We start from the raw sequence: 51,453 nt of genomic DNA, 5'->3' as shown, positions 1-51,453 counted from the left end.
GTGGGGCGGGGTGGAGGCATCCCACAACGGCGGGACTCGGTTCCGCGGGTGGCGGGATGCGATTCCACAGCGTGCGGCCGTCGGGAGCTGCCGCCGACATACAATCCGAGCCGAGGCGACGTCGCCCCGCGCAGTCCGCGCCCGGCGTCGCCGCGAGAACCGCAGAACCGCAGAACCGCAGAACCGCAGTGCGGAGAGGGAGGATCGGCGCACCATGGAGCGCGACATCTACGACGAGGACCACGAGGCGTTCCGCGACGTCGTCAAGGAGTTCATCAAGCGGTACGCGACGAACGAGAAGCGCGAGAAGTGGGATGCGGACGGCGAGATCGACCGCGCGACGCTCCTGGCCGCCGGTGAGTCCGGCATCATCGGCCTGTCCGTCCCCGAGGAGTTCGGCGGTGCCGGGATGCTGCAGGACTATCGGTTCCGCGCCGTCGTCAACGAAGAGGTCATCAAGGCGGGCCTGGGCTCGCTCGCCGGTGCCTTCGGCATCCAGGACGACCTGGCCGTTCCGTACCTCGCGCACTTCGGCACGCCGGAGCAGCAGCAGAAGTGGCTGCCCGGGATGGCGACCGGCGAGGTGCTCGGCGCGCTCGCGATGACCGAGCCCGGCGCCGGCAGCGATCTGCGCAGCATCGCCTCCGTCGCGAAGAAGGTCGACGGCGGGTGGATCCTCAACGGCGCGAAGACGTTCATCTCCTCGGGCAAGACCGCTGACATCGTCGTGACGTTCGTCAAGACCGGCGAGGGCAACCGACCCGACGCGTTCAGCCTCGTGCTGGTCGAGAACGGCATGGAGGGCTTCGACCATGGAAAGAAGCTGCACAAGATGGGCTTCGCCGGCCACGACACCGCCGAGCTGTCGTTCACGGACGTGTTCATCCCCGACGAGAACCTCATCGGTGGCGAGCCGGGCCACGGCTTCGTGCAGCTCATGCGCAACCTTCCGCTCGAGCGTCTGTCGATCGGCGTCGCCGCGGCCGCAGCATCCGAAGCGGCGCTGCACTGGACGCTCGACTACACGAAGAGCCGCGAGGCGTTCGGGCAGCCGGTCGCCGACTTCCAGAACTCACGGTTCGCGCTCGCCGACATCGCGACGACCGTCGACGTGCTCTGGGCCTATGTCGATCGCGCGATCGCCCTCTACGGCGAGCAGAGGCTCACGCCGGAGGAGGCCGCGAAGGTCAAGTTCTGGTCGACCGAGCGCGAATGGGAGGTCCTCGACAGCGCCGTGCAGCTGCACGGCGGCTACGGCTACATCATGGAGTACCCCGTCGCGCGCGCGTTCGTCGACGCCCGCGTGCACCGCATCTACGGCGGCACGAACGAGATCATGCGCGAGATCGTCGCCCGTCAGGTCACCGGACGCAGATAGCCCGACGCGGCGCTGCGCGTAGAGCGGATGCCGCATCCGCCCTACGCGTCGGCGGGTGCGGGCTTCGGGCGGCGCCGGGCGAGGCGGGCGACGCCGGCGCGGCCGAGACGGTCGGCGACCAGGATGCCGAGGGCGACGCCCGCGAGGCAGCTCGCGAGCGTGAGCGCGAAGAACCCCGCGATGAGCCCGGGGCCCATGCTCCACAGGTCGAACGTCTCGGCGGCGAGGACCGGATAGAGGACTCCCACGACCGCGGCGCCCGCGTAGTACTGCCACGTGCGCCACGACCGATAGAGCGCGAGCAGGAACGGCACCTCCGCGAAGAACGCCCACCAGACGGCGGCACCGAGGAACGGGAACACGACGAGGCCGGAGATGACGCCGACGAGGATGCCCGCGAGGGGCCGCTCGAGCAGCCGCAGCGCGACGGTCGCGGGCAGCAGCCAGAGTCCGGCGAGCGCCACCGACGCGAACGGGACCACGACGAACAGCGCCGACGACGCCCACCCGGCCGGCCACAGCAGCACCCCGCCGGCGACGCCGATCGCGGCGCAGGTCAGCAGGTAGACCGTCGAGACCCGGCTCATCGTGGGCTCTCGTCCGCCTTGGCGGAGTTCGGCGACGGCGACGCCGCGCCCACGCGCCAGTATCCGACGAAGCTGATGGCCTCCTTGTCGACGCCGCGTTCCACCAGGATGCGGCGGCCGCCGGTGGGCAGCGACTGCTCGCCGACGACGAAGGCGTGCACGCCGTCGGCGGGCAGGGCGACGTCGCGCAGGGTCTCGAGCGCGAGGGCGCCCGGTTTCGTCGCGGGGTCCCGAACGAGCCAGCGCACCTCGACGCCCGCGGGGCGGTCGAACTCCAGCGCATCGTCGTCGGCGGGAGTCTCGAGGATCGCGCTGCCGACCGCATCCGCCGGCAGCGTCGCGCAGATGTTGGCGACGGCGGGAAGGCCCGTCTCGTCCGCGACGAGCAACACGCTCTGCACACCTCGCTCGGGGTTGAACGACAGGCCCTCGTCGATGATGACGACGCTGTCGCCCGGCTGCGCGGTATGCGCCCAGCGCGAGGCGGGTCCGGCCTCGGGGCCCTCGCCGTGCAGCACGAAGTCGACGTCGAGCTCTGCCCCTGTGTCGCCGCTCGCGGGACGGAACGCCCGCACGGAGTAGTTGCGCATGACCGGCCGCATCCCGTCGGGGATGCGCAGGTACTTCAGGTATCCGAGCAGCTTGTTCGCCTTCGCGGGGATGCGCTCGAGACCCTCCTCGCCGCTGACCGGCAGGAAGATCCGGAACCACTGGTCGTACCCCATCGGCACGAAGCGGTCGATGTCGCCCTTCCCGAGCGTGATCCGCAGCCAGTGCGGCGAGAGACGTTCGGTGCGCAGCACCCGCAGGTGCAGCAGGTCCTGCGATGCGGGCTTGATGAGACGACTGGAACGGGCCATGGGAAACCTTCCGACGGATGAAGCGGGCGATGCGGATGACAGCGGATGCGGTGCCTCCGGCTGCCTCAGCCGGTGCCCCATGGGAACAGGAGTGCGAGCACGATGGCCGAGACCGCCCAGAACAGGAGCACGAACACCGTGTCGCGTGTGCGGAACGGCACGTCGTACCGCTCGGTGCGGTCGGGGTGGGCGCCGAACGCACGGGCGTCCATCGCGAGCGCGACGCGTTCGGCGTGCCGGATGGCGCCGGCCAGCAGCGGCACGATGTACCCGAGCCAGCGGGCCACCGCGGCGAAGGGGCCGCGGCCGCCGTGCGCTCCGCGCACCCGGTGCGCCTGACGGATCACGTCGAGCTCGTGCGCGAACCGCGGCACGAAGCGGAACGCCGCAAGCGCCGTGTACCCGATGCGGTACGGCACCCGCAGCTGCTGGACGAACGACCGCACCAGGTCGGGCCCGGTCGTCGTGAGTCCCGCGAGGAGCGCGAGCGCGATGATCGCGCCGAAGCGCAGCGCCGTCGCGAAGCCGATCGCGAGGGCGCCGGCGTACAGTCGCCAGCCGCCGATCTGCAGCATGACCGGGGTGGTGTCGATGAGCGAGGCGTCGGTCCACAGCGAGAAGCCGCATCCGATCAGCGCGATGACGGCCGGCACCGCGAGCAGGAGGATCGCGAGCATCCGCCCGCTGAGGCGGGCGCCGACCAGCAGCACGGCGTACGCGAGCACGAGGAACGCGAGCGGTGTCACGAGATCGCGCACGAACACGAGCACCACGGTCGCGGGGATCACCGCGGCGAGCTTCGCGAGCGGGTTCAGCCGGTGGAGGAACCGCACCGGGCTCGTCGGCAGCGCGCGGGCGAACGGGTCGGCCGCGGTGACGCTCATGAGAGGCTCCCCGGCAGATCCGTGAGCCGGGTGGCGCGGGCCAGCTCCGGATGCCGCGCCAGCCCCCGCAGGGCACGGCGCAGCGGCGGCACCCGGAGCCCCGCGCCCTCGACGAGCGAGACGTCGTCGAACACGTCGGCGGTGGGGCCCTGCGCTGCGATGCGGCCGTCGGCGACGACGATCATGCGGTCGGCGTACTCGGCCACCAGCTGCATGTCGTGGGTGACGACGATGATCGTCGTGCCGGCGGAGTTCAGCTCGGCGAGCAGGGCCAGCAGCTCGTCGGCACGCGCGCGATCCTGTCCGAACGTGGGCTCGTCGAGCGCGAGGACGGGCGCTCCGGCGACGAGCGCCGTGCCCACCGACAGCCGCCGCTTCTGGCCGCCGGAGAGCAGGAACGGGTGCGCGTCGGCCCGGTCGGCGAGCCCGAAGCGGGTCAGCAGCGCCGCCGTGCGGGCGCTCACCTCGGGGTCGGCGAGACGCTGCCGGCGCAGCCCGTGCGCGATCTCGTCGGTCACGGTGTGCGCGATGAACTGGTGCTCGGGGTTCTGGAACACGAACCCGATCCGGGACGGCAGGCTGCGGGCGTCGGCGCGGGCGACATCGACGTCGCCGACGTGCACGGTGCCGCGCGGGGCCGGAACGACCCCGGCGATCGCCTGGAGCAGGCTCGTCTTCCCCGCGCCGTTCGCCCCGACGATCGCGACGAACTCGCCGCGGCCGATGTCGAGCGACACGTCGTGCAGCACCTCGGCGCGGCCGCGCACCAGGGTGAGGTCGCGCACGCGCACCGCCGGTTCCGCATCCTTCGCCGGACGGATCTGCTCCCCCGGGCGAGCGAAGCGAGACGAAGGGACGGGCGGATGCTGCGCCAGGGCGGCGTGCAGCTCGTCGGGGGTGAGCGGCAGGGGATCGAGGACGAACCCGGCGGTGCGCAGGCGCAGACCCGCGAGAGCCGAGGTCGGCAGCCACACCCCGAGCCGGTGCAGCTCGGTCGCGCGGTGCCGCAACACCTCGTCGACCGGGCCGTCCGCGACGAGGTGCCCCTGCTGATCGAGCACGACGACGCGGTCGACGAACCCGACCGCCGCATCGAGGTTGTGCTCGACCAGCACGATCGACCGGTCGCCCGCGGCGACGACCTCGCCGAGCGTCGCGTAGACCTCCTCGATGCCCTGCGGGTCGAGGTTCGCCGTCGGCTCGTCGAGCACGAGGAGGGGCGACCCCATGGCCAGTGCCGCCGCCACCGCGAGGCGCTGCCGCCCCCCGCCCGAGAGCACGTCGGGGTTCTCGTGACGGCGGCGCCAGAGGCCCACTCGGCGCAGGGCGTCCTCGGCGCGGCGCAGCACCTCGTCGACCGGCAGGCGCAGGTTCTCGGGGCCGAAGGCGACCTCGTCGAGGAGCGTTCCGGTGACCAGCTGCGCGTCGGGGTCCTGAAACACCATCGCCACGTGCGTGCTCAGGGCGGCGACGCTGGTGTCGACGGTCGAGACGCCCTCGATCTCGACGGCGCCCTCGAGGGTCGCCGGCACCGCGTGCGGGATCAGCCCGTCGAGGGCGAGCGCGAGCGTGGACTTGCCCGATCCGCTCGGGCCCAGCAGCAGCACGACCTCGCCGCGGCCGATGTCGAACGACACGGACGCCGGAGAAGGGCGCGTCGCGCCGTCGTGCGTGATCGCGAGCTCCCGCACGCGCAGCAGGGGCGGCGCGACCGGGGCCGGGTCGGCGTTCGCGCGAGTCGGAGCAGGCGACGAAGGTGAATCGGGCACGGCACATCCAGGTCGGGTCGGCGGGTGGCCCTCTTAACTTAGCCGGCCCTAACCAGTGCGGGAAGGTGAACGGTCGGCGGCCATCCCCGTCAGCAGCTCCCGGATGCCGGTGCGATATGCCTCGGCCAGGTCCTCGGCGGGCAGGCCGCACAGCAGTGCGAACTGCAGCCCGCGCCAGTCCGCGACGATGCGGGTGGCCGCCCGTTCCGAGGCCGTGCCGGTGTACCCCTCCGCCTCGAGCACCTGCCGCACGAGCGTGACCCACCCGGTGCCGAGCTCGGCGAGATAGTCCGCCCACTCGTCCGGCGCGCTGATCGCGACGCCGAACTGATGGAAGAACATGACCAGGTACGGACGGTTCTCCGCGGCGCCGATGTCGCTCCAGGCGCGCAGCAGCCGGTCCTCGAGGGGCAGGTCGTCGGCCGCCAGCCGGTCGAACACGGCCGCGAGATGCGGGAACCGCTCGGTGGCGACATCCGCCGCGGCCTCCAGCAGCTTCGCCTTCGATCCGAAGTAGTAGAGCAGCATGCGGTTGTTGGAGCCGATCTGCCGGGCGATGCCGGACAGGCTGTGGTCGAGCAGGCCGTTCTCGAGCACGAGATCGGCGACGAGGCCGGCCAGGCGGCGACGCTCGGGGGAGTCGGTGACGGGCATGCCGGCCTCAGCGTCGGCCGGTGCGCACGACGCCCGCGCGGCGCAGGCCCGTGCCGACCCACAGCCCGATCGCGGTCCACACGACCGGCGCGAGCACGGACAGGACGAGGTAGGCGATCTGTGCCCACGGCTCGTACGTCGCGATGTGCGCGGCGAACGCCACCGCGACGGCGATGACGACGCCGATCACGACCGCGGAGACGAAGAACCGCCATGCCTGCCAGGCGCGGTAGCGGGTGAGGGCGGCGATGAGCTCTTGGATGCCGCCGAAGAGGATGGCGGTGCCGAGGTAGCGCAGCGTCCACTGGGGACTCGTGGCGCTGGCGACCAGGGCGGCCAGCACGTGGGTGAGCAGCGCCACCCACGGCAGCCGCAGCACCTCCTGCGCGACGATCCCGGGCAGCACGTGCACGCCCAGGACGAATCCGTAGGCGATGGGAGCGACGAGCAGGACACCGGGGGTGATCCATCCGGCGATGCCGCCGAGGAGCCCGGTCACCACGCCGATCGCCGCGCAGGTGAGGAGGACGCGCGTTGACATGACGGCGGAACGGGCCACGTCCCCAGCGTAGCCGCGACTCGGGCCGCTTCATCGCCCCATCGCCCCGATCCCGAGCCCCCGGTCCCACCTCCCTCCATCCGCGAGACTGCATGCTGGCGCCGAGACTGCGGGGCAACCCCACGGTCTCGGCGCTCACGTGCAGTCTCACGGCCCGGGGCGCGGGTCAGATGCCGCCCACCAGGCTCGAGACCAGGTTGATGGTGGCCGCGAGCACGACGACCCCGAGGAAGAACGACAGCAGCGCGTGGCGAAGCACCTCGCCGCGGAACCCGTCCGCCGTGAGGTCGGTGTCCGAGACCTGGTAGGTCATCCCCAGCGTGAAGGAGAGGTACGCGAAGTCGAGATAGCGGGGGCGCTCGCGCTGATTGAAGTCCACCCCGGCTTCTCCGGCGCGGTAGTAGAGGGCGGCGTAGCGCAGCGTGAACAGCACGTGCACGAGGAACCAGGATGCCGCGACGGTCACGAGCGCCACGCCCGCCAGCGCGAACCGGGCCGCGCCCCGCACCGACCCGGACTCGATCAGCACCAGCCCGATCGCGCCGAAGCTGGCCAGGCTCGCCAGGACGAGCAGCCCCTGTGCCACCGGCTGGGTCGGATCCTCCCGCGTCGCGTGGGCCGCCGTCTCGTCGGGGCCGAGACGGAGCACCGTCAGCCACACCCAGATCGTGTACGTCCCGGCGGCGGCGATCCAGCCGACCGCGGGCGCGTAGTCCCACGAGCCGACGAGACCCACGACGACCGACACCGCGACGAGCACGACGAACAGCCCCGCGACGCGCACCCCCGCCCTGTGCCGGAACGAGTGGAAGTCCCCGGACGGATGCGGCGCCTCGTCCCCGTCGGTCATCCCTCGTCCCCGGGGGCGCGGCCGGGCGGCAGGTCGATGTCGAGGCCCTCGACCTCGTGCTCGTGCAGGTACCTCGCGACGAAGGGGCACAGCGGAACGACCGTCTCGCCGCGGGAAGCGACATCCGCCATCGCCGCGCCCACCAGGGTGGACGCGAGCCCGCGGCCGGAGAAGGCCGGGTCGACCTGAGTGTGCGGAAAGACGAGGCGTCCCTGCGCGTCGACCTCGAACTCCGTGAAGCCGGCGAGCGCGACGCCGACTCGCACCTCGTATCGCCCCTCGGCGTCGTTGCGGTCGACGCGCACCGGGCCCTCGTCGGCGGTCATGGCGGTTCCTTCTCCTCGCTGGGTCCCACGCTAGGCCGCGCGGGTGCCGGGCGCTACGCCCGCCGCCCGTCCGCGCCCGCCCGTCAACCCCGTGGCGGCGGGGCCGGGCCTCTGCCTAGGGTGGGCGGCACGAGGGAGGAGCCCCCCATGACCGATCTGTTCCGCGCCGACGACCCGGCGACCGAGAAGCACCTCCGGATGCTGTCCGGCGACCTCATCGCGTGGTTCACGTCGATCGGCTCCGACGGCGCCCCGCGTGCCGTGCCGGTGTGGTTCTTCTGGCACGACGGCCGGATCTCCATCCTGAGCGAGCCCGACACGGTCAAGGTCGCCAACGTGAAACGCGACCCGCGCGTGCTGGTGCACCTGAACGCCGGCGGCCCGCACGGCGACGACGTGCTGGTGCTGCGCGGCACGGTCGAGGTCGTCGACGGTGGTGCGAGCGACTGGATCGCCCGCCACCACGAGCCGTACGAGGAGAAGTACCGCGAGGCGATCGCCGCCTACGGCACGCCGCTCGAGAGGTTCGCCGAGACGTTCTCCACCCTCATCGTGTTCACGCCCGAGCGCGTGCTCGGCTGGTAGCCCCGCCGCCTCGTACGCGTCGGCGCCCGGCCCGTCGTCAGCCTGCATCCGGCAGACTCGGGGGATGACCGCATCCCTCGTCGAGCTCCTGAGCACCGCCGGCGACGACGCGGATGCGGTGTACGACGCGTTCCTCGCCTGGACCATCGACCGGGGGCTCGAGCTGTACCCCGCGCAGGACGAGGCGGTGATCGAGCTCGTCTCCGGCGCGAACGTGGTGCTGTCGACCCCGACCGGGACGGGCAAGTCGCTCGTGGCCGTCGCCGCGCACGCGGGGTGCTTCGCCCGCGGCGGCCGCACCTACTACACCGCCCCCATCAAGGCCCTCGTCAGCGAGAAGTTCTTCGCGCTCGTCGAGATCTTCGGCGCCGCGAACGTCGGCATGGTGACCGGCGACTCCGCGGTGAACCCCGATGCGCCCATCGTCTGCTGCACGGCTGAGATCCTCGCCAACCTGGCGCTCCGCCACGGCGCCGACGCGGATGTCGACCAGGTCGTCATGGACGAGTTCCACTACTACGGCGACCCCGACCGCGGCTGGGCGTGGCAGGTCCCGCTGCTCTCGCTGCCGCGGGCGCAGTTCCTGCTCATGTCGGCGACGCTGGGAGACGTGACCCCGATCACGGCCGACCTGGCGCGGCGGACGGGGCGCGCGACGGTCGAGGTGACCGGCGCGGAGCGGCCGGTGCCGCTGCACTTCTCCTACGCCCGCACGCCCGCCCATGAACTGGTCCAGACGCTGCTCGACGAACGCGAGGCGCCGGTCTACATCGTGCACTTCTCGCAGGCCCAGGCCATGGAGCGCGCCCAGGCGCTCGCGAGCGTCAAGGTCGCCACCCGGGCCCAGCGCGACGAGATCGCCGAGGCGATCGGCGGGTTCCGGTTCACGACGGCGTTCGGCAAGACCCTGTCGCGGCTCGTGCGCGCCGGGATCGGCGTGCACCACGCCGGCATGCTGCCCCGCTACCGACGGCTCGTCGAGACGCTCGCGCAGCGGGGGCTGCTCCGGGTCATCTGCGGCACCGACACGCTCGGCGTCGGCATCAACGTGCCCATCCGCACGGTGCTGATCACGGCGCTGTCGAAGTTCGACGGCACGAGGATGCGACAGGTGAGCGCACGCGAGTTCCATCAGATCGCGGGCCGGGCGGGCCGCGCCGGTTTCGACACCTACGGCAACGTCGTCGTGATGGCCCCCGAGTGGGAGATCGAGAACGCCGAGGCGCTGCGCAAGGCCGGAGGCGACGCCGCGAAGCGCAAGAAGATCGTGCGCAAGAAGGCGCCCACCGGCGTCGTGAACTGGGGAGAGGGATCGTTCGAGCGCCTCGTCGAGGCGCCGCCCGAACCCCTCGTCCCCCAGATGCAGCTCACCGCGGCGATGCTGATCAATGTGATCGGCCGCGGCGGCGACGTGTTCGCGGCCGTCCGGGCGCTCGTGTTCGACAACCACGAGCCGCGGGCGCGCCGATACGCGCTCGCGCGTCGGGCGCTCGCGATCTTCCGGACCCTCCGCACCGCCGGCGTCGTCGAGACGGCGCCGGACGGCACCATCCGGCTGACCGTCGATCTGCAGCCGAACTTCGCGCTCAACCAGCCGCTGTCGCCGTTCGCGCTCGCCGCGATCGGCCTGCTCGACCCGTCGGACGCCGAGGGCTCGGTCGGCACAGCCCACTACGCGCTCGATGTGGTGAGCGTCATCGAGGCGACCCTCGACGATCCGCGACCGGTGCTCGCGCAGCAGCAGTTCAAGGCCCGCGGCGAGGCCGTCGCCGCCATGAAGCGCGACGGCCTCGACTACGACGAGCGGATGGCGGCGCTCGAGGAGGTCACCCACCCGAAGCCGCTCGCGGAGCTGCTCGCCCAGTCGTTCGAGGTGTTCGCCTCCGGCCAGCCGTGGGTGCGCGACTTCGAGCTGCGCCCGAAGTCGGTCGTCCGCGACATGTTCGAGCAGGCGTTCTCGTTCGCCGAGTTCGTCTCCTGGTACCAGCTCGGCCGCAGCGAGGGGCTCGTCCTGCGCTACCTGAGCGATGCCTACCGCGCGATCCGGCAGACGGTGCCCGCCGAGGCCCGCACCGATGAGCTGCTCGACATCGTCGAATGGCTCGGCGAGCTCGTCCGGCAGGTCGACTCGAGCCTCATGGACGAATGGGAGAGCCTCGTCGACCCGGATGCGGCGACCCCCGGCGAGGCGATCGTGCCGCCGGCCCCGCCCTCGGTGCTCGTGAACCGCCGCGCCTTCACCGTGCTGGTGCGCAACGAGCTGTTCCGCCGGGTGACCCTCGCCGCCCGTCAGCGCGACGACGAGCTCGTCGCGCTGGATCCTGAGGCGGGCTGGCCCGCGGCCCTCGACGCCTACTTCGACGAGCACGACGAGATCCTCACCGGGGGAGCCGCGCGGTCGCCCGCACTGTGCGTCATCGACGAGGCGGAGGCCGCGAACGGCAGCTGGCGCGTCGAGCAGATCCTCGACGACCCCGCTGGCGACCATGACTGGCGGATCCGCGCCGAGGTCGACCTCGGCGCATCCGCCGACGAGGGCACCGCCGTGGTGCGGGTGACCGGGGTGCTGCGGCTGTAGCCCGGCGGACGGCGTGAGGCGGCCCGTGTCGACCCCTCAGTCGTCGGACCGATGGGGCATCGCGCGCCTCACGCGCCCCGCAACATCGCTTCCGCCCCACCGATCCGACGACTGGCGACCTGTCCGGCGGTGGCCGTCGCGGTGGCGGGTCACCGGGTGGCCGGGGCGGGCCACGGCGGTCGGCGGGAGGGTACGGTGGGACGAGGTGCCGTAGCAGCGTCGCCGCATCCCTTCGCAGATTCGTCATGCCCCAGATCCCGACATCCCCTCCCGCGGGCGCCATCGCCGCGGACGCGGTGCTCGTCGTCGGCGCCGGACGGCTGGGCACCGCGCTGGTCGCGGCGCTGACGGATGCGGGCGTGGACGTCCGGGGCCCGGCGGGGCGCGGGGCGAGCGGGGAGGACGCCGCCGTCGTCCTGCTCGCGGTGCCCGACGCCGCGATCGCCGAGGCGGCCGCGCTCATCGCGCCCGGCCGCCTCGTCGGGCACCTCTCCGGCGCGACGACGCTCGCTCCGCTCTCGCCCCACGCGGCGTTCAGCATCCACCCGCTGATCACCGTGACCGCCCGGACGCGTTCGTTCACCGGCGTCCCCGCCGCCCTTGCCGGCTCGAGCGCCGCCGCGCTCCGCACCGCGCAGACGCTGGCCGCGGCGCTCGGCATGGCGCCCTTCGAGGTCGCCGACGCGGACCGCACGGCCTACCACGCCGCCGCATCCCTCGCCTCGAACCTCGTCGTCGCGCTCGAGAGCGTCGCAGAGGCGCTGGCGGGCACCGCCGGGGTGGACCGCGCCGCGCTCGTCCCGCTGGCACGGGCCGCGATCGACGACTGGGCCGTGCTCGGCGCCCGGGCCGCCCTGACCGGTCCCGTCGTCCGTGGCGACGAGCCCACCGTCCAGGCCCAGCGCGCCGCGGTGGCGGAGAGGCTGCCCGCACGGCTGGCGTTGTTCGACGAGCTCGTCTCGGCAGCGCGAGACCTCGCCGGCGCCGCGCCGCCCTCCGATGCGCGCTCGGGAGAGGAGCCAACATGACGATCATCCATACGGTCGCGGGACTGCGCGCGCATCTCGAGGACGTCCGTGGCCACAGCATCGGCTTCGTGCCGACGATGGGCGCCCTGCACGAGGGGCACCTCTCGCTGCTTCGCGCGGCGCGCGCCGAGAACGACGTCGTCGTGCTGTCGATCTTCGTCAACCCGGCCCAGTTCGACGACCCCTCGGATCTCGCCGCCTACCCGCGCACGATCGAGCACGACGTCGAGCTCGCGAGGTCGGTGGGCGTCGACGTCGTCTTCGCTCCCGACGTGGACGAGGTGTACCCGGACGGATTCGCCACGTCGGTGAGCGTGCGCGGTCTCGTGGCCGAGACGCTCGAGGGCGCTCGGCGCGGCGCCGGCCATTTCGACGGGGTCGCGACCGTCGTCACCAAGCTGCTGATGGCCGTGCTTCCCCGCGTCGCGTACTTCGGGGCCAAGGATGCGCAGCAGGTCGCAGTGGTGCGACGGCTGGTCGTCGACCTCGGCATCCCCGTGCGGATCGCGGTCTGCCCGACCTCGCGCGACGACGACGGGCTCGCCCGATCGAGTCGCAACACGCGTCTCTCGCCCGAGGAGCGCGACCGCGCCCTGAGCATCCCGCGGGCGCTCGCCGCCGTCGAGACCGCCGTCGCCGCCGGCGAGACCGACGCGGCGGCCCTGCGCTCCCGCGCGACGGATATCCTCGGCGAAGGGGGCACCGCGCCCGAGTACGTCGCCTTCGTGGATCCGCTCACGTTCGTGCCGGCGCCCGTGCTCGAACGCCCGGTGCTCATGGCGATCGCCGCGCGCGTGGGCGCCATCCGCCTGATCGACAACACCGTGCTCACACCCGGAGGCCGTTGATGCCATACATCCTGACCCTGCCGATCCGCGACGGGCGTGCCCCCGTCGTCGGAGCGCCGTCATGACCCGCTCGCAGACGACCCTCCGCCGCCTCCGCGAGATGAAGGCGGCGGGTGAGCAGATCGTCATGGTGACCGCCTACGACCACCCGACCGCGCGCGCCGCCGACGCGGCCGGTGTCGACATCGTCCTCGTCGGCGACTCGGCCGCACAGGTCGTGCTGGGCTACCCCTCGACCGTGTCGGTGAGCGTCGACGAGATGCTCGTGCTGACGGGCGCCGTGCGCCGTGGCGTCGAGGTGGCGCTCGTCGTCGCCGACGTGCCGTTCGGGTCGACCGAGGTGTCCGACGAGCAGGCGATCGCGACGGCCTTGCGCTTCGTGCGGGAGGCCGGCGCGGATGCGGTCAAGCTCGAGGGGGCGGGACCCGCCCGGCTCAGCCGCATCCGGGCGATCGTCGGGGCGGGCATCCCGGTGGTCGGCCACGTCGGGCTCACGCCGCAGACCGCGACGGCTCTCGGCGGCATGCGCGCTCAGGGCCGCACGGAGCAGACGGCCGCCCGCCTCGTCGATGACGCCTTCGCCGTGCAGGATGCGGGAGCGTTCGCGCTCGTCGTGGAAGCCGTGCCGGCCGAGGTGATGGCGGTGGTGCTGCCGGAGATCGACATCCCCGTCATCGGGATCGGCGCGGGCGCCGCAGACGGGCAGGTGCTCGTGCTGCACGATCTGCTCGGCATCACCCAGGGGCGGGTGGCGACCTTCGTCAAGCGGTTCGCCGCGGTCGGCGAGGACATCGACGCGGGGCTCACGGCGTACGCCGAGGAGGTGCGCAGCGGCGTCTTCCCCGGCCCGGAGCACGTGTACCCGGCGGGGCAGGAGGCGGTGGCCGCGGCTCGTGCGGCCGTAGCGCGGCGCGCGCGCCCCTGAGCCCCTGTCGTGCCGACGTCGCCCCGGGTCGTCGGATCCGTGGCACGGATGTGGCCGGACGAGGCGGGTGAGCGCCGTGCACGGCGTCGCGTCCGACGACTGAACGCGTATCGCACCGCAGTTCCTGGGCCCCTGCCGCAACCCCGGGGCGCATGTCGGGCATTCGGGGGAGGATGGGGGCATGGGCGCGAGCGGGAGAGGGATGCGGGCGGCCGCGGCCATCGTGCTGGTCGCGGCGGCGCTGCTCGCGGGCTGCGCGGCGGAGCGCCCCGCGCCGACCACGTCGCCGACCCCGATCCCGACCCGCACCGAGACCCCGACCCCGACCCCGGTCGATCCGGTCGAGCGGCTCAGCCTCGAGGAGCGGGTCGGACAGCTGTTCATGGTCGGCACCTCGGTCGACGGGGCCGACCCCACGACCCTCGCCGCCGTCGCCGACCGGCACGTCGGCGGGGTCTTCCTGCATGGGCGGTCGTCGGCCGGGGCCGCCGTGACGGCGCAGCTCGTGGCTCAGTTCACGTCCGCGCACGATCCGGCGTCCCCCCGTCTCTGGGTCGCGACCGATCAAGAGGGCGGCGACGTGCAGGTGCTGTCGGGCGAGGGGTTCGAGCCCATGCCGACGGCACTCACCTCGGCGCAGCGCGACGACGCGACTCTCCGCGCCGACGCCGCGCGGTGGGGCTCGCAGCTCGTCGCGGCGGGCGTCGACATGAACCTCGCCCCGGTCGCCGACATCGTGACGAGCCCCGAGACGGCGCGCGACAACAAGCCGATCGGCATCTACAACCGCGAGTACGGGTTCGACGAGGCGACGGTCGCCGCGAAGGCCGGCGCGTTCGCGCAGGGGATGCGGGACGCCGGCGTGCTGCCGACCCTCAAGCATTTCCCGGGCCTGGGGCGGGTGACCGGCAACACGGACTACGCGGCGGACGTCGTCGACACCGTCGTCGGAGCGGATTCTCCCGACGTGAGCGTCTACCGCACGCTTCTGCCCCAGGGGCCGGCGGTCGTCATGATGGCCACGGCGGTCTACCAGCGGATCGACCCGAGCGCCCCCGCCGCGTTCTCCGCGCCGGTCGTGACCGGCCTGCTGCGCGAGGCCCTGGGATTCGACGGCGTGGTGATGACCGACGATCTGTCGGCGACCGCACAGGTGGCCCGCTGGGCGCCCGCCGACCGCGCGATCCTCGCGATCGACGCGGGAGTCGATCTGCTGCTCGTGTCGGCCGATCCCTCCGTCCTCCCCGAGATGTACGACGCGGTGCTCGCCCGGGCGCACGCCGACCCGGGGTTCGCGGCCAAGGTGGATGCGGCGGCCGGCCGAATCCTCGATCTCAAGTCCACGTTCCCCTGACCTGCTTCGTCCCGGGGCGTCGGCGGAGCGTTGCTCGATCCGGGCCGCGCCGCTACGGCCGAGCGCCGGCGACGGCGGCGCTCAGCGCCGCGCGACAATGCTCGGCGAACACGGCGGCCTTGCGGTTGAGGGGTTCGCCCTCGCGGCTGGCGAGCACGATGTCGAGACCGGGAACGTCGTCGGTGAGCGGCACGGCCGTGATGCGACCGCCGTCGTAGGTGCGACCCACCGCCGGGCGTTGATGGAGCAGGGAGTATCCGTGTCCGCGCGCGACCATTGCCCGCACCGCCTCGAAGCTGGCGAAGCGGTAGCGGATGGTGGGTGTGAGGCCGCGACTCGTGAAGACGTCGGTGAAGTAGTCGCGGCTGATGGGCATGTCCAGCAGCACCATGGGCTCGGTCGCGAGCTCGGCGAGGGACAGACGCCCGCGGAGGGCGAGGGGGTCGTCTTCGGCGAGGGCCACGTAGAGGGGAGCCGTGGCCAGGCGCTCTTTGCGGATGCCGTCGCCAAGGCCCAGATCGTAGGTGAGGGCGATGTCTATCGCGCGGCTGCTCAGGGAGCGCACGATCTCGTCGGCCGCATAGTCGCGGATGTGCGGTTCGATACCGGGATGCTGCTGCGCCAGGTCGAGCATGATCTGCGGGAGGAAGAACGGCGCCAGGCTGGGGAAGCAGGCCGCATGCAGGGTTCCGTCGAGGGCATCGGGGCGGAACGCGTCGTAGGTGTCGTCGACCGCGCCGAGAATGGCGCGGGTCCGGGTGAGCAGCTCCGTCCCGGTGGCCGTCAGCTGGAGGCCCTTCGTACGGTGGCGGATGAAGAGCTGCGTGTCGAACGTCTTCTCGAGCTGGGTGATCGCATTCGACACGGCCGACTGCGCGATGAAGAGATCGACCGCGGCGTCGGTCATCGAGCCCAGTTCCGCGGCGCGCGCGAAGTAGCTCAGCTGCGTGAGCGTGAATTCTCGGGATGATCTCATGAGGCGGTGATGTCTCCTCCCCCATCATGCGGCGTCAGCGTTTCGCATGTGTTTCGCAGATGCCCCATGCGCGCGGGATCTGTTGGATCTATGGAGACGGCGCGGTTCGAAGGGGAGCCGGCGGCTCGAACGGAGGCGCTCGGTCACCCTCGCACCGCTCCGCCGAGGATTCCGCGGATGAAGAACCTCTGGAGGACGAGTGTCACGACCACCGGCACGATCATGGCGAGGATCGCTCCGGCCGTGACCATGCTGAGCCCGCCGCCCGTCGACTGGATCATCCCGGCGACCGTCACCGTCACGGGTGCGTCGGAGGCGCTGCCGAGGAACAGCAGGGGGATGAGCAGGTCGTTCCACGACCACATGAACTGCATGATCGCGAGCGCGGCGAGGGCCGGCACGGACGTCGGGACGACGATGCGGAAGAACGCTCGGACGGGGCCGGCCCCGTCCAGCGCGGCGGCTTCGAGGATCTCCCCGGGGAAGGCGCGGAAGAAGCCGTAGAGGAGGAAGACCCCGAACGGGATGACGAAGCCGACCTGGTAGAACCACACGCTGGGGATGGAGCCGACCAGGCCGAGCTCGCGGAAGAGCCGCAGCACCGGCACGAGGGTGAGCTGAGGAGGAACGACGAGCAGCGCGACGGCGCTGACGAGCACCACCACCCGGCCGCGGAACCTCATCCGCGCGAGGGCGTAGGCGGCGATCGCGCTCAGCAGCACGGTGAGGATCGTCGTCGGGACGGTGATCAGGAGACTGTTGATCAGCGCTCGGCCGATGCCACCGGTCGTGATCGCGTCGGCGAAGTTGCGCACGGTGAACAGCGGATCGGTGATGATCGTCCACCACCCGGAGGTCACCGCGTCGTTCGGCGTTCTGAACGCGTAGACGATGACGCCGACCAGCGGGACGACCCAGAGGGTGGTGACGAGGATGAGCGTGAGGTGCACGGGTGCGCGGCGCGCGGCGCGCGAGATGCGGACGGCGGTGGGGGACATGGCTTAGCGCTCCGCTCGGAATCGCCGGACGTTGGAGACGATGACGGGGATCGACGCGACCAGGAGGACCACGGCGATGGCGGCCGCGTGTCCGAACTCCTGGGCGCGGAACAGCTCGGAGTACATGCGGTTGGCGATGACGTCGGTGTTGAAGCCGCCGTTGGTCATTGCGTAGACGACGTCGAAGACCTTGAGGGCGTAGATCACCTCGGTCGTGTACACGACGGCGATGGTCGGCGCGATCTGGGGGACCGTGATGTGCCAGAACACGCGGAACGGTCCCGCTCCGTCGAGCTGAGCGGCCTCGGTAGTCTCCTGGTCGACATTCTTGAGGGCCGAGGAGAGCATGACCATCGCCAGTCCGACGTCCGTCCAGACGGCCACGCCGATGAGCGAGAACGTGGCGATGGCGGGATCCGACAGGAACGCGACGGTCTCCCCGCCGAGCACGTCGATGAGCGCGTTGATCGTGCCGAGCTGTTCCGATCCGGAGGGCTGATACGCGTACATGAGTCGCCAGATCACCCCCGCCGCCACCAGCGAGATGGCCGTCGGCAGGAGCATGACGGTGCGGATGACGGCGCCGTAGCGCACGCGGTCCGCCAGCACGGCCATCACGAGGCCGATGGCGAGCGCGGCGATCGGGAGCACGACGACCCAGAGGAGGTTGTTCCGCAGCACCGGCAGCACCTGGTCGCTGAACACCCAGGCGAAGTTGTCGAGCCCGACCCAGCCGGTGCCGTCCGACCCCTGGAAGGAGAGCACGACCGTCTGCACGAGCGGATAGAGCAGGATCGCTCCGCCCAGAAGCGCTGGCAGGAGCAGCCATGCCCATGCGCGGGCGCCCTCCCGCCGGCGGTACGGAAGAAGGTCGACGAGGCGCTCTCCGACGAAGAGCCAGGCGATGACCGCCAGGGGGATGACAAGGACGCCGAGGACGGCGGTCGAGAGGGCGCTGAAGTCCACCGCCCCTCCTTTCAAGGGAACTCGAGCTGGGTGCGGTGCGGGCGATGTGCCCGCACCGCACCCAGTGGCGATGTGTCAGCCGGCCGCGAGCGAGGCCATGGTGGCCAGGTTCGCGTCGAGCGTCGACGGGTCCTGCACGAACTCGGCCGCGGTCTTGTTGAACTGCGCGTACATCTGCGCGGAGACCGCGTCGAGCGGGAACAGGACCAGGGTGTCCGCGCCCAGGATCTCCTCGGAGATGTTCGCGAGGATCTCGTTCGGGTAGACCGAGGGGTCGACCCCCGTGTTGGCGGGAACCCAGTTGCCGGTGGCGGCGATCAGGTCCGCGTGCTCGGCCGACGCGAGGTAGGTCATGAGCGCGGCCACCTCGGGGCGGTCGGAGAACGCCGAGAGGATGGTGCCGCTGTAGCCGTCGACATCCGCGTACTCCGGGGTGACCGTGGGCAGCGGCAGGAAGTCGATGTCCGTGATCGGCTCGAGCGACGGGTCGGAGGACAGCACCATGGACGCGGTCCAGGTGCCCCAGTGCTCGATCTCGCAGTTCGCCGGATCGGTGTACATGCCGGCGTGCGCCGCGCCCGGGTCGGTGGAGAGGATGCCGCTGGGGCCGCCGTAGACGGTCTCGTCGTCGGCGACGACCTGCGAGAGCAGATCGAACGCCGCCCGTACCTCGGGCGAGTCCCAGGAGGCCTCGCCGGACGCCAGCGCGTTGACGAACTCGGGCCCGGCCTGCTTGATGAGCAGGTGCTGCGTGAAGTACGCGGCCGGCCAGCCGGTGGTCGCTCCGGAGCTCAGCCCCATGCACCAGGGTGTCGTGCCCGACGCCGCCGTGTCCGCGGCCCAGTCCGTGAGCTCGTCCCAGGTGACGTCAACGCCGGTCGGGCCGTCGTAGTTGTTCGGGTTGTACCAGAGCATGTAGTTGTCGACCATCGTCCAGAGCCCGTAGTTGGCGCCGTCGATCGTCGTCGCCGAGCGGAACCCGTCCGCGAAGCTCTCGGTGAGGAGGTCCTCGCCGACGAGCTCGTTGAGGTCGTGCAGGTCGCCGGTCTCGGCGTAGCGGGCGAGGGTGCCCGGTGTCAGCGAGGCGATGTCGATCGGCGTGCCGGCCTCGATGTTGGTCTGGATGATCGTGTCCTTGTCCTCCGTGCCGGTGAACTCGACCGTGACGCCGGTGGCCTCCTCGAACGGCTCGAGGGTGGCGAGGAACCGCTCACGCTCATCGCCGCCCCAGGAGGCGATGAGGCTCACGGTCGTGCCGTCGAGGTCCTGGCCGTCGGCGATCTCCGTCGCGCGGTCGGTCGCGGCGGTGATGAGCTCGGCGGAGAAGAGGCTCGATGAGCCGGAGGATGCGTCGTCGGTGCCGGCCACGTCGGCGCAGCCGGCGAGCAGGAGCGACGCGACGCCGAGAGTGGTGATCGCCGGCAGCACGGCCCGGCGGCGGGTGTGTTGGTGCATGGTGTCTCCCTAGTGATGTGGGGTTCGGGTGGTGCGCGGATCAGCGGAGAGGCGCGACGATCGGTGCGAGGTGGTCGATCGCGGCGCGGACGTCGGCGATCGGCCTCGGCGAGGCGTCGATCTCGATGAGTACGGGGTCGGTGAGACCGGCCTGCGCCATGACCGAGCTCCAGGCGGCCCAGTCGACGATGCCGGCGCCGGGGATGCGGCAGAGCTCGCGATGATGCTCGTAGACCGTCTCGTCGATGCGGAGGTCCCAGGAGATCGGACCGGTCGCGTCCTTCCAGTGGGCGGCGACGAGGCGCTGCCGGTGCCGGGACGCGACGGCGACGGGGTCGCCTCCGCCGAGCAGGATATGCCCGGCATCGGGGCACAGCCCGACGTAGAAGGGGTCGGTGGCGAGCATGTAGAGGTCGATGTCTCGTTCGAGCCACATTCCGGAGTGCGACTCGGTGTGCAGACCGAATCGGATGCCGCCGCGGTGTGCGATGAGTCCCACCTCGTGAAGCACCTCGGCCTGCCTCTCGACCTCGCCGATGCCGACGAAGCGAGTGCGTCCCTGGCCGCGGGTGGTCCGGGGCGGGACGCTGCCGATGAGCCAGGTGGCGCCGATCTCGGCGAGGAAGTCGACGTGCGTGCGGGTCTCCTCGAGCAGCGCGGTGGTGCCCCGGCCCGCGTAGCAGGCCGGATCCTCGAGCTCCGGAAGGTAGGCCCCGCTGAGGGAGAGGCCGCGTTCGGCCAGGACTTCCGAGAGGGCGTCGACGCTGCCGTAGGCGGCGACGGCGGTTCCCCGGTCGAAGGGAGCGCCCCCGACCTCGAACGCGGTGGCACCGCTCTCGTCGAGCAGGTCGAGCACGCGGTCCCAGAGGGCGCGCGGCGCATCGGCTCCTCGGCGCGCCAGCTCGTCTGCCCCCGACAGTCCCCAGAACGCGGGATCTGCGAACGTGTAGAGCTCCACGCCGAAGCGCGGGGGGCGGGGGTCGTTCACGGGGATGCCTTTCGGGGGCCGGTCGGGTTGCTGGGGAGCCTATGGAGCGCGGTGACGCAGGGCATAACAGCGAGAGCAGATGCAGTCCATCGAAATCGCCGAAGTCGCGGTGCGATCGCGGGACGGGAAACACCGGGGAAACATGGTGCGGCTGGAGGGACGCGCGGTCTGCCCCGCGTGAAGGAGCACCCTCGTCGGGAGCAGATTTCGAATGTGTTTCGCAGATGTATCCGCGTCGTTGCATCTGTGTATTCGATGCATGACTTGCGCGCAGCACATTTGCCGCGCTCGGGCGTCTCACCGAACACTGGGAGTCTCGCGGGTCGAATCCCGCTCGTCTGACGGCGTCAACGCCGCACCCCGTGGAGCACCGACATGCCAGAACCTGCAGAAGCCGCCCTGCACGATCGCTATGCCCGTGCGATGGACGGCGTCGCCACCTCGGTCGCCGTCGTCACGACCGACGGCCCTGCCGGCAGGTTCGGCCAGACCGTCCGCACCGTTGCCGGGGTGACCGACGAGCCGCCGACGCTCCTCGCCTGCCTCGACGGGCGCGGCCCGCTCGCCGAGGCGATCGCGGGTAACGGCGCCTTCCGGGTGAACCACCTGGCGGTCGGGCACGATCGCGTCTCCGATGCGTTCGCGGAGCAGCGGTCGGACGGCGCCCGGCACGACGGGTTCGCCTGCGGAGACTGGGCGGAGGATGCTCCCTCCGGTCCAGAGCTGCGCGACGCCCTGGCCTCGTTCGAGTGCCGCGTCGTCGGCACGCATGATGTCGGCACCCACGTGGTCGTCATCGGCGAGGTGCGCGACGTCTCTTCCACTCCGGGTGGCGAGCCGTTGCTCTCCCTCGAGCGCGTCTACCGGCGCGTCGAGGAGCTCCCGCTGTCGGTCTTCCCCGACTTCCCCCCGGCCCATCCCCCCTACGAGAGGACCAGGAACGCACGATGATCCGCATCGGAGACGAGGACCGGAGACCCATGACGGGCGACCGCGGCAGCTGCATCGACGGTGAGCGGTGAACGCCGCGCGTGACGGAGCGGAGGTCGCGATGGTGAGCGAGGAGATCGAGGTCCTCGTCGTGGGAGCGGGCCAGGCCGGCGTGGCGATGAGCGAGCACCTGATGGGCCACGGCGTGCCGCATCTCGTCGTGGAGCGCCACCGCGTCGCCGAGCGGTGGCGCTCGGAGCGGTGGGACTCCCTGGTCGCGAACGGGCCTGCGTGGCACGATCGCTTCCCGGGACTGGAGATCGCGGATCTGGACCCTGACTCCTTCGCGTCGAAGGATCAGGTCGCGGACTACCTTGTGGCCTACGCGGAGAAGTGCCGGGCGCCGATCCGGTGCGGCGTCGAGGTGACCGCGGTGCGCAAGAACGTCGGCCGGGCCGGCTTTCGCGTGGAGACGTCGGACGGGCCCATCGACGCACGTTACGTCGTGGCCGCGACGGGCGCGTTCCAGCGGCCGGTCATCCCGGCGCTCGTCCCCGACGACGCGGGACTCGTGCAGATCCACTCCAGCTCCTACCGCAACCCGCAGCAGCTGCCCGCCGGCGCCGTCCTCGTGGTCGGAGCCGGGTCGTCGGGCGTGCAGATCGCCGACGAGCTCCGGGCCTCGGGCCGCCAGGTGCACCTCTCCGTCGGACCGCACGACCGGCCCCCGCGGCGCTATCGCGGCCGCGACTTCGTCTGGTGGCTCGGGGTGCTCGGCAAGTGGGAGGCGGCCACACCGCCACGGGGCGCGGAGCACGTCACGATCGCGGTCAGCGGGGCGCACGGCGGCCACACCGTGGACTTCCGTGCCCTCGCCGCCGACGGCATCGAGCTCGTCGGCCGCGCCGTGTCGTTCGCCGACGGACGCATCCGCTTCGCGACGGACCTCGCCGCCAACGTCGCGAACGGCGATGCGAACTACCTGTCGCTGCTCGCCGAGGCCGACGCGTACGTCGAGCGCAACGGCCTCGACCTCCCCGAGGAGGCAGCCGCTCACGTCCTGGGACCCGATCCGGAGTGCGTGACCGACCCCGTCCTCGAGCTCGACCTCGCAGGCGCGGGCATCACGTCGATCGTCTGGGCGACCGGCTTCGCCGCCGACTACGGCTGGCTGCAGGTCGATGCGTTCGACGAGAACGGCAGGCCGGAGCACCGACGCGGGGTGTCGTCCGAGCCCGGCGTCTACTTCCTCGGGCTGCCATGGCAGTCGCGCCGCGGATCGAGCTTCATCTGGGGAGTGTGGCACGATGCGAAATACCTGGCCGACCAGATCGTGATCCAGCGCGGCTACGCCGCATACGCCGCCGACGCAGGGCCCGCAGCGACCGGGTACGTCGCGGTCGCGGGGATCGAGGATGCGGCGCGGCTGTCCGGCACCGTCGCCCTCGGAACGGAGAGCACCCGATGAGCACGCCAACGCACGCCCGCATCCGTCCCTTCAACACGAAGGAGACCTACCCGGAGCAGAGCCTCGACAACGATCTGTGCCAGGCCGTCGTCGCGAACGGCGTCGTCTACCTGCGCGGGCAGATCGGGCAGGATCTCGAGACCCGGGAGAGCGTCGGCGTCGGCGACGTCGCGGCGCAGGCGGAGAAGGCGATGGCGAACATCGACCTGCTGCTGCGGGAGGCGGGCAGCGGGCTGCGCGACATCGTGAAGGTGGTCGTCTATGTGACCGACATCCGCTACCGCGAGGCGGTGTACCGGGTGATGGGACGCTGGCTGAAGGGTGTGTACCCGGTGTCGACGGGGCTCGTAGTGGAGGCTCTCGCCCGGCCGGAGTGGCTGGTGGAGATCGACGCGACCGCCGTGATCAGCGGGGAGGCGTCATGACCTTCTCCCTCGCCGCGCGCGACCCGCGGACGGGCGCCTTCGGCATGGTGATCAGCTCGTCGAGCCCGGCGGTCGCCTCGCGCTGCCTGCACCTGCGTCCCGGCGTAGGTGCGGCCGCCTCGCAGAACGTGACCAACCCGGCGCTCGGCCCGGCGCTGCTCGACCTGCTCGAGCAGGGGGCGACGGCGACGGATGCGATCGCGCGGGTCGCCGCCTCCGAGCCGTATCCGCGGTTCCGGCAGCTCACCGTCGTCGACCGGGAGGGGCGCACCGCCGTGTTCTCGGGAGACCGCGCGCTGGGCACGTACGCCGACGCGGCAGGCGACCAGTGCGTCGCCGCCGGCAACATGCTCGCGGGCGCTCACGTGCCCCGCGCGATGCTCGAGTCCTACGAGGCGAGCGTCGCCGCCACCTTCGAGGAGCGCCTGCTCGCCGGCTTCCTCGGCGCGCTCGCGGCCGGAGGCGAGGAGGGCCCGGTGCGCTCGGCGGGACTCGCCGTCGTGGAGCGCGCCGCGTGGCGGGTGACCGACCTGCGCGTCGACGACGCCGACGACCCCGCCGCCGAGCTGACGAGGCTGCTGGCCCTCTGGCTGCCGCAGAAGCAGGACTACCTCACGCGTGCCGTCACCCCGGTGGAGGCGCCGTCGTACGGCGTGCCCGGAGACCTGTGATGGATGCGGGCGGGCTCGCGCAGCGGGCGGCCGAGAGCATCGACGCCGAGCTCGAGGCGCTCCTCGGTATCAGTCGCCGGCTGCACGCGAACCCCGAGACGGCCTGGCAGGAGCACGCCGCGGCGGCGCTGCTGGCCGACGAGCTGGAACATCGCGGGTTCGCCGTCCGGCGCGGTGCGGCGGGACTGCCCACCGCGTTCGTGGCCGAGTTCGGGGAGGGGCCGATCACGGTCGGTCTCGTCGCCGAGTACGACGCGCTGCCGGGACTCGGGCACGCCTGCGGCCACAACGTGATCGCCGCGGCCGCCCTCGGCGCCGCCGGCGCCCTCGCCGGGCTCGCCGACGAGCTCGGGATCCGCATCCGGGCGATCGGGAGCCCGGCCGAGGAGGGCGGGGGAGGAAAGATCCCGCTGCTGGAGGCCGGATGCTTCGACGACCTCGCGTTCGCGATGATGATCCACCCCGGACCCGCCGACGCCGTGTACGCCCGGCCCCGCGCCGTCGCGCACTTCGAGGTCGTCTACCGCGGCGTCGGCTCGCACGCCGGGGCCTACCCGCACCTCGGACGCAACGCCGCCGACGCCTTCACGATCGCCCAGGTCGCGATCGGCCTGCTGCGGCAGCAGCTGCCCGACTCCGCGCGCGTGCACGGGATTCTCACCGAGGCGGGCACGGCGCCGAACGCGATCCCCGACCTCGCCCGCGGCTCCTGGTACGTGCGCGCCGACACCCTCGCCGAGCTCGACGACGCCTTCGAGCGGGTGAGGGCCTGCTTCGCCGCGGGCGCGCAGGCCACCGGATGCACGTGGGAGCTGGTCGAGACGAGCCCCCGCTACGCGGAGTTCCGCAACGACGACGGGCTCGCCCGGCTGTTCGCCGCCCGCGCCGCAGCCCTCGGTCGCGACATGGACGTCGACGAGACGGGGCCGCGGGGGATGGCCACCGCCTCCACCGACATGGGCAACGTCTCGCAGCGGGTGCGCGCCCTCCATCCGTATCTGGGGATCGACTCGTTGCCCGCGGTCAACCACCAGCCCGCCTTCGCCACCGCCGCGGCCGCCCCCGCCGCCGACCGCGCGGTGCGCGACGGCGCCGTGCTGCTGGCCCAGACCGCCATCGATGCGGTGCTCGCCGATACGACATCCCAGGAGGACTGACATGCGCACCCGAGTCGAATGGGAGCAGCTCGCCCGCTCCGTCGAGCCACGACGCCGCGCCTTCATCGGCGGGGCGTTCGCCGACGCCGCCGACGGCGAGGAGTTCGCCACCGTGAATCCCGCCACGGGCCTCGTGCTCGCCACGGTCGCCCGCGGAAAGGCCGTGGACGTCGATCGCGCCGTGGCCGCAGCCCGCCGCGCGTTCGACGCCGGCGGATGGTCGCGCGCAGCGCCCGCCCATCGCAAGGCGGTGCTGCTGCGCCTCGCCGAGGCGATCCGCGCCCACGCCGACGAGCTCGCGCTGCTCGACACGCTCGACGGCGGCAAGCTCATCACCGACACCACGACCACCGACATCCCGGGCGCCGCGGCGATCCTGCAGTGGTACGCGGAGGCGATCGACAAGCAGTACGGCGAGGTGGCCCCCACCGCCCGGGCGGATCTCGCGATCGTCACCCGCGAGCCGCTGGGCGTGGTCGGCGCCGTGGTGCCGTGGAACTACCCGCTCGAGATGGCGATCTGGAAGCTCGCGCCCGCGCTCGCGGCGGGCAACAGCGTCGTGCTCAAGCCCGCCGAGGAGTCGCCGCTGTCAGCGCTGCGCCTGGCGGAGCTCGCCGTCGAGGCGGGGCTGCCCGACGGCGTGCTGAACGTCGTGCCCGGCTACGGCGAGGAGGCCGGCCAAGCGCTCGGCCGGCATCCCGATGTCGACGCCGTCGCGTTCACCGGCTCCACCACCGTCGGCAAGCTGTTCCTGCGCTACGCCGGCGAGTCCAACATGAAGCAGGTCTGGCTGGAGTGCGGCGGCAAGAGCGCTAACCTCGTCTTCGCCGACGCCGCCGACCTCGACCTGGTCGCCGACAGGGCCGTCTTCGGCATCTTCGGCTGCTCCGGCCAGGTGTGCTCGGCGAACTCCCGCCTCCTCGTGGAGGAATCGATCGCCGACGAGCTGCTGGAACGCATCCGGACGCGTGCGGCGGCACTGCGCGTGGGGAACCCCCTGGACCCCTCCTCGACGATGGGTCCGCTCATCAGCGAGCGGCAGCTGGAGCGGGTGCTCGGCTACGTCGCCGCCGGCCGTGTCGAGTCGGCGCTGGCCTTCGGCGGCAACCGGCTCCACGAGGCCGGCGGCGGCTACTACGTCGAGCCCACCGCATTCCGCGACGTGCCGGACGCGGCGGTGATCTCCCGGGAGGAGGTCTTCGGGCCGCTGCTGGCGGTGTCGACCTTCCGCGACGAGGCCGAGGCGGTCTCCCGCGCGAACGCGAGCGAGTTCGGCCTGGCGGCATCCGTGTTCACCGACAGCCTCGCCCGTGCCCGCCGCGTCGCGCGCGACCTGAACGCCGGCACCGTGTCGGTCAACACGGTCGACGCCCTCGACGTCACCGTCCCGTTCGGCGGCGTCAAGCAGTCGGGCTTCGGCCGCGACCTCTCGCTGCACGCCCTCGACAAGTTCACCTCGCTGAAGACCACCTGGTTCGCGGGGCCCCAGGAAGGATGAGCATGGCCTACGACACCCCCGACCTCGTCGACTACCTCGTGCTCGGCGGCGGCACCGCCGGCTCGATCGTCGCGGCGCGGCTGAGCGAGGACACCGCCATGAGCGTCGGCCTCGTCGAGGCCGGTCCCTCCGACGCCGACGAGCCGCGCGCGCACTCGATCCGCCGCTGGGCCGAGATGCTGGAGGGCGAGTACGACCTCGACTACCGGAGCGTCCCGAACGAGCGCGGCAACTCCTTCATCCGGCAGGCGCGGCTGCGGATCCTCGGCGGCTGCTCGACCGCGAACACCATGATCGCGTGGCGTCCCCTCCGCGGCGACCTCGACGAATGGGTCGACCTCGGCGCCGAGGGCTGGGACTACGAGACGGTGAACCCCTACTTCGACCGGCTGCTCGCGCACATCACGCCGATCCCCGCGCAGGACCGCAACCCCTATCTGCAGGACGTCATCGACGCCGCCGCGGCGGCACTCGACGTGCCGGTGCGCGAGAGCTGGAACGACACCGAGCTGCTCGGCGGGGCCGGCTACTTCGAGATCGGCTACGAGCCCGAGACCAACCACCGGTCCTCGGCGTCGTACGCGTACCTCCGCCGCGACGGCGCCGACCGGCGCGAGAACCTGCACATCACGCTGGACGGCCTCGTGGAGCGGCTCGTGATCGAGGACGGGCGTGCCGTCGGCGCGATCGTGCGCACGGCCGACGGGGCGGCGCGCGAGCTGCGCGCCCGCCGCGAGGTGATCGTCAGCTGCGGCGCGATCGACAGCCCCGCGCTGCTGATGCGCTCCGGCATCGGCCCGCGCGTGGTGCTGGATGCCGCGGGCGTCGACGTGCTGCTCGATCTGCCGGGCGTCGGCGAGAACCTGCAGGATCACGCCGAGGGCCTGATCGTGTGGGAGGCCCGCGGCGAGCGCACCGCCGTCAGCGCGACGGGATGGGACGCCGGCTACGTCGTCACGGTCGACGACGACAGCACGGTGCCGGACGTCTCCACCCACATCCCGCTCGAGACCTGGGGCGTGCACGCCGAGCGCTACGGCGCGGTGCTGCCCGCCAACAACCTCTCGCTCGCGCCGAACGTCGCCAAGCCGCGCAGCCGCGGGCGGGTGTGGATCACTTCGCCCTCGCCGGACGACGCGCCCTCGATCGACTACCGCTCCTTCACCGACCCCGAGGGCCGCGACGAGCGGATGCTGGTCGCCGGCGTCCGCAACGCCCGCCAGGTCGCCGCCACCGAGCCCTTCGCCTCCCACCTCGTGCGCGAGGTGTTCCCCGGGCCCGAGGTGCACAGCGACGAGGAGCTGTCGGCCGTGCTGCGCGAGACGCATCAGACCGTCTACCACGTCTCGTGCACCTGCCCGATGGGAGCCGACGGCGACCCGCTCGCCGTGCTCGACCCGCGGCTGCGGGTGCGCGGCATCGACGGGCTGCGGGTCGTGGACGCCTCGTCGTTCCCCACCCTCTCCGCCCTCAACCCGGTGGGCCTGATCATGACGGTCGCCGAGCGGGCGGCCGACCTCATCCGCGACGACGCCGGGGCCCGGGCATGACGCGCCCCGAGTTCGACCTGCTCATCGTCGGCGGCGGCCTGATGGGCGCGGGGCTCGCCCGCGCCGTGCGCGACGCCGACCCCGCGGCACGCATCGCGATCGTCGACACGGGGCCCACGATCGGCGGGACCCGCGGCCAGCACCTGCACGAGGTCGACGACGACGAGCTGTGGCGACGCTACAACCGCAGCCTCGAGGCCGGCACGCAGGCGCACTACGTCGGCGTCGTCGCCGCGCCCGACCCGGGCTCGACCGTCGTCGGCGCGGCGCCGGGCGTCTACCACCTCGGCTCCTTCGGCGAGGACGCCGCGCAGCTTCCGGGCGCCGCCGTCGCCTGGAACTCGGGAGGCATGGGCGCCCACTGGACCGCCGCGACTCCGACGCCCTACGGCGCGGAGGTCTTCGCCTTCGACGGCGCGGCGGAGTGGGATGCCGATCTCGCGCGTGCGCAGGAGCTGCTGCAGGTGCATCCCGATCCCTACGGTCAGGATCCGGCGGCGGCGCCGGTGATCGATCGTCTGCGCGAGATGTTCGCGCAGACCAGCGACCCCGGACGGGGTGTGCAGGCCATGCCGATGGCCGTGCAGCCGACCGGCGATGCCTGCCGCCGCGGGCCGCTGCGTCGCACGGGGCCCAACGTGATCTTCCCGCCGATCGCCGACGGAGCCGACCCGGCGTTCGCGCTGCTGGCGGACTCGCTGTGCCTCGGCCTCGTCATGGACGGCGCCATCGCGAGGGGCGCGCGCATTCGCCATCTGCCCACGGGCGGGGAGCGCGAGGTCACGGCGGCGCGGGTCGCGGTGTGCGCCGATGCGATGCGCACGCCGCAGCTGTTGTTCGCCTCGGGAATCCGTCCGTCGGCGCTCGGCAGCCACCTCAACGAGCACGTCTTCGTGTCGGGGCGCGTGCTCGTCGACCCCGAGAAGGTCCCGCTCGAGCTGGCCGCGCTGCGCCCTCCGCTCCGGGGCGAATGGCATGTCGCCTCGCACTGGCTGCCGCACAGCGATGCACGGCAGCCCTTCCAGGGACAGATCATGAGCGCTCTCGTATTGGACGAGGACCTGCGCACGCCGCTCGGCTACTTCGTGCAGCTCTCCTGGTACATTCCCACCGAGACGCGGGATGAGAACCGGGTGGAGTTCTCGGACACCGAGGCGGATGCGGCGGGGCTGCCGCGCATGCGCGTGCGCTTCTCGTACTCCGACACCGACCGACGGACGATCGCCGAGGGCCGGGAGGCCCAGCGCAGCGCGGGCGAGGCGTTGGGCGAGTTCGTGCCCGGCCGCGACTCCGAGGTGCTGGTGCCCGGCTCGTCGCTGCACTACACCGGAACGGTGCGGATGGGCGTCGACCCGGTTACGAGCGTGTGCGATCCGGACGGGCTCGTCCGGGGCACCCGGAACGTCTACGTCGCCGGCAACGGGGTCATCCCGACGCCCATGACGGCGAACACGACGCTCGCCGGCATGGTCACCGTCGTGCGTGCGGCGCGGGGCATCCTCCGCTCCGGAGCGGGTTCGTGAGCGCGCTGTCGGTCCCGGGCGCCCATGGCTGAGCGCCGTGCCGCCGCGCCCCGCGTCGGGATCCTCGGCGGCGGCTTCATGGGCACCGTCCACTCCCGTGCGGCGCGCGCCGCGGGGGCACGTCTGACGGGCGTCGTCGCCTCATCCCCCGAGCGCGGAGCGGCAGCCGCGACCGCGCTCGGCATCGAGCGCTCCTACGACTCGCTCGAGCAGATGCTCGGCGCCGGCGCCGTCGACATCGTCCACGTGGCGACCCCCAACGCACTGCACGCCGCGCAGGCGCTGGCCGCGCTCGCGGCCGGCGCGCACGTGGTGTGCGAGAAGCCCCTCGCGACGACCGTCGCCGATGCCGAACGGCTCGTCGCGGCTGCGGCCGGACGCGTCGCGGCGGTGCCGTTCGTGTATCGCTACCACCCGCTCGTGCGCGAGGCGAGGGCGCGCGTGCGGGCGGGCGAGACGGGGCGTCTGCTGACGGTCAAGGGCTCGTACCTGCAGGACTGGCTCGTGGCCTCGGACGACGACGACTGGCGGGTGGATGCGACGACCGGCGGGCGCTCGCGGGCCTTCGCCGACATCGGGTCGCACCTGGTCGACCTCCTCGAGTTCGTGTCGGGCGACCGCGTCGCGGCGGTCGCCGCGCGGACGCGCACCTTCTTCGCCGACCGTGCGGAGCACCGGGCGGTGACGACGGAGGACGCGGCGGCCGTGATCGTGGAGCTGCGCGGCGGCGGGATCGGCACTCTGCTGGTCTCGCAGACCGCGCCGGGGAGGAAGAACCGCCTGCACATCGAACTGGCGGGGCAGGAGGCATCCGTCGCCTTCGACCAGGAGCAGCCCGAGACGCTGTGGGTCGGCCGGCGTGCGGGCACGACGATCGTGCCGCGCGATCCCGCGTACCTCGCACCCGACGCGGCTCGGCTCGTGATGACCCCGGCGGGGCACGCGCAGGGGTACCAGGATGCTTTCAACGGCTTCGTCGCCGACGTGTACGCGGCTGTCGCGGGCGCCGAGCCGGAGGGGCTGCCGCGGTTCGAGGACGGCCTGCGCGCCGCGCGGGTGACCGAGGCCGTGATGGATGCCGCCGAAGGCGGCGGCTGGAGGGCGCTCACCTGACCGAGACGATGCATCCGGTGACTTTGTTCACGGGGCAGTGGGCTGATCCTCCGTTCGAGGAGGTGGCGCGGTCGGCGGCGGGGCGGGGGCATGACGGTCTGGAGGCCGCGGCGGGTGAGCGGGTCGCAGCCGATGGCCCGGACGCGATCGGCGGAGCACAATAGGGCCTATGCCGACCTACCTCGCGTTCCTGCGCGCGATCAACCTGGGCGCGAAGCGGGTGTTCCCGAAGGACGACATCCGGCGCGCGGTCGAGGCCGCGGGCTTCGAGGACGTCACGACCCATCTCAACACCGGCAACATCCGGTTCGGCAGCCGGATGCGGTCGCGCGACCGGATCGAGCGGGCGCTGGAGCGGGAGTTCCGCTCCGACCGGGGGTTCGAGGTGCCGGCGATCGTCTTCGAGGCGTCGGAGTTCGCCGCGCTCGCGGCGTCGGCGCGCGAGCTCTCGGCCTCCCGGCCGGGTCTTTCCCGGCACTACGTGTACCTGCTGAAGGACGAGCTGCCGGCCGAGGTCGCCGCGCGGGTCGAGGCGACCTCGGGGCCCGCCGGCGAGATGGTCGTGCGCGATCGCGCCGCGCACGCCCTCCTCGCTCCCGGATACCAGCACGGCACCGTCGACCCTCTTCGTGCGGCGAAGCTGCTGGGAGTCGCGACCAGCCGCAACCTCAACGTCGTGACGGGCCTCGCCGAGCGCTGGTGCTGACGAAGGCCGCATCCGGGAGAGGACCTCCGCGTCCTCCCGCAAGGACATCGGTCGGCCCCGTCCGACGGAGCGCCCCGTAGCGCTGGGTGTCTCGGTTGTGCAGGTCCGGAGGCGCCGGGGAGTGCACAGGTGAGACACGGGGAGTCTGGCCGAGCCGCTCTCCACGGCGCGCCGAGAACGTCGGGCGTCCCGATTACGCTGGACGGATGACGCGCGCGCCGAACGACTCCCCGTACGGCGACGTCCCGCTCGACGACTGGGCGCCGCCCGCCTACGACGAGGAGCCCCCGCTCTTCGACGACGCTCCCCCGCCGTTCGACGTGCCGTCGTTCGACGCGCCGCCCGACGACGGATGGCTCCCGCCGGCCGACGCCGAGGCGCTGCCCTCGGGTCCGGCCGCCGCGCCCCGGCGGGACTTCACCGGCGCCGACCCGCTGGTCGTGCTGAAGGAGGTCTACGGGTACGACGCGTTCCGCGGCGAGCAGGCAGACATCGTCGCGCAGGTCGTCGGCGGAGGCGATGCGATCGTGCTGATGCCCACCGGCGGCGGCAAGAGCGTGACCTACCAGGTGCCCGCGCTCGTGCGCCCGGGCACCGGCCTCGTCGTCAGCCCTCTGATCGCGCTCATGCACGACCAGGTCGAGGCGCTCATCGCCAACGGCGTGCGGGCCGCGTATCTCAACTCCACGCAGACGCCGGGGGAGCGCAGCGCCGTCGAACGCGCCTATGTCGCGGGTGAGCTCGACCTGCTCTACGTCGCTCCCGAGCGGCTGAACCTCCCGGCGACCGCGGCCCTGCTCGCGCGGGGGCGGCTCAGCGTCATCGCGATCGACGAGGCCCATTGCGTGTCCCAGTGGGGCCACGACTTCCGGCCCGACTACCTGGCGCTCGGCGGACTCGGCGAGCAGTTCCCGGGCGTGCCGCGGATGGCGCTGACCGCCACGGCGACCCGCGCCACCCATGAGGAGATCACCGAGCGCCTGCGGCTCGACGGGGCGCGGCACTTCGTGGCGAGCTTCGACCGCCCGAACATCCAGTACCGCATCGATCCCAAGGTCGATCCGCGGCGGCAGCTGGCGGGCTTCATCCGCTCGCAGCCCGAGGGCTCGGCCGGGATCGTCTACGCGCTCAGCCGCAAGAGCGTCGAGCAGACGGCCGAGTACCTGCGCACGCAGGGCTTCGACGCCCTGCCGTACCACGCGGGCCTGCCGAGCGAGACGCGTGCCCGCAACCAGTCGCGGTTCCTCCGCGACGACGGCGTCGTGATGGTCGCGACGATCGCCTTCGGCATGGGGATCGACAAGCCCGACGTGCGGTTCGTCGCGCACATCGATCTGCCGAAGTCGGTCGAGGGGTACTACCAGGAGACCGGTCGCGCCGGCCGCGACGGCGACCCCTCGGTCGTCTGGATGGCGTACGGGCTCGGCGACGTCGTGCAGCAGCGCCGGATGATCGACCAGAGCCCGGGCGACCGCACCTTCAAGATGCGGCTCGGCCAGCATCTCGACGCGATGCTCGCCCTCTGCGAGACGGTCGGATGCCGTCGCCAGAACCTGCTCGGATACTTCGGGCAGCAGTCCGGGCCCTGCGGCAACTGCGACACCTGCCTCACGCCGCCCGAGACGTTCGACGGGCTCGTGCCCGCCCAGAAGCTGCTCTCGACGGTCGTGCGCCTGCAGCGCGAGCGGGGCCAGTCGTTCGGCGCCGGGCAGATCATCGACATCCTGCGCGGTGCCGACACCGAGCGCATCCGGCAGCAGCGGCACAACGAGCTCGCGACCTACGGCATCGGCGCCGACCTCAGCGACCAGGACTGGCGCAGCGTCGTGCGGCAGCTGCTCGCCCGGGGCATCCTCGTCGCCCGCGGCGACTACGGCACGCTCGCCCTCGGCGAGGCGGCGGCGGGCGTCCTGCGTGGAGACGAGCCGGTGCCGCTGCGGCGCGACACCATGGGCCGCACCGGCAGCGTTCCGCGCGCGCGGCGGGCGGCGGCGTCCGACACGCTCTCCGAGGACGATCGCGGGCTCTTCGAGGCGCTGCGCGAATGGCGGGCGCAGACCGCCCGCGAGCAGGGGGTGCCGGCGTACATCGTGTTCGGCGATGCCACGCTCCGCGCGCTCGCGGAGCATCGGCCTGCCTCCCTCTCCGACCTCGACGGCATCAGCGGCATCGGCGCGAAGAAGAAGGACGCCTACGGCGAGGCCGTGCTCGAGGTGATCGCCGCGGGCTGAGGCCGCCGCGGGCACGCGGCGCCGCCGCCGCGGTGGGTCACAATGGATGTGAGGCGGGTGCATGAGCGAGGCGACGGCGAGAGACACGGTGCAGCGGGTGCTGCGGGAGCGAATCGTGGCGTCGGAGCTGCGTCCCGGGGCGCCGCTGGACGAGAAGTCGATCGCCGCCGAGCTGGGCGTGAGCCGTACTCCGGTGCGTGAGGCGATCATCCGGCTCGGAGACGAGGGACTCGTGCGCGTCTACCCGCGCATGGGCACGTTCGTGACCCGGATCAGCCTGGAGCGCGTCTCGACGTCGCAGTTCGTCCGTGAGGCGATCGAGACGGCCTCGTACCGCGAAGCAGCGGGCCGGGTCGAGGCGGGGCAGCGGGTCGTGATCGATGAGATCCTGCGCGCTCAGCGCGACGCCGTCGTCGCGGGCGACACGCACGAGTTCCTGGCGCTGGACGACGAGTTCCACCGGACGCTGATGTCCGTGTCGGGCAGGGAGGCGGCGTGGGCGCAGGTGAGCGCGGCGAAGGTGCACATGGATCGGGCCCGCACGCTGAGCCTTCCGCTGCCCGCGGTGCTCGAGCGGCTGCTGGAGGAGCACACGAGGATCGCCGACGGTCTGAGCGCCGACGACGACTCGGGACTCGACGCCCTGCGGCACCATCTGCGCGCGGTTTTCCGCGACATCGGCGCCATCCGTGCCGAGCACCCCGACTACTTCGTCGACGGGGCGCAGCCCGCGCCGGTGCGCGCCGTCACGACCTCGCTCGGCTAGCTCGGGGCAGGACGGGAGGGGGATCATTCGATTGACAAACTGAAATTTCAGTGGTTCCATTTCAGTCGAGCGGTCACAGTCGATGAGGTCGTCGGCCCGCTGCATCTCGAGCGAAGGGGCATCGGATGGCCACGGATACATCACTGGACCGAGGGACGCGCAGTACGAAAGAGCTCGGCAAGGCCGCGGTGTCGGGATGGCTCGGCACCGCGATGGAGTTCATGGACTTCCAGCTCTACTCGCTGGCCACCGCGCTCGTGTTCAACGAGCTCTTCTTCCCCGACGTCCACCCGGCCATCGGCATCATCGCCGCGATGGGCATCTACGGCGTCGGATACGTCGCACGGCTCGTCGGTGCCGTCTACTTCGGGCGGATGGGCGACCGGATCGGGCGGAAGAGGGTGCTCTTCCTCACGATCGCGCTCATGGGCGTCTCGACGACGCTCATCGGGGTCCTCCCCACCTACGCGATGATCGGCATCTGGGCACCGGTCCTGCTGGTGGTCCTGCGGCTTGCGCAGGGCTTCGGCGCCGGCGCCGAGATCGCCGGCGCGACGGTGATGCTCGCCGAGTACGCCCCGCCGCGGCGCCGTGGCGTCATCGCCTCGCTCGTGTCGCTCGGAACCAACTCGGGCACGCTCGCGGCCTCCGGCATCTGGGCGCTGCTGGCGGTGGTCATGCCGCGCGAGCAGCTGCTGGAATGGGGATGGCGTCTGCCGTTCCTCCTCAGCTTCGTCCTGCTGATCCTGGCCCTGTGGATCCGCTTCTCCCTGAAGGAGAGTCCCGTCTTCGAGCAGCGGCCCGACGTGCAGAACGGCGTCGCCGTCAGCCGGACCGAGCTGCGCGCCGAGGCCGAGAGCGCCACCGGCGCCGCCCAGAGCACGATCGAGGCGGCGCTGCACCAGCGCAAGGGCAGGGCCTTCTTCCTGGCGCTGGGGCTGAGGTTCGGGCAGGCCGGGAACTCGGGGCTCGTGCAGACGTACATCCTCGCGTACATCGGCGGGATCGTCGCCGCCGCGGCGGCCGTCGGGCCGACCGCGATCATGATCGGGTCGATCGTCGGCTTCGTCACGGTCCCCGTGGTCGGTCTCCTGGGCGACCGCTTCGGCCGACGGCCGATCTACCTGATCGCGACGGCGCTGACCGCCGTGCTCGCCGTGCCCCTGCTGATCATGGTCTCCAGCGGCGACGAGGTGCTGACGATCGTCGGGATCGTCGTCGCGCTGAACGTCGGCGTGCTGTCGCTGTTCTCGCTGGAGAGCGTGACGATGGCGGAGATCTTCGGGTCGCGCACCCGGTTCACCCAGCTCGCTCTGGCGAAGGAGGTCGGCGGGATACTCACGACCGCGATCGGTCCGGTGCTCGCCGCCACCTTCACCGCGCTGACCGGGCACTGGTGGCCGTTGGCGGCCATGATCATCGGCTACTCGGCTGTGACCTTCGTCTCGGCGTGGATCATGCCGGAAGTCCGTGGCCGCGACCTCGTGCAGCTCCAGGATGCCGTATGAGGGCCCTCAGGGTGCACACGGCAGGCGATCTCCGCGTCGACGACGTGGCCGCGACGGAGCCGGGCCCCGGCGAGGTCGAGGTGCGCGTGGAGTGGGGCGGCATCTGCGGGTCGGACCTCTCCTACTGGAGGCACGGGGCGTCCGGGACGGCGGTGCTGGTCGATCCCCTCGTGCTCGGGCACGAGATCGCCGGGACCGTGTCGGCGGTGGGAGCCGGCGGCGATCCCGCCCTGATCGGACGCAGGGCCACCGTGCACCCGGCGACGGTCGAGCCGGACTCGACCCTGCCCGTGCGGCTCGCCGGGCGTGAGAACCTGCACGATCGGGTGCGCTACTTCGGATCCGCCGCCTTCCACCCGCACACCGACGGGGGCTTCCGGGAACGGGTGACGGCCCGCGTCGAGCAGCTGCGTCTGCTCCCCGCCGGGCTCGACACGTTGCGCGGCGCTCTGTCGGAGCCCCTCGCGGTGGCGATGCATGCCGTGGTGCGAGCCGGCGATGTGCGCGGCCGCGACGTGCTGGTCAACGGTGCCGGGGCGATCGGCTCGCTGACGGTGGCGGCGCTCCGTCACGCGGGGGCCGGGCGCATCACGTCGGCGGACATCGCCCCGGCAGCGCTCGGCATCGCGCGGCGGATGGGCGCCGATCGGGTCGTCGACGTGTCGTCCGGCACGCCCCTGCCCGAGCACGACCTGGTGTTCGAGGCGTCCGGCGCCCCCGCCGCCCTCGGTGCGGTGCTGCGCGCGACCTCGCGCGGCGGCGTTCTCGTTCAGGTGGGGAACCTCCCCGGCACCCCGGCCCCGGCCGTGATCGGCGACCTCGTCACCCGCGAGATCACCTGGGCGGGGAGCTACCGCTTCGTCGACGAGATCACGGATGCGGTCGCCGCCCTCGGCGGGGGGCTCGACGTGACCCCCGTCATCACGCACCGCTTCGACCTCGACCGCGCCGAGGAGGCCTTCCGCGCCGCCGCCGCCGGCAGCGGAAAGGTCATGCTCGCCATCAGCACCCCGTCCGAGGAGACCCCGTGAAGATCACCGACGCCCGCGTCATCGTCAGCGCACCCGGCCGCAACTACGTCACCCTGGTCGTCGAGACCGACGACGGCCTGGTCGGGTACGGCGATGCGACGCTGAACGGTCGCGAGCTCGCGGTCGCGTCGTATCTGAGCGATCACGTCGTGCCCCTGCTGATCGGTCGCGACGCGCACCGCATCGAGGACACCTGGCAGTACCTCTATCGCGGCGCGTACTGGCGTCGCGGCCCCGTCACGATGACGGCGATCGCCGCCGTCGACGTCGCCCTCTGGGACATCAAGGGCAAGGCCGCCGGACTTCCGGTCTATCAGCTGCTCGGGGGTGCGGCCCGCGACGGGGTCATGGTCTACGGGCACGCGAGCGGCGGCGACCTCGACGGGCTGGACGCCGACGTCGAGCGCCACCTCGCCCAGGGGTACAAGGCGATCCGCGTGCAGTCCGCCATCCCGGGCCTGGACGCCACGTACGGCATCGCCGGCGCCTCCCCCGTCTACGAGCCGGCGTCCGGCGCCCGGCCGCAGGAGGACCGCTGGGAGACGAGTGCGTACCTCGACTTCGCGCCCCGGCTGTTCGAGCACGTGCGCGACCGGTTCGGATACGGCGTGCATCTGCTCCACGACATGCACCACCGGCTCTCCCCGATCGAGGCGGCGCGCGTGGGGGCGGCGCTCGAGCCGTACCGGCCGTTCTGGATCGAGGACCCGACGCCGGCCGAGGACCAGTCCGCGTTCCGGCTGATCCGGCAGCACACGACCACCCCGCTCGCGGTGGGCGAGGTCTTCAACTCGATCTGGGACGCGCAGCAGCTGATCACCGAGCGCCTGATCGACTACATCCGCACCTCGGTGTCGCACACCGGCGGCATCACGCACCTGCGACGTGTGTTCTCCCTCGCGGAGCTGTACGGCGTGCGGTCGGGCTCGCACGGCGCCGGAGACCTGTCGCCGGTCTCTCTCGCGGCGGCGCTGCACGTCGACCTCAGCATCCCGAACTTCGGCATCCAGGAGTACATGGGCCACCTGGCCGCGGCCGAGGAGGTGTTCACCGTCGGATACTCCTTCCGCGACGGCTACATGCATCCGGGCGACCTCCCGGGGATCGGAGTGTCCTTCGACGAGGAGGCGGCCAAGCGCTTCCCGTACGACCCGAAGTACCTGCCGGTCAACCGCCGGCTCGACGGCTCCGTCCACGACTGGTGACCATGTTCGACGTCATCGCGATCGGCGAGGTGCTCGTCGAGCTCGCCACCGACCGGCCTTTCGCCCACGGCGTCCCCGCCCGCCTCGGGGTGTCCGGCGATGCCCTGAACGTCGCCGCGGCGGCCGCGGCGGCGGGCGCACGCACGGCGCTGGTGGCGGTGCTGCCCGACGACGAGATCGGCGACGCCATCGCGGAGCGGGTCCGCGCGCTGGGCGTCTCGGATGTGCTGCTCGTGCGCCGCCCAGGGCAGCAGGGCGTCTATCTGGTGCACGGCGATCCGAGCGGGGAGCGGCAGTTCGCCTACGCGCGCGGCGGCAGCGTCGGCTCGACATTGTCGCCGGGGGACCTTCCGCTCGATCAGATCGCCGCCGCCGGCGTCGTCGTGGCCAGCGGCATCTCGGGGGCGATATCGGCGTCCGCGCGTGCGGCGCTGACGACCGCCGCGCGCCATGCGGCACGCTTCGCCTACGACCCGAACCTCCGTCCACGCCTCACCACCACGGCGGCGGCCGCCGGGCTGCTCGACGAGCTCCTCCCCGATATCTGGCTGGTCACCCCCTCCCATCCGCTCGAGACCCGTGAGCTGCTGGGGGCGGCGACGGCGGATGCGGCGGCGGCGCGTCTGCGCGAGGCCGGCGCCGAGATCGTCGTCGTGACCTGCGGGGCCGACGGCGTGCTCCTGCGCGTCGGCGCCGATGCGCATCGCATCGCGTCGATCCCGGCTCCGGCCGTCGTCGACCAGACGGGAGCGGGCGACGCGTTCCTCGGCACGTTCGTCGCGCGCATCGCCAGGGGCGACGAGGTCGGCCGGGCGGCGGTGCGCGCGGCGGCCGCGGCATCCTTGGCGGTGTCGGTGCGCGGCGGCGCGGACCGTGTCGCCGCGCTCGACGAGGTCGACGCGCACGCGCGGACGGCGGCGGCATGGAACGGTTGAGCATCGCCTCCGCCGCGCGCCGCGGTCTGGTCCTGCCGGTCCATGCGGGGCGCGTGCGTGCGGGCATCGTGCACCTCGGGATCGGCGCGTTCGCGCGGGCGCACACCGCCGTGCTCACCGATGCCGCCATGTCGGCGACCGGAGACGACCGCTGGGGCATCGTGGGCGTGTCGCAGCGCTCGGCGACCGTGCCCGAGCAGCTCGGTCCCCAGGACGGCCTCTTCACGGTCACCTCGCGCAGCGCCGCGTCGACCGTCACCGAGGTCGTCGCGTCGGTGGTGCGGGCCGTGGCCGCACAGGGCGCGCCGGACGAGGTGGCGGCCGCGATCGCCTCGCCCGAGACCCGTGTCGTCACGCTGACGATCACCGAGAAGGGGTATCACCTCGGCGGCGACGGCGATCTCGACGTGGCCTCGCCCGCCGTGCGCGCCGATCTCGCGGGCGCGCGCTCGACGGCGATCGGGCAGCTGGCGGCCGGCATCGCCGCCCGCGACGGCGCCCCGCTCACCGTCCTGTCGTGCGACAACCTGCCGGGGAACGGCCGCCTGCTCGCACGCGCGCTCGCATCGTTCGCCGACGCGCTCGGGGGCGCCGCCGGCTCGCGTCTGTCGTCGGCCCTGTCGCGCAGCATCCGCTTCCCGGACACGATGGTCGACCGCATGGTGCCGGCGACGACGGATGCCGACCGGGAGGCGGTCGCCCGGCGGCTGGGACTCGGCGACGACGCCGCGGTCGTCGCCGAGCCGTACCTGCAATGGGTGATCGCCGACGACTTCGCCGCGGAGCGCCCCGCGTGGGAGCGGGCCGGTGCGCAGTTCGTCGCCGACGTCGCGCCGTGGGAGGGCGCGAAGCTCCGCATCCTCAACGCGAGCCACTCGCTGCTGGCCTATCTGGGACTGCTGTCCGGCGCGGTGACCGTCGCCCAGGCCGTCGCCGTGCCGGAGTGGCGGACCGCGATCCGTCGCCTGGTCGACGACGACGTGCTCCCCTCCCTCGAGCTTCCCGCCGGGATGCACGGGGACGAGTACCGGGATGCGGTGATCGAGCGGTTCGGCAATCCGCATCTCGGGCACACCGTGGCCAAGGTCGGCGCCGACGGCTCGCAGAAGATCGGCCCGCGCATCGGTGCGACGATCCGCGCGGCGCGTGCCCGCGGCAGGGAGCCTCGCGCGGCCGCGCTCGCCGTCGCCGCCTGGGCCGCGTACCTCCGGCGCGCCGACCCCGCGACCGTCGACGATCCGCGCCGGGACGAGGTGACCGCGGCCGCCTCCGGAGCGGCGCCGGGGGAGGGCGGTCTGCGGGTGCTGGAGCTGATCGCCCCCGACCTCGCCGCCGACGCCGTCGTCGCGGATCTCCTGCGCGGCTGGTCGAGGGTCATCGAACGAGCCGGGGTGTCCGGCGTGAAGGAGGAGTTGCGTGGACAGCAGTGAGATCGTGGCCGTGTCCCCGGTGATCCCCGTCGTCGTCATCGACGACGCGGCCGAGGCCGTGTCGTTGGCGCGGGCGCTGGTGGCCGGGGGCGTGCGCATCGTGGAGCTGACGCTGCGCACCTCCGCGGCGCTCGACGCCATCCGCGCGATCGCCGCCGAGGTGCCCGAGATCCTCCTCGGGGCGGGCACGGTGCTGCGCCCCGAGGATGCGGAGGACGCGGTGGACGCGGGGGCGCGCTTCCTCGTCAGCCCCGGCGCGACGCCGCGGATCCTCGACGCCCTCGAGGCATCGGGGGTGCCGGCGATCCCGGGCGTCGCCACAGTGAGCGAGTCCCTCGCTGCGTGGGAACGCGGCCACGTCGTGCAGAAGCTGTTCCCGGCCGTCGCGAGCGGCGGCGTGCCGCTGCTCAGATCGCTCGCGGGCCCGCTGCCCCAGGTGCGTTTCTGTCCCACCGGCGGCGTGACGGCGGCGAACGCACCGGAATTCCTCGCGCTGCCGAACGTCGTCTGCGTCGGGGGGAGCTGGCTCACCCCGGCCGCCGAGGTGGACGGCGGGGACTGGGGCGCGGTCGCCCGCCTCGCCGCCGAGGCCGCCGCGCTGCTCTGAGACGTCTGTGCGGGGGTCGGTCCGCAGGATCCCGGGGGTCGGAACGTGCCCGTGACCCTTTCGCCGCAGGTGAGGGGAATCGGCCGGGACGAGGACGATTCCCCTCCGAAAGCCCTCGCCTGGGCCGATTACCCTCGTCTCGGCGGTCCAGGAGGCGCTCCCTGGGGTGAAGAAGTCAGGTGAGCCGGGAGCTGCACCTCAGATCCAGCCCTTGTCCTGCGCTATGCGCGCGGCCTGGGTGCGGTTGACGCCTCCGGTCTTGCCGATGGCCGCCGACAGGAGGTTGCGCACGGTGCCGGGTGAGAGGAAGACCTCGGCCGCGATCCGCCCCGCGGTCCGCCCGTCCGACGACAGCCGCAGCACCTGCTGCTCGCGCTCGGTGAGCGGGTTGGAACCGTCGAACAGCGCCGCCTCGGCGAGCGTCGGGTCGACCACCCGTCGGCCGGCGTGCACGCTCCGGACGGCCTCGGCGAGCCGGGCGGGAGGCGCATCCTTGACGACGAAGCCGCTCGCTCCCGCGTCGAGCGCGCCGCGCAGATAGCCGGCCCGGGCGAAGGTCGTCACGATCAGCACCCGGGTGGACGGGCTCGCCTCCCGCACGGTCCGCGTCGCCGCGATGCCGTCGACGCCCGGCATCTGGATGTCCATCAGGCAGACGTCCGGTCGCAGCCGGGCGGCCTCGGCGGTGGCCTCCGCTCCATCGGAGGCCTCGCCGACCACGACGATGTCGCCATCCATCTCGAGGAGGGCGCCGAGAGCGCCGCGGACGAGCGCCTGATCGTCGGCGAGCAGAAGGCGGATGGCGCCGCCCGGCGCCTCCTCCGCGCTCGCGCCCGGCGGGTCCTGACGGTTCACCATCTCACGCTCACCCGCGTTCCTCCGGCGGGGACGGCGTCGACGCGCAGCGACGCCCCCGCCGCGTGCGCCCGCTCGGCCATGCCCCGCATCCCGTTGCCGGCGTCGCCGCTCACCCCCACCCCGTCGTCCTCGATCGCGAGGCTTCCCGGAGCGACCTCGATACGCACGTGTCGCGCGCGCGAGTGCCGCAGCACGTTCGTCGTCGCCTCGCGCACGATCCACCCGGTGGGAAGCGCCTGGGCGGGTGAGATCGCCGCCGGGTCGCCGCGCACCTCCACCTCGACGCCCGCCGCCTCGAGCGCGGAGCGGCTCACCGCGAGCTGATCGGCGAGCACGGGCGTGCGCATCTCGGTGACCGTGCTGCGCACCCCGACGATGGCCTCGGCGGCGAGCCGCGCGACCTCGTCGAGCTCCGCCTTCGCGCGATCGGGGTCGCGGTGCACCAGCTGCGCCGCCAGCTCCGCCTTGAGCTTGATCACGGTCAGCGAGTGTCCGAGCAGATCGTGCACGTCGCGTGCCACCGACTCCCGTTCCTCGCTCGTGGCCAGCTCGACGCGCAGCGCGTCGGCGGCGACCGAACGACCGATCAGCCAGACGTTGGTCGAGTTCGCGACGGCGAGCAGCGCGACGATCACCAGCAGCTGCAGATGTCCTTCCAGCCGGCCGGTCAGGACGATCACCGCGCCGACGAGCGCGACGCCGAGGACCGTCGTCGCCCAGTGCCAGACGCCGCGCAGGCCGTATGACGCGTAGGACATGACGAACGGGACGAAGCTCAGCGCCTGCGTGCCGATCGCCGGAGACGTCGCGACCGCGCAGAGGACGAGTGTCCAGAAGATCACGACGACGATGCGCGGCGGCGTGCCCCAGCCCGCCCGCATCCCGATGACGAAGCCGGTCGCGTAGAGCACGCCGAACGCGGCTGTCGCTGCCCATCCCAGCGCTCGCCATGCCAACGGCGCGGAGCTGGACGCCAGTGCGAGGACCGGGTAGACGAGGAAGACCATCCACACGACGGCCATCAGCCAGCCGTATCGCTCCCACGGTCCCTTGTCGTGCGGCACCGCGTCGGTGGCGGGGCGTCGCACCTGCGCAGCGGTCACGGTCAGAGCCTAACGACGTCGCCGGGAGCGGAGGACCCCCAGGCGGACGAGCAGCGCGAACACGACCGTCCACGCGAGCACGTTCAGCAGCACGGCCCACAGCGGGTCGGAGCCGCCCGCGAGCAGCGCGCCGTCCGTGAGCGGCCAGCGCACCAGGGCGACATAGCCGTACATCGGCGTGTACTTCGCGATCTCGAGCATGACGCCGTCGAGCGGGACGAACACGTTCCCGAAGAAGCCGAAGAAGGTGATCGAGATGGATGCGAGCGCCGCCGCCGAGTCCGAGTTGAACGCGAGTCCCGTCCCCAGCCCGAACAGGCCGTACACGGTGCCCAGGGCCAGGGCGATCGCCGCCGCCGCGAGCCATCGCCATCCGTCGTCCGCGCGGGCGCCGGTGGCGAGTCCCGCGGCGAACACCGCGGCCACCGACAGGGAGGCGAAGGAGAGCGCCGTGAGCACCTTGGTGATCGCGTACCCGGTCACCGGCAGGGGCGTCAGGGCGAGCTGCCGGCCCCACCCCTGGCCGGCCTCGGACGCCGCCAGCGAGCACAGCGAGCTCATCGCCGTCGCCGTTCCGAACGCGGCCATCGACACCATGACGTAGAACGAGACGTTGCCGTGCCCGACCTCGAGCGAGGCGTAGTCCGCGCTGGCGCCGAAGAGCAGGTACATCGCCACGGGCATGGCGAGCGTGAACGCGAGCGTATAGGGGTTGCGCAGCTGGCGGATCGCCTCGATGCGGTAGAACGTGGCCGAGAAGAGCACGATCAGTCCTCCGTGAGCGTCGTGAATGCGGACTCGAGCGTGGGGGCCGTGATCTCCAGGTCGGTGGCGCCCGCCGCCAGCAGCCGGGCGGCCACGGCGTCGGATGCGCTCGAGCGCACGGTGAGGCGACCCCCCGACACGTCGAGGTCGGACGCCCGGCCTTCCTCGCGGAGCTCGCGGACCAGGTCGTCGGCGGCGCGGGCGCTGCCCGGGGGAAGCGTCGCCGAGACGGTGCGGCCTCCCCAGGACGCGCGCAGGCTGGCCGTGTCGGCGTCTGCGACGATGCGTCCCCGGCTCATCAGCACCGTCCGCCGGGCGAACTGCTCGGCCTCCTCCAGGTAGTGCGTCGCGAACACGATCGTGCGCCCCGCGTCGGCGTCGGCGCGCATGACGTCCCAGAACCTCCGGCGTGCGGTGACGTCCATGCCGGCGGTCGGCTCGTCCAGCACGAGCACGTCGGGATCGGGCAGCAGCGCCAGCGCGAACTTCACCCGCTGTCTCTCGCCGCCGGAGCACCTGCCCACGCGTCGGCGAGCGATCCCGGCGAGGTCGGTGCGCTCGAGGACGTCGTCCACCCGGCTGCCGGCGTGGTGGAGGGCCGCGATGACGGTCACGGTCTCGCGCACCGTCAGGTCGCCCAGCAGTCCGCCGGTCTGCAGCACCGCGGCCAGAAGCCCCCGGTCGACCGCCTTTCGCGGCGGCATCCCGAGCACCCGGACGTGCCCGGCGTCGGGCGCGGTGAGTCCGAGGAGCGCGTCGATCGTGGAGGTCTTGCCCGCTCCGTTGGGCCCGAGAAGCGCGACGATCTCGCCCGGCGCGATCCGCAGGCTGACATCGTCGACGGCCCGGACCGCGCCCGTCCCGGTCCCGAAACGGCGCACCACGTGCTCCAGCTCGATCGCCGGGGACTGTCTCTCTTCGTCCATGCGTCGATCCTCGCCGAGCGCCGGGCCTGCCGCAGGAGGGTGCTGTCACGATGTCGCCGTGACGGATGTCATGCGTCCGCGCCGAGGCGACCGTCAGCGCGGCAGCACGTCGTCCAGGTGGGAGCGCAGCTGCGCGGAGACGTCGATCCCGTCACGGTCGTACAGCCACTGGATCTGCAGGCCGTCCCAGAGCGCGACCAACCACGCCGCTTCGTGCGCAGGATCGCGATGCGCGGGGAGCGCCCCTTCGTCGGCAGCCGCCCGGAACAGGGCGGTGAAGGTCTCCAGCGATCCCCGGACGCGTTCGGCGAAGTAGTCGTGCGCGGGATGCCGCGCGGCCACGGCCTCGCTCGAGAGCACGCAGTAGACCTCGATGAGCCCCGGCGCCTCGGCCGCGTTGTCCGCCGCTCCGATCGGCAGGTCATGCAGCATCGCGGCGGCGGAGGAGACGGGGCTCCGTGTCGCGCGACGAGCGATCTCGGCGTCACGGGCGACGAGCATCGCGCGCAGCAGGTCCTCCTTCGACGCGAAGTGGTGGAAGAGGGAGGACTTCGACACTCCCACGCGCTCGGCGATCGTGCGCATGCTCGTGTCGGCATATCCCTCTGATGCGAAGAGCGCCCGCGCGTCGTTCAGGATGCGCTCACGCCGGGCCCGTCCGACCGCGTATCCCGGCGGGACCTCGTCGGCGGGAGGCCGCAGCGGCGGGATCCCGCGGGCGACCTCGTCCCGCGCGGCTCGCGGCTCGCCCGCGGCCCGGGGACGGCGGATCAGCTCGCGGTGCCGGGCGAGGGCTGTCGCGGTGTCCACGAGGTCGGGGGCGTACAGCTCGAGCAGCTGGAGGCCGTCCCAGGCGCTCGCGAGTCGGACGCCTTCGCCGAACGCGTCGCGGTCGGCGCCGACCGCGTCCGTGGCCTGCGCTCTCGCGAACTCCTCCTCGAAGGTCGACCGGATGCCCCGGTACCGCTCGCGCATGTGCTCGTGGGCGGGGTGGCGGGCAGACGTCGCCTCGCCCGCCAGCGCGGAGAACACCTCGAGATACCCGGGCAGAGCGGCGTTCCGGCGGGCGATGCGGGAGAAGTCGAGCCCGTCCTCGGCCCGCAGGTGCTCCCGCGCCCACCGCGCGTTGGCCTCCTCGTAGCGCTCCACGATCGCCAGGAGGATCTCGTCCTTCGCGCGGAAGTGCCGCAGCAGGCCCGGGTGCGTGATGCCGGCCGCGGCGGCGATGTCGCGCAACGACGTCGCCCGGTAGCCGGGATCGACGAGCAGGGGCACCGCCGCGTCCAGGATCTGCGCGCGTCGGCGCGTGCCTCGCGCGCTGCGTGCGGCCACGGCGTGGGTCGTCATGTGCACCCCGCATCCTTCCCGACGAGGCTAGCCCGCTGCGCGCCGGAACGCCCCCGTGTCCGATTGATGTTACCAATCGGTCGGAAAATAGTTACCAGCCGGTCGATTTCCGGTGTATGGTGCAGTCGACGCAGTGTCACAGCCGACGCATCGAAGGCGTCTGATGTGAAGGGACATGTCATGACGGAGCTGTCACCCGGCGCGAGCGAGGCGCTGGTCGGCACCCGCGGCTTCACAGCCGGTATCTGTTCGGAGCCCTGGTCGCCCTCGCCGGCGCCGTGCTCGTCTATCGCATCAAGGGAGTGAAGTGACATGACCGACACCGCAACCGCCGCGACGGCTCAGGCCGAGCGGCCCTGGCTCGACGCGAGCCTGCCCACCGCCGAGCGCGTCGAGCTGCTGCTGAACGAGATGACCGTCGAGGAGAAGGCGGGCCTGCTCTTCCAGACGATGATCACCATGGGGCCGGGCGGCGAGCTGGCGGGCGCCGACGCCACCTTCGACCTGCCCTCCACCGACGAGTTCGTCAACGGCAAGCACATGTCGCACTTCAACCTGCTGGGGGCCGCGCCGACCGCCGGCGCCATCGCACGGTGGCACAACCGGCTGCAGGAGCTCGCCGCGTCCACCCGCCTCGGCATCCCCGTGACGATCTCGACCGATCCGCGGCACTCGTTCAGCGAGAACCCCGGCGCAGCGATCATGGCGGGTCCCTTCTCGCAGTGGCCCGAGCCGCTCGGTCTCGCCGCGACCCGCGATCCCGAGCTCGTGCGCGCCTTCGGCGACATCGCCCGGCGCGAGTACACGGCCGTCGGCATCCGCGTCGCCCTGCATCCGCAGGTCGATCTCGCGACGGAGCCACGATGGGCGCGGGCGCTGCAGACCTTCGGGGAGGACCCCGATCTGGCGGGCGAGCTCGGCGCGGCCTACATCCGCGGGTTCCAGGGCGACGAGCTCGGACCGCGCTCCGTCGCCACGATGGTCAAGCACTTCCCGGGCGGCGGGCCGCAGAAGGACGGCGAGGACCCGCACTTCCCCTACGGGCGGGAGCAGGTGTACCCGGGCGACGCGTTCGAATTGCACCTGAAGCCGTTCGCCCGGGCGTTCGAGGCCGGCGCGAGCCAGATCATGCCCTACTACGGCATGCCCGTCGGGACCGCGTACGAGGAGGTCGGATTCGGGTTCAACCGATCGGTGCTGACGGGGCTCCTGCGCGAGCGCTTCGGCTTCGACGGCATCGTCTGCACCGACTGGGGCCTGGTCACCGACGGCGAGATCTTCGGCCAGCCGTTCCCGGCCCGGGCGTGGGGCGTCGAGGGACTCACGCGGCACGAGCGCGTGAAGAAGATCCTCGACGCGGGTGCCGACCAGCTCGGCGGCGAGCACTGCACCGACGTGCTGATCGACCTGGTGCGCTCCGGCGAGATCGCCGAGGAGCGCCTCGACGTGTCGGTCCGGCGGCTGCTGCGCGAGAAGTTCGTGCTGGGGCTCTTCGAGGACCCGTTCGTCGACGCGGAGGCCGCCGACCGCATCGTCGGGGCGCCCGAGTTCCGCGCGGCCGGCGACGCGGCGCAGCGCGCGTCGATCGCGGTGCTCAGCAACACGACCACGGACGCCGGCGGCCCGGCGCTGCCGTTCGCCCGCGGCGTGAAGCTGTACGTCGAGGGGATCGACGCGGAGGCCGCCGCTCCGTACGGCGAGGTCGTCGGGTCTCCGGAGCAGGCGGACATCGCGATCCTCCGCCTGCAGGCGCCGTACGAGGAGCGCGGGTCGACGTTCGAGAGCTTCTTCCACGCCGGCTCGCTCGACTTCCCGGCCGAGCTCGTCGCGCATGTCGCCGAGGTCGCCGCATCCGTGCCGACGGTCGTCGACGTGTTCCTGGACCGCCCCGCGATCCTCGGCCCGGTGGTGGAGGCGGCCGCGGCGGTGACGGCGGGCTGGGGAGCGAGCGCGGCCGCGTTGCTCGATGTGCTCACGGGCACCGCCTCGGCGACGGGGCGGCTGCCCTTCGACGTCCCCCGGTCGATGGCCGCCGTCGAGGCGTCGCGTCCCGACGTGCCGTTCGACACCGCCGACCCGTTGTTCCGGTTCGGGCACGGTCTCTCGCTGTAGCGTCCGGTCCCCGCATCGAGCCGGCCGGTCGATGTGGGGACCGCACAAGCCGAGGACGCGACGATCCGGGACCGCGTTGTGCATCCTGTCCAACCGGCTTGGTCATCGCTTGTGGGACTTCTACGGTCGACACTGACCTCCCGTGTCCCTCCCACCGAAGGGTGATGCCATGGCTGACGCCGTCGTCCGCACCAAGAAGCCCGCCACCAGCCCGCGCACGCCCGCCGGCGGCGCCCCGACCGCCGCTCACTCCGCCGCCGAGGCGTCCGAGCCGCGCATCCACGTGTCCGAGGTCACCGACCTGCTCCTGGGCACGTGGGGGAGCACCCGCCGCGAGGCCCGCGAGATGATCAAGGACCCGGCGTTCTGGCGCATCGAGGGGCAGTCGGTGGCCGAGCAGCGCGAGCGGGTGCTCGGCCAGCTGCATCTCATCGTCGAGAAGGGAGCGGCCGCGCGCGCCTACCCGAAGGAGTACGGCGGCAACGGCGACAACGGCGCGAACATCGCCGGCTTCGAGGAGCTGGTGCTGGCCGATCCGAGCCTCCAGATCAAGGCCGGCGTGCAGTGGGGCCTGTTCGGCGCCGCCATCCAGCAGCTGGGCACGAAGAAGCACCACGACAGGTGGCTGAAGGACGCCGCCACCCTGGCCCTCCCGGGCGCCTTCGCGATGACCGAGACCGGGCACGGGTCGGACGTCGCCGCGATCGGCACGACCGCGACCTACGACCCGGAGACCGAGGAGTTCGTCATCCACACGCCCTTCCGCGGAGCGTGGAAGGACTACCTCGGCAATGCGGCACTCCACGGGCGCGCGGCGACGGTGTTCGCGCAGCTGATCACCGGCGGCGTCAACTACGGTGTGCACTGCTTCTTCGTGCCGATCCGCGACGAGGACGGCGCGTTCCTGCCCGGCATCGGAGGCGAGGACGACGGGGTGAAGGGCGGCCTGAACGGCATCGACAACGGCCGGCTGCACTTCGACCACGTGCGTGTCCCGCGCGAGAACCTGCTCAACCGGTACGGCGACGTGGCCCCCGACGGCTCGTACTCGAGCGAGATCCCGAGCCCCGGCCGCCGATTCTTCACGATGCTCGGCGCCCTCGTGCAGGGCCGCATCTCGCTGGACGGCGCGGCGACCACCGGCGCCGCGCTCGCGCTCCACATCGCGACGACCTATGCGAACCAGCGCCGGCAGTTCGATTCCGGGGCGGGCACGCCCGAGATCGTGCTGCTCGACTACGGCCGGCACCAGCGTCGGCTCCTGCCGCGGCTCGCGACGGTCTACGCGCAGGCCTTCGCGCACGACGAGTTCCTGAAGAAGTTCGACGCCGTCTTCTCCGGCCGCAACGACACCTCGCAGGACCGCGAGGATCTCGAGACCCTCGCGGCGGCCCTCAAGCCCCTCAGCACGTGGAACGCGCTCGACACGATCCAGGAGTGCCGCGAGGCGTGCGGCGGCGCGGGCTTCCTCGCCGAGAACCGTCTGGTCGGACTCCACCACGACCTCGACGTGTACGTCACGTTCGAGGGCGACAACAACGTGCTGCTGCAGCTGGTCGGCAAGCGTCTGCTCGCCGACTACGCGAAGCAGTTCAAGACGAAGGATGCGGCCGCCCTCGCCCGCTATGCCGTCGGGCAGACGGCGGGAAAGGTGTTTCACACGGCGGGGCTGCGCCGCCTCGGGCAGTCCGTGACCGACCTCGGCTCGACGGCCCGCTCGGTCGAGCTCGGACTCCGCGAGGACCAGCAGCACGACCTGCTGACCGACCGGGTGCACCAGATGGTGGCCGATGTGGCGGGGCGGCTGCGCCCGGCGGGCAGGCTGAACGCGGCCGAGGCCGCGGCGCTGTTCAACGAGAACCAGTCCGACCTGATCGAGGCCGCCCGTGCGCACGGCGAGCTGCTGCAGTGGGAGGCCTTCACGGACGCCATCCACCGCATCAGCGACGATGGCACGCTGCAGGTCCTCACCTGGCTGCGCGACCTGTTCGGTCTCTCGTTGATCGAGCGGCACCTCGCGTGGTACCTGGTGAACGGCCGCCTCTCGACGCAGCGGGCGGGTGCCGTCTCGCGGTACATCGGCCGGCTGTCCGCGCGCCTGCGCCCGCACGCCCAGGATCTGGTGGACGCGTGGGGCTTCGCGCCCGAGCACGTGCGCGCCCCCATCGCCTCGGGCGCCGAGCAGGCTCGGCAGGACGAGGCCCACGCCTACGCGCAGGCGCTCCAGGCGTCCGGCGACGCCCCCGTCTCGGAGAAGTCCCTCAGGAAGAAGAAGTAGGACCCTCCCGTCCCGGACCGCGCCCCGGCGCACCCGCCCCGGCGACACGACGGCGGGGATCGTGTGGAACACTCCGGCGATCGGGCCGGGGTGACGGCGCGTGTCGAGGAATCCCCGCCGTTGTGCATCGAGGCGGCGCACGGGCGTCGCGGGATACGGTGACAGGATGAGCGACGTGCTGAGGGGACTCGACGAGCGTGCGCGCTGCGCGTGGGTGGGGGCCGACCCCGAGTACCTCCGGTATCACGACGAGGAGTGGGGGCGTCCGCTGCACGGCGACCGGGCCCTCTTCGAGAAGATGAGCCTCGAGGGTTTCCAGGCGGGGCTCAGCTGGATCACCATCCTCCGCAAGCGTCCCCGCTTCCGCGAGGTCTTCTCGGACTTCGACCCCGACGCCGTCGCGGAGTTCGGCCCCGCCGATGTGGCACGGCTGATGTCGGATGCGGGCATCGTGCGCAACCGCGCCAAGATCGACGCCGTGATCGGCAACGCCCGGCTCGTGCGCGAGCTGGCACCGGGGGAGCTCGACGCGCTGATGTGGTCGTTCGCGCCGCCCGCGGGCGGCCCGCGCCCGCGGGACTTCGCCGACGTGCCCGCCACGACCCCCGGGTCGGTCGCGCTGAGCAAGGAGCTCCGCCGGCGCGGGTTCCGCTTCGTCGGGCCCACCACGATGTACGCGCTCATGCAGTCCGCGGGCATGGTCGACGACCACGTCGTCGCGTGCTGGCGCGCCGCCTGACGC

The 51,453-nt window shown here is 72.4% G+C and carries 46 protein-coding genes and 1 pseudogene; 29 read left to right on the top strand and 18 right to left on the bottom strand.

Annotated features, from left to right (window positions below):
- Positions 1-214: 214 nt before the first annotated feature.
- Positions 215-1,378 (top strand): acyl-CoA dehydrogenase family protein, encoded by a 1,164-nt coding sequence (locus GVL03_RS11925; protein ID WP_159501221.1) that lies wholly within the window; start codon positions 215-217, stop codon positions 1,376-1,378.
- A gap of 41 nt (positions 1,379-1,419) precedes the next feature.
- Here GVL03_RS11925 and GVL03_RS11920 read toward each other — a convergent pair whose 3' ends face one another.
- The 8 genes from GVL03_RS11920 to GVL03_RS11885 form a co-directional block, all read right to left on the bottom strand.
- On the bottom strand, positions 1,420-1,965 hold the full coding sequence (locus GVL03_RS11920) for an ECF transporter S component (protein ID WP_159501220.1): 546 nt from the start codon (positions 1,963-1,965) through the stop codon (positions 1,420-1,422).
- Positions 1,962-2,825 (bottom strand): siderophore-interacting protein, encoded by an 864-nt coding sequence (locus GVL03_RS11915; RefSeq protein WP_159501219.1) that lies wholly within the window; start codon positions 2,823-2,825, stop codon positions 1,962-1,964. Before GVL03_RS11915 ends, GVL03_RS11920 begins: the two co-directional genes overlap by 4 nt.
- A gap of 65 nt (positions 2,826-2,890) precedes the next feature.
- Positions 2,891-3,709 carry an energy-coupling factor transporter transmembrane protein EcfT gene (locus GVL03_RS11910; RefSeq protein ID WP_159501218.1) on the bottom strand — a complete coding sequence of 273 codons (819 nt, stop codon included), beginning with the start codon at positions 3,707-3,709 and terminating at the stop codon, positions 2,891-2,893.
- Positions 3,706-5,478, bottom strand: a complete 1,773-nt coding sequence (locus GVL03_RS11905; RefSeq protein WP_159501217.1) for an ABC transporter ATP-binding protein — start codon at positions 5,476-5,478, stop codon at positions 3,706-3,708. Before GVL03_RS11905 ends, GVL03_RS11910 begins: the two co-directional genes overlap by 4 nt.
- A gap of 48 nt (positions 5,479-5,526) precedes the next feature.
- Positions 5,527-6,132 (bottom strand): TetR/AcrR family transcriptional regulator, encoded by a 606-nt coding sequence (locus GVL03_RS11900; RefSeq protein WP_159501216.1) that lies wholly within the window; start codon positions 6,130-6,132, stop codon positions 5,527-5,529.
- A gap of 7 nt (positions 6,133-6,139) precedes the next feature.
- Positions 6,140-6,691, bottom strand: coding sequence for an ECF transporter S component (locus GVL03_RS11895; RefSeq protein ID WP_159501215.1), 552 nt, complete (start codon positions 6,689-6,691; stop codon positions 6,140-6,142).
- A gap of 166 nt (positions 6,692-6,857) precedes the next feature.
- Positions 6,858-7,541, bottom strand: coding sequence for a DUF1345 domain-containing protein (locus tag GVL03_RS11890; RefSeq protein WP_159501214.1), 684 nt, complete (start codon positions 7,539-7,541; stop codon positions 6,858-6,860).
- The gene (locus GVL03_RS11885) at positions 7,538-7,867 is read right to left on the bottom strand and encodes a GNAT family N-acetyltransferase (RefSeq protein ID WP_159501213.1); all 330 of its coding nucleotides are present in this window, start codon (positions 7,865-7,867) and stop codon (positions 7,538-7,540) included. Before GVL03_RS11885 ends, GVL03_RS11890 begins: the two co-directional genes overlap by 4 nt.
- Positions 7,868-8,014: 147 nt before the next feature.
- Here GVL03_RS11885 and GVL03_RS11880 point away from each other — a divergent pair, with 147 nt between their 5' ends.
- The 6 genes from GVL03_RS11880 (at position 8,015) to GVL03_RS11855 (ending at position 15,185) form a co-directional block, all read left to right on the top strand.
- On the top strand, positions 8,015-8,452 hold the full coding sequence (locus GVL03_RS11880; protein WP_159501212.1) for a pyridoxamine 5'-phosphate oxidase family protein: 438 nt from the start codon (positions 8,015-8,017) through the stop codon (positions 8,450-8,452).
- 64 nt (positions 8,453-8,516) lie between these two features.
- Positions 8,517-11,030 carry an RNA helicase gene (locus GVL03_RS11875; RefSeq protein ID WP_159501211.1) on the top strand — a complete coding sequence of 838 codons (2,514 nt, stop codon included), beginning with the start codon at positions 8,517-8,519 and terminating at the stop codon, positions 11,028-11,030.
- Between the two features lie 245 nt (positions 11,031-11,275).
- Complete coding sequence (locus tag GVL03_RS11870) at positions 11,276-12,058, top strand: Rossmann-like and DUF2520 domain-containing protein (RefSeq protein ID WP_159501210.1); 783 nt, start codon at positions 11,276-11,278, stop codon at positions 12,056-12,058.
- Complete coding sequence (gene panC / locus GVL03_RS11865; RefSeq protein WP_159501209.1) at positions 12,055-12,906, top strand: pantoate--beta-alanine ligase; 852 nt, start codon at positions 12,055-12,057, stop codon at positions 12,904-12,906. The genes GVL03_RS11870 and panC overlap by 4 nt, the downstream gene beginning before the upstream one ends.
- Positions 12,907-12,967: 61 nt before the next feature.
- Entirely contained in the window at positions 12,968-13,831 is an 864-nt protein-coding gene (gene panB, locus GVL03_RS11860; protein ID WP_159501208.1) for a 3-methyl-2-oxobutanoate hydroxymethyltransferase, read from the top strand.
- Between the two features lie 181 nt (positions 13,832-14,012).
- Positions 14,013-15,185, top strand: coding sequence for a glycoside hydrolase family 3 N-terminal domain-containing protein (locus GVL03_RS11855; RefSeq protein WP_235038141.1), 1,173 nt, complete (start codon positions 14,013-14,015; stop codon positions 15,183-15,185).
- Between the two features lie 52 nt (positions 15,186-15,237).
- Here the strand turns inward: GVL03_RS11855 and GVL03_RS11850 are convergent, their stop codons facing one another.
- The 5 genes from GVL03_RS11850 to GVL03_RS11830 form a co-directional block, all read right to left on the bottom strand.
- Complete coding sequence (locus tag GVL03_RS11850; RefSeq protein ID WP_159501207.1) at positions 15,238-16,161, bottom strand: LysR family transcriptional regulator; 924 nt, start codon at positions 16,159-16,161, stop codon at positions 15,238-15,240.
- 143 nt (positions 16,162-16,304) lie between these two features.
- Positions 16,305-17,159, bottom strand: coding sequence for a carbohydrate ABC transporter permease (locus GVL03_RS11845; RefSeq protein WP_159501206.1), 855 nt, complete (start codon positions 17,157-17,159; stop codon positions 16,305-16,307).
- Between the two features lie 3 nt (positions 17,160-17,162).
- Positions 17,163-18,125, bottom strand: a complete 963-nt coding sequence (locus GVL03_RS11840; protein ID WP_159501205.1) for a carbohydrate ABC transporter permease — start codon at positions 18,123-18,125, stop codon at positions 17,163-17,165.
- Positions 18,126-18,200: 75 nt separating this feature from the next.
- Complete coding sequence (locus GVL03_RS11835) at positions 18,201-19,580, bottom strand: ABC transporter substrate-binding protein (protein WP_159501204.1); 1,380 nt, start codon at positions 19,578-19,580, stop codon at positions 18,201-18,203.
- Between the two features lie 40 nt (positions 19,581-19,620).
- On the bottom strand, positions 19,621-20,568 hold the full coding sequence (locus GVL03_RS11830; protein WP_159501203.1) for a sugar phosphate isomerase/epimerase: 948 nt from the start codon (positions 20,566-20,568) through the stop codon (positions 19,621-19,623).
- Positions 20,569-20,943: 375 nt separating this feature from the next.
- On the opposite strand from GVL03_RS11830, the gene GVL03_RS11825 reads away from it, so the two are divergent.
- The 19 genes and pseudogenes from GVL03_RS11825 to eda all read left to right on the top strand — a co-directional run bounded on the left by GVL03_RS11825 (position 20,944) and on the right by eda (position 41,322).
- On the top strand, positions 20,944-21,519 hold the full coding sequence (locus GVL03_RS11825; RefSeq protein WP_159501202.1) for a flavin reductase family protein: 576 nt from the start codon (positions 20,944-20,946) through the stop codon (positions 21,517-21,519).
- Positions 21,520-21,619: 100 nt separating this feature from the next.
- Complete coding sequence (locus GVL03_RS11820; protein ID WP_159501224.1) at positions 21,620-22,966, top strand: NAD(P)/FAD-dependent oxidoreductase; 1,347 nt, start codon at positions 21,620-21,622, stop codon at positions 22,964-22,966.
- Positions 22,963-23,391, top strand: a complete 429-nt coding sequence (locus GVL03_RS11815) for a RidA family protein (RefSeq protein ID WP_159501201.1) — start codon at positions 22,963-22,965, stop codon at positions 23,389-23,391. Before GVL03_RS11820 ends, GVL03_RS11815 begins: the two co-directional genes overlap by 4 nt.
- A complete protein-coding gene (locus GVL03_RS11810; protein WP_159501200.1) occupies positions 23,388-24,062 on the top strand; it encodes a DUF1028 domain-containing protein in 675 nt (224 codons plus the stop codon). Before GVL03_RS11815 ends, GVL03_RS11810 begins: the two co-directional genes overlap by 4 nt.
- Positions 24,062-25,219 carry an amidohydrolase gene (locus GVL03_RS11805; RefSeq protein WP_159501223.1) on the top strand — a complete coding sequence of 386 codons (1,158 nt, stop codon included), beginning with the start codon at positions 24,062-24,064 and terminating at the stop codon, positions 25,217-25,219. The genes GVL03_RS11810 and GVL03_RS11805 overlap by 1 nt, the downstream gene beginning before the upstream one ends.
- 1 nt (position 25,220) lies before the next feature.
- The gene (locus GVL03_RS11800; protein ID WP_159501199.1) at positions 25,221-26,717 is read left to right on the top strand and encodes an aldehyde dehydrogenase; all 1,497 of its coding nucleotides are present in this window, start codon (positions 25,221-25,223) and stop codon (positions 26,715-26,717) included.
- Positions 26,718-26,719: 2 nt separating this feature from the next.
- Positions 26,720-28,267 (top strand): GMC family oxidoreductase, encoded by a 1,548-nt coding sequence (locus tag GVL03_RS11795; RefSeq protein ID WP_159501198.1) that lies wholly within the window; start codon positions 26,720-26,722, stop codon positions 28,265-28,267.
- On the top strand, positions 28,264-29,790 hold the full coding sequence (locus GVL03_RS11790; RefSeq protein ID WP_159501197.1) for a GMC oxidoreductase: 1,527 nt from the start codon (positions 28,264-28,266) through the stop codon (positions 29,788-29,790). The genes GVL03_RS11795 and GVL03_RS11790 overlap by 4 nt, the downstream gene beginning before the upstream one ends.
- Before the next feature lie 24 nt (positions 29,791-29,814).
- A complete protein-coding gene (locus GVL03_RS11785) occupies positions 29,815-30,903 on the top strand; it encodes a Gfo/Idh/MocA family protein (RefSeq protein WP_159501196.1) in 1,089 nt (362 codons plus the stop codon).
- A gap of 8 nt (positions 30,904-30,911) precedes the next feature.
- Positions 30,912-31,016: pseudogene (locus GVL03_RS22330) on the top strand (sugar phosphate isomerase/epimerase); the annotation flags it as partial.
- 56 nt (positions 31,017-31,072) lie between these two features.
- Positions 31,073-31,609 carry a DUF1697 domain-containing protein gene (locus GVL03_RS11780; protein ID WP_159501195.1) on the top strand — a complete coding sequence of 179 codons (537 nt, stop codon included), beginning with the start codon at positions 31,073-31,075 and terminating at the stop codon, positions 31,607-31,609.
- A 206-nt stretch (positions 31,610-31,815) separates the two neighbouring features.
- A complete protein-coding gene (gene recQ / locus GVL03_RS11775) occupies positions 31,816-33,840 on the top strand; it encodes a DNA helicase RecQ (protein ID WP_159501194.1) in 2,025 nt (674 codons plus the stop codon).
- Positions 33,841-33,901: 61 nt separating this feature from the next.
- Positions 33,902-34,606 carry a GntR family transcriptional regulator gene (locus GVL03_RS11770; RefSeq protein ID WP_159501193.1) on the top strand — a complete coding sequence of 235 codons (705 nt, stop codon included), beginning with the start codon at positions 33,902-33,904 and terminating at the stop codon, positions 34,604-34,606.
- Between the two features lie 125 nt (positions 34,607-34,731).
- Positions 34,732-36,114: an MFS transporter gene (locus tag GVL03_RS11765; protein ID WP_159501192.1), complete on the top strand. Its 1,383-nt coding sequence runs from the start codon at positions 34,732-34,734 to the stop codon at positions 36,112-36,114.
- Positions 36,111-37,145, top strand: a complete 1,035-nt coding sequence (locus tag GVL03_RS11760; protein ID WP_159501191.1) for an L-idonate 5-dehydrogenase — start codon at positions 36,111-36,113, stop codon at positions 37,143-37,145. Before GVL03_RS11765 ends, GVL03_RS11760 begins: the two co-directional genes overlap by 4 nt.
- Positions 37,142-38,350, top strand: coding sequence for a D-mannonate dehydratase ManD (gene manD / locus GVL03_RS11755; RefSeq protein WP_159501190.1), 1,209 nt, complete (start codon positions 37,142-37,144; stop codon positions 38,348-38,350). Before GVL03_RS11760 ends, manD begins: the two co-directional genes overlap by 4 nt.
- A gap of 2 nt (positions 38,351-38,352) precedes the next feature.
- The gene (locus GVL03_RS11750) at positions 38,353-39,285 is read left to right on the top strand and encodes a PfkB family carbohydrate kinase (RefSeq protein ID WP_159501189.1); all 933 of its coding nucleotides are present in this window, start codon (positions 38,353-38,355) and stop codon (positions 39,283-39,285) included.
- A complete protein-coding gene (locus GVL03_RS11745; protein WP_159501188.1) occupies positions 39,273-40,715 on the top strand; it encodes a mannitol dehydrogenase family protein in 1,443 nt (480 codons plus the stop codon). Before GVL03_RS11750 ends, GVL03_RS11745 begins: the two co-directional genes overlap by 13 nt.
- Complete coding sequence (eda, locus tag GVL03_RS11740; protein WP_159501187.1) at positions 40,702-41,322, top strand: bifunctional 4-hydroxy-2-oxoglutarate aldolase/2-dehydro-3-deoxy-phosphogluconate aldolase; 621 nt, start codon at positions 40,702-40,704, stop codon at positions 41,320-41,322. The genes GVL03_RS11745 and eda overlap by 14 nt, the downstream gene beginning before the upstream one ends.
- Before the next feature lie 198 nt (positions 41,323-41,520).
- Here eda and GVL03_RS11735 read toward each other — a convergent pair whose 3' ends face one another.
- The 5 genes from GVL03_RS11735 to GVL03_RS11715 all read right to left on the bottom strand — a co-directional run bounded on the left by GVL03_RS11735 (position 41,521) and on the right by GVL03_RS11715 (position 46,321).
- Complete coding sequence (locus tag GVL03_RS11735; protein ID WP_159501186.1) at positions 41,521-42,180, bottom strand: response regulator transcription factor; 660 nt, start codon at positions 42,178-42,180, stop codon at positions 41,521-41,523.
- A complete protein-coding gene (locus GVL03_RS11730) occupies positions 42,174-43,283 on the bottom strand; it encodes a sensor histidine kinase (protein WP_235038140.1) in 1,110 nt (369 codons plus the stop codon). The genes GVL03_RS11735 and GVL03_RS11730 overlap by 7 nt, the downstream gene beginning before the upstream one ends.
- 9 nt (positions 43,284-43,292) lie before the next feature.
- Positions 43,293-44,048 carry an ABC transporter permease gene (locus GVL03_RS11725; protein ID WP_159501185.1) on the bottom strand — a complete coding sequence of 252 codons (756 nt, stop codon included), beginning with the start codon at positions 44,046-44,048 and terminating at the stop codon, positions 43,293-43,295.
- A 2-nt stretch (positions 44,049-44,050) separates the two neighbouring features.
- Positions 44,051-44,974 carry an ABC transporter ATP-binding protein gene (locus GVL03_RS11720; protein WP_159501184.1) on the bottom strand — a complete coding sequence of 308 codons (924 nt, stop codon included), beginning with the start codon at positions 44,972-44,974 and terminating at the stop codon, positions 44,051-44,053.
- A 93-nt stretch (positions 44,975-45,067) separates the two neighbouring features.
- Positions 45,068-46,321 carry a TetR/AcrR family transcriptional regulator gene (locus tag GVL03_RS11715; RefSeq protein WP_159501183.1) on the bottom strand — a complete coding sequence of 418 codons (1,254 nt, stop codon included), beginning with the start codon at positions 46,319-46,321 and terminating at the stop codon, positions 45,068-45,070.
- Between the two features lie 312 nt (positions 46,322-46,633).
- Between GVL03_RS11715 and GVL03_RS11710 the strand changes: the two genes are divergently transcribed.
- The 3 genes from GVL03_RS11710 (at position 46,634) to GVL03_RS11700 (ending at position 51,450) form a co-directional block, all read left to right on the top strand.
- Positions 46,634-48,433: a glycoside hydrolase family 3 protein gene (locus GVL03_RS11710; RefSeq protein ID WP_159501182.1), complete on the top strand. Its 1,800-nt coding sequence runs from the start codon at positions 46,634-46,636 to the stop codon at positions 48,431-48,433.
- 169 nt (positions 48,434-48,602) lie between these two features.
- The gene (locus tag GVL03_RS11705) at positions 48,603-50,711 is read left to right on the top strand and encodes an acyl-CoA dehydrogenase (protein WP_159501181.1); all 2,109 of its coding nucleotides are present in this window, start codon (positions 48,603-48,605) and stop codon (positions 50,709-50,711) included.
- A 166-nt stretch (positions 50,712-50,877) separates the two neighbouring features.
- Positions 50,878-51,450: a DNA-3-methyladenine glycosylase I gene (locus GVL03_RS11700; RefSeq protein WP_159501180.1), complete on the top strand. Its 573-nt coding sequence runs from the start codon at positions 50,878-50,880 to the stop codon at positions 51,448-51,450.
- Positions 51,451-51,453: the final 3 nt, after the last annotated feature.

Source organism: Microbacterium sp. 18062 (assembly GCF_902706225.1).
In the GTDB taxonomy this organism is placed as follows: domain Bacteria; phylum Actinomycetota; class Actinomycetes; order Actinomycetales; family Microbacteriaceae; genus Microbacterium.
This window is presented reverse-complemented; position numbering and strand designations above follow the sequence as displayed.

Coding starts and splice junctions, on each gene's coding strand:
- GVL03_RS11890 (WP_159501214.1), bottom strand. CDS start 7,541: ATGACCGACGGGGACGAGGCGCCGCATCCGTCCGGGGACTTCCACTCG.
- recQ (WP_159501194.1), top strand. CDS start 31,816: ATGACGCGCGCGCCGAACGACTCCCCGTACGGCGACGTCCCGCTCGAC.
- GVL03_RS11885 (WP_159501213.1), bottom strand. CDS start 7,867: ATGACCGCCGACGAGGGCCCGGTGCGCGTCGACCGCAACGACGCCGAG.
- GVL03_RS11700 (WP_159501180.1), top strand. CDS start 50,878: ATGAGCGACGTGCTGAGGGGACTCGACGAGCGTGCGCGCTGCGCGTGG.
- GVL03_RS11870 (WP_159501210.1), top strand. CDS start 11,276: ATGCCCCAGATCCCGACATCCCCTCCCGCGGGCGCCATCGCCGCGGAC.
- GVL03_RS11900 (WP_159501216.1), bottom strand. CDS start 6,132: ATGCCCGTCACCGACTCCCCCGAGCGTCGCCGCCTGGCCGGCCTCGTC.
- GVL03_RS11780 (WP_159501195.1), top strand. CDS start 31,073: ATGCCGACCTACCTCGCGTTCCTGCGCGCGATCAACCTGGGCGCGAAG.
- GVL03_RS11745 (WP_159501188.1), top strand. CDS start 39,273: ATGGAACGGTTGAGCATCGCCTCCGCCGCGCGCCGCGGTCTGGTCCTG.
- GVL03_RS11785 (WP_159501196.1), top strand. CDS start 29,815: ATGGCTGAGCGCCGTGCCGCCGCGCCCCGCGTCGGGATCCTCGGCGGC.
- GVL03_RS11910 (WP_159501218.1), bottom strand. CDS start 3,709: ATGAGCGTCACCGCGGCCGACCCGTTCGCCCGCGCGCTGCCGACGAGC.
- GVL03_RS11705 (WP_159501181.1), top strand. CDS start 48,603: ATGGCTGACGCCGTCGTCCGCACCAAGAAGCCCGCCACCAGCCCGCGC.
- GVL03_RS11750 (WP_159501189.1), top strand. CDS start 38,353: ATGTTCGACGTCATCGCGATCGGCGAGGTGCTCGTCGAGCTCGCCACC.
- GVL03_RS11850 (WP_159501207.1), bottom strand. CDS start 16,161: ATGAGATCATCCCGAGAATTCACGCTCACGCAGCTGAGCTACTTCGCG.
- GVL03_RS11920 (WP_159501220.1), bottom strand. CDS start 1,965: ATGAGCCGGGTCTCGACGGTCTACCTGCTGACCTGCGCCGCGATCGGC.
- GVL03_RS11815 (WP_159501201.1), top strand. CDS start 22,963: ATGAGCACGCCAACGCACGCCCGCATCCGTCCCTTCAACACGAAGGAG.
- GVL03_RS11770 (WP_159501193.1), top strand. CDS start 33,902: ATGAGCGAGGCGACGGCGAGAGACACGGTGCAGCGGGTGCTGCGGGAG.
- GVL03_RS11710 (WP_159501182.1), top strand. CDS start 46,634: ATGACCGACACCGCAACCGCCGCGACGGCTCAGGCCGAGCGGCCCTGG.
- GVL03_RS11875 (WP_159501211.1), top strand. CDS start 8,517: ATGACCGCATCCCTCGTCGAGCTCCTGAGCACCGCCGGCGACGACGCG.
- panB (WP_159501208.1), top strand. CDS start 12,968: ATGACCCGCTCGCAGACGACCCTCCGCCGCCTCCGCGAGATGAAGGCG.
- GVL03_RS11765 (WP_159501192.1), top strand. CDS start 34,732: ATGGCCACGGATACATCACTGGACCGAGGGACGCGCAGTACGAAAGAG.
- GVL03_RS11925 (WP_159501221.1), top strand. CDS start 215: ATGGAGCGCGACATCTACGACGAGGACCACGAGGCGTTCCGCGACGTC.
- GVL03_RS11845 (WP_159501206.1), bottom strand. CDS start 17,159: ATGTCCCCCACCGCCGTCCGCATCTCGCGCGCCGCGCGCCGCGCACCC.
- GVL03_RS11810 (WP_159501200.1), top strand. CDS start 23,388: ATGACCTTCTCCCTCGCCGCGCGCGACCCGCGGACGGGCGCCTTCGGC.
- panC (WP_159501209.1), top strand. CDS start 12,055: ATGACGATCATCCATACGGTCGCGGGACTGCGCGCGCATCTCGAGGAC.
- GVL03_RS11800 (WP_159501199.1), top strand. CDS start 25,221: ATGCGCACCCGAGTCGAATGGGAGCAGCTCGCCCGCTCCGTCGAGCCA.
- GVL03_RS11790 (WP_159501197.1), top strand. CDS start 28,264: ATGACGCGCCCCGAGTTCGACCTGCTCATCGTCGGCGGCGGCCTGATG.
- GVL03_RS11880 (WP_159501212.1), top strand. CDS start 8,015: ATGACCGATCTGTTCCGCGCCGACGACCCGGCGACCGAGAAGCACCTC.
- GVL03_RS11715 (WP_159501183.1), bottom strand. CDS start 46,321: ATGACGACCCACGCCGTGGCCGCACGCAGCGCGCGAGGCACGCGCCGA.
- GVL03_RS11820 (WP_159501224.1), top strand. CDS start 21,620: ATGGTGAGCGAGGAGATCGAGGTCCTCGTCGTGGGAGCGGGCCAGGCC.
- GVL03_RS11720 (WP_159501184.1), bottom strand. CDS start 44,974: ATGGACGAAGAGAGACAGTCCCCGGCGATCGAGCTGGAGCACGTGGTG.
- GVL03_RS11805 (WP_159501223.1), top strand. CDS start 24,062: ATGGATGCGGGCGGGCTCGCGCAGCGGGCGGCCGAGAGCATCGACGCC.
- GVL03_RS11835 (WP_159501204.1), bottom strand. CDS start 19,580: ATGCACCAACACACCCGCCGCCGGGCCGTGCTGCCGGCGATCACCACT.
- GVL03_RS11825 (WP_159501202.1), top strand. CDS start 20,944: ATGCCAGAACCTGCAGAAGCCGCCCTGCACGATCGCTATGCCCGTGCG.
- GVL03_RS11915 (WP_159501219.1), bottom strand. CDS start 2,825: ATGGCCCGTTCCAGTCGTCTCATCAAGCCCGCATCGCAGGACCTGCTG.
- GVL03_RS11735 (WP_159501186.1), bottom strand. CDS start 42,180: ATGGTGAACCGTCAGGACCCGCCGGGCGCGAGCGCGGAGGAGGCGCCG.
- GVL03_RS11795 (WP_159501198.1), top strand. CDS start 26,720: ATGGCCTACGACACCCCCGACCTCGTCGACTACCTCGTGCTCGGCGGC.
- GVL03_RS11760 (WP_159501191.1), top strand. CDS start 36,111: ATGAGGGCCCTCAGGGTGCACACGGCAGGCGATCTCCGCGTCGACGAC.
- GVL03_RS11855 (WP_235038141.1), top strand. CDS start 14,013: ATGGGCGCGAGCGGGAGAGGGATGCGGGCGGCCGCGGCCATCGTGCTG.